General features: G+C 70.7%; 54 protein-coding genes, 2 tRNA genes and 2 pseudogenes (1 of these 58 running past the window's edge). 44 read left to right on the top strand and 14 right to left on the bottom strand.

Annotated features, from left to right (window positions below):
• Both ABZ919_RS21995 and ABZ919_RS21990 read left to right on the top strand, forming a co-directional pair.
• Positions 1–3, top strand: the final stretch of a protein-coding gene (locus ABZ919_RS21995) for a hypothetical protein (protein ID WP_361250306.1). 438 nt of this gene lie to the left of the window's left edge; only the last 3 of its 441 coding nucleotides appear in the window; its start codon lies off the left edge, out of view; the stop codon is at positions 1–3.
• Positions 4–215: 212 nt separating this feature from the next.
• The gene (locus ABZ919_RS21990; protein ID WP_165289388.1) at positions 216–368 is read left to right on the top strand and encodes a hypothetical protein; all 153 of its coding nucleotides are present in this window, start codon (positions 216–218) and stop codon (positions 366–368) included.
• 141 nt (positions 369–509) lie between these two features.
• Here ABZ919_RS21990 and ABZ919_RS21985 read toward each other — a convergent pair whose 3' ends face one another.
• Positions 510–1,070, bottom strand: a complete 561-nt coding sequence (locus ABZ919_RS21985; RefSeq protein WP_361250303.1) for a CGNR zinc finger domain-containing protein — start codon at positions 1,068–1,070, stop codon at positions 510–512.
• Between the two features lie 306 nt (positions 1,071–1,376).
• A complete protein-coding gene (locus tag ABZ919_RS21980; protein WP_004002642.1) occupies positions 1,377–1,790 on the bottom strand; it encodes an SsgA family sporulation/cell division regulator in 414 nt (137 codons plus the stop codon).
• 191 nt (positions 1,791–1,981) lie between these two features.
• Here ABZ919_RS21980 and ABZ919_RS21975 point away from each other — a divergent pair, with 191 nt between their 5' ends.
• The 5 genes from ABZ919_RS21975 (at position 1,982) to ABZ919_RS21955 (ending at position 4,941) form a co-directional block, all read left to right on the top strand.
• The gene (locus ABZ919_RS21975; protein WP_361250301.1) at positions 1,982–2,470 is read left to right on the top strand and encodes a TIGR02611 family protein; all 489 of its coding nucleotides are present in this window, start codon (positions 1,982–1,984) and stop codon (positions 2,468–2,470) included.
• 85 nt (positions 2,471–2,555) lie between these two features.
• A tRNA-Val gene (locus ABZ919_RS21970) sits at positions 2,556–2,627 on the top strand.
• Positions 2,628–3,449: 822 nt separating this feature from the next.
• A complete protein-coding gene (locus ABZ919_RS21965) occupies positions 3,450–3,896 on the top strand; it encodes an SRPBCC family protein (RefSeq protein WP_361250298.1) in 447 nt (148 codons plus the stop codon).
• Positions 3,897–3,935: 39 nt separating this feature from the next.
• Positions 3,936–4,007, top strand: a tRNA-Val gene (locus ABZ919_RS21960).
• 208 nt (positions 4,008–4,215) lie between these two features.
• Positions 4,216–4,941 (top strand): hypothetical protein, encoded by a 726-nt coding sequence (locus ABZ919_RS21955; protein WP_361250295.1) that lies wholly within the window; start codon positions 4,216–4,218, stop codon positions 4,939–4,941.
• Here ABZ919_RS21955 and ABZ919_RS21950 read toward each other — a convergent pair.
• Positions 4,895–5,620 carry a 3'-5' exonuclease gene (locus ABZ919_RS21950; RefSeq protein WP_361250293.1) on the bottom strand — a complete coding sequence of 242 codons (726 nt, stop codon included), beginning with the start codon at positions 5,618–5,620 and terminating at the stop codon, positions 4,895–4,897. The two genes, ABZ919_RS21955 and ABZ919_RS21950, sit on opposite strands and share 47 nt — an antisense overlap.
• A gap of 168 nt (positions 5,621–5,788) precedes the next feature.
• Between ABZ919_RS21950 and ABZ919_RS21945 the strand changes: the two genes are divergently transcribed.
• The 3 genes from ABZ919_RS21945 (at position 5,789) to thrS (ending at position 9,682) form a co-directional block, all read left to right on the top strand.
• Positions 5,789–6,355, top strand: coding sequence for a DUF4365 domain-containing protein (locus tag ABZ919_RS21945; protein WP_361250290.1), 567 nt, complete (start codon positions 5,789–5,791; stop codon positions 6,353–6,355).
• Positions 6,352–7,584, top strand: coding sequence for a hypothetical protein (locus tag ABZ919_RS21940; protein ID WP_361250288.1), 1,233 nt, complete (start codon positions 6,352–6,354; stop codon positions 7,582–7,584). Before ABZ919_RS21945 ends, ABZ919_RS21940 begins: the two co-directional genes overlap by 4 nt.
• Positions 7,585–7,705: 121 nt before the next feature.
• Positions 7,706–9,682, top strand: a complete 1,977-nt coding sequence (gene thrS, locus ABZ919_RS21935; RefSeq protein WP_361250285.1) for a threonine--tRNA ligase — start codon at positions 7,706–7,708, stop codon at positions 9,680–9,682.
• 40 nt (positions 9,683–9,722) lie between these two features.
• Here the strand turns inward: thrS and ABZ919_RS21930 are convergent, their stop codons facing one another.
• Positions 9,723–10,379, bottom strand: coding sequence for an ion channel (locus ABZ919_RS21930; protein WP_361250282.1), 657 nt, complete (start codon positions 10,377–10,379; stop codon positions 9,723–9,725).
• Between the two features lie 67 nt (positions 10,380–10,446).
• Here ABZ919_RS21930 and ABZ919_RS21925 point away from each other — a divergent pair, with 67 nt between their 5' ends.
• Positions 10,447–11,004 (top strand): HIT domain-containing protein, encoded by a 558-nt coding sequence (locus ABZ919_RS21925; RefSeq protein WP_361250279.1) that lies wholly within the window; start codon positions 10,447–10,449, stop codon positions 11,002–11,004.
• A 102-nt stretch (positions 11,005–11,106) separates the two neighbouring features.
• Here ABZ919_RS21925 and ABZ919_RS21920 read toward each other — a convergent pair whose 3' ends face one another.
• Both ABZ919_RS21920 and ABZ919_RS21915 read right to left on the bottom strand, forming a co-directional pair.
• The gene (locus tag ABZ919_RS21920; protein WP_361250276.1) at positions 11,107–12,753 is read right to left on the bottom strand and encodes a hypothetical protein; all 1,647 of its coding nucleotides are present in this window, start codon (positions 12,751–12,753) and stop codon (positions 11,107–11,109) included.
• Between the two features lie 210 nt (positions 12,754–12,963).
• Positions 12,964–15,165 (bottom strand): elongation factor G-like protein EF-G2, encoded by a 2,202-nt coding sequence (locus ABZ919_RS21915; RefSeq protein ID WP_361250273.1) that lies wholly within the window; start codon positions 15,163–15,165, stop codon positions 12,964–12,966.
• Between the two features lie 240 nt (positions 15,166–15,405).
• Here ABZ919_RS21915 and pgsA point away from each other — a divergent pair, with 240 nt between their 5' ends.
• From pgsA to ABZ919_RS21840, 15 genes are all read left to right on the top strand, one after another.
• Positions 15,406–16,125 carry a phosphatidylinositol phosphate synthase gene (gene pgsA / locus ABZ919_RS21910; protein ID WP_361250608.1) on the top strand — a complete coding sequence of 240 codons (720 nt, stop codon included), beginning with the start codon at positions 15,406–15,408 and terminating at the stop codon, positions 16,123–16,125.
• Complete coding sequence (locus ABZ919_RS21905; RefSeq protein WP_361250270.1) at positions 16,122–17,030, top strand: phosphatidylinositol mannoside acyltransferase; 909 nt, start codon at positions 16,122–16,124, stop codon at positions 17,028–17,030. The genes pgsA and ABZ919_RS21905 overlap by 4 nt, the downstream gene beginning before the upstream one ends.
• Positions 17,027–18,190, top strand: coding sequence for a glycosyltransferase family 4 protein (locus tag ABZ919_RS21900; protein WP_361250267.1), 1,164 nt, complete (start codon positions 17,027–17,029; stop codon positions 18,188–18,190). The genes ABZ919_RS21905 and ABZ919_RS21900 overlap by 4 nt, the downstream gene beginning before the upstream one ends.
• A gap of 465 nt (positions 18,191–18,655) precedes the next feature.
• Positions 18,656–19,198, top strand: a complete 543-nt coding sequence (locus ABZ919_RS21895) for a hypothetical protein (RefSeq protein WP_361250265.1) — start codon at positions 18,656–18,658, stop codon at positions 19,196–19,198.
• Positions 19,199–19,325: 127 nt separating this feature from the next.
• Positions 19,326–20,231: a pyridoxal 5'-phosphate synthase lyase subunit PdxS gene (gene pdxS, locus ABZ919_RS21890; RefSeq protein WP_361250262.1), complete on the top strand. Its 906-nt coding sequence runs from the start codon at positions 19,326–19,328 to the stop codon at positions 20,229–20,231.
• Positions 20,232–20,256: 25 nt separating this feature from the next.
• Positions 20,257–20,862, top strand: a complete 606-nt coding sequence (pdxT, locus tag ABZ919_RS21885; RefSeq protein WP_361250259.1) for a pyridoxal 5'-phosphate synthase glutaminase subunit PdxT — start codon at positions 20,257–20,259, stop codon at positions 20,860–20,862.
• 49 nt (positions 20,863–20,911) lie between these two features.
• Positions 20,912–21,664, top strand: a complete 753-nt coding sequence (locus ABZ919_RS21880; RefSeq protein WP_361250256.1) for a YebC/PmpR family DNA-binding transcriptional regulator — start codon at positions 20,912–20,914, stop codon at positions 21,662–21,664.
• Between the two features lie 137 nt (positions 21,665–21,801).
• Positions 21,802–22,341, top strand: coding sequence for a crossover junction endodeoxyribonuclease RuvC (gene ruvC, locus ABZ919_RS21875; protein ID WP_361250253.1), 540 nt, complete (start codon positions 21,802–21,804; stop codon positions 22,339–22,341).
• Positions 22,338–22,943, top strand: a complete 606-nt coding sequence (gene ruvA / locus ABZ919_RS21870) for a Holliday junction branch migration protein RuvA (protein ID WP_361250250.1) — start codon at positions 22,338–22,340, stop codon at positions 22,941–22,943. Before ruvC ends, ruvA begins: the two co-directional genes overlap by 4 nt.
• A 77-nt stretch (positions 22,944–23,020) precedes the next feature.
• On the top strand, positions 23,021–24,091 hold the full coding sequence (gene ruvB / locus ABZ919_RS21865; protein ID WP_361250247.1) for a Holliday junction branch migration DNA helicase RuvB: 1,071 nt from the start codon (positions 23,021–23,023) through the stop codon (positions 24,089–24,091).
• Positions 24,092–24,280: 189 nt separating this feature from the next.
• Positions 24,281–24,784 carry a preprotein translocase subunit YajC gene (yajC, locus tag ABZ919_RS21860; protein ID WP_361250244.1) on the top strand — a complete coding sequence of 168 codons (504 nt, stop codon included), beginning with the start codon at positions 24,281–24,283 and terminating at the stop codon, positions 24,782–24,784.
• Positions 24,785–24,923: 139 nt separating this feature from the next.
• Positions 24,924–26,720 (top strand): protein translocase subunit SecD, encoded by a 1,797-nt coding sequence (secD, locus tag ABZ919_RS21855; RefSeq protein ID WP_361250240.1) that lies wholly within the window; start codon positions 24,924–24,926, stop codon positions 26,718–26,720.
• Positions 26,721–26,723: 3 nt separating this feature from the next.
• Positions 26,724–27,833, top strand: coding sequence for a protein translocase subunit SecF (secF, locus tag ABZ919_RS21850; protein WP_361250237.1), 1,110 nt, complete (start codon positions 26,724–26,726; stop codon positions 27,831–27,833).
• A complete protein-coding gene (locus tag ABZ919_RS21845; RefSeq protein WP_361250235.1) occupies positions 27,830–28,369 on the top strand; it encodes an adenine phosphoribosyltransferase in 540 nt (179 codons plus the stop codon). Before secF ends, ABZ919_RS21845 begins: the two co-directional genes overlap by 4 nt.
• A gap of 330 nt (positions 28,370–28,699) precedes the next feature.
• Positions 28,700–31,267: a bifunctional (p)ppGpp synthetase/guanosine-3',5'-bis(diphosphate) 3'-pyrophosphohydrolase gene (locus tag ABZ919_RS21840; RefSeq protein ID WP_361250232.1), complete on the top strand. Its 2,568-nt coding sequence runs from the start codon at positions 28,700–28,702 to the stop codon at positions 31,265–31,267.
• 125 nt (positions 31,268–31,392) lie between these two features.
• Here ABZ919_RS21840 and ABZ919_RS21835 read toward each other — a convergent pair whose 3' ends face one another.
• The 4 genes from ABZ919_RS21835 to ABZ919_RS21820 form a co-directional block, all read right to left on the bottom strand.
• Positions 31,393–31,578 (bottom strand): hypothetical protein, encoded by a 186-nt coding sequence (locus tag ABZ919_RS21835; protein WP_361250229.1) that lies wholly within the window; start codon positions 31,576–31,578, stop codon positions 31,393–31,395.
• A gap of 27 nt (positions 31,579–31,605) precedes the next feature.
• Positions 31,606–32,091, bottom strand: coding sequence for a hypothetical protein (locus ABZ919_RS21830; protein ID WP_361250227.1), 486 nt, complete (start codon positions 32,089–32,091; stop codon positions 31,606–31,608).
• Positions 32,092–32,403: 312 nt separating this feature from the next.
• Positions 32,404–33,633, bottom strand: a complete 1,230-nt coding sequence (locus ABZ919_RS21825; RefSeq protein ID WP_361250225.1) for a DUF349 domain-containing protein — start codon at positions 33,631–33,633, stop codon at positions 32,404–32,406.
• Positions 33,634–33,788: 155 nt separating this feature from the next.
• Complete coding sequence (locus tag ABZ919_RS21820; protein WP_361250222.1) at positions 33,789–34,610, bottom strand: peptidylprolyl isomerase; 822 nt, start codon at positions 34,608–34,610, stop codon at positions 33,789–33,791.
• A gap of 170 nt (positions 34,611–34,780) precedes the next feature.
• Between ABZ919_RS21820 and ABZ919_RS21815 the strand changes: the two genes are divergently transcribed.
• Positions 34,781–35,488, top strand: coding sequence for an MBL fold metallo-hydrolase (locus ABZ919_RS21815; RefSeq protein WP_361250219.1), 708 nt, complete (start codon positions 34,781–34,783; stop codon positions 35,486–35,488).
• Positions 35,489–35,501: 13 nt separating this feature from the next.
• Positions 35,502–36,764: a histidine--tRNA ligase gene (hisS, locus tag ABZ919_RS21810; RefSeq protein ID WP_361250217.1), complete on the top strand. Its 1,263-nt coding sequence runs from the start codon at positions 35,502–35,504 to the stop codon at positions 36,762–36,764.
• Between the two features lie 103 nt (positions 36,765–36,867).
• Here hisS and ABZ919_RS21805 read toward each other — a convergent pair.
• From ABZ919_RS21805 to ABZ919_RS21795, 3 genes and pseudogenes are all read right to left on the bottom strand, one after another.
• Positions 36,868–37,436, bottom strand: a pseudogene (locus ABZ919_RS21805) (response regulator transcription factor).
• A gap of 145 nt (positions 37,437–37,581) precedes the next feature.
• Positions 37,582–37,719, bottom strand: a pseudogene (locus tag ABZ919_RS21800) (ATP-binding cassette domain-containing protein); the annotation flags it as partial.
• Entirely contained in the window at positions 37,704–37,826 is a 123-nt protein-coding gene (locus ABZ919_RS21795) for a hypothetical protein (protein WP_361250214.1), read from the bottom strand. The gene ABZ919_RS21795 and the pseudogene ABZ919_RS21800, both read right to left, overlap by 16 nt.
• Before the next feature lie 145 nt (positions 37,827–37,971).
• Between ABZ919_RS21795 and ABZ919_RS21790 the strand changes: the two genes are divergently transcribed.
• From ABZ919_RS21790 to rpsD, 3 genes are all read left to right on the top strand, one after another.
• Complete coding sequence (locus tag ABZ919_RS21790) at positions 37,972–38,628, top strand: vitamin K epoxide reductase family protein (RefSeq protein WP_361250212.1); 657 nt, start codon at positions 37,972–37,974, stop codon at positions 38,626–38,628.
• A gap of 47 nt (positions 38,629–38,675) precedes the next feature.
• A complete protein-coding gene (locus ABZ919_RS21785) occupies positions 38,676–40,031 on the top strand; it encodes a replication-associated recombination protein A (protein WP_361250209.1) in 1,356 nt (451 codons plus the stop codon).
• A gap of 308 nt (positions 40,032–40,339) precedes the next feature.
• Positions 40,340–40,954: a 30S ribosomal protein S4 gene (rpsD, locus tag ABZ919_RS21780; RefSeq protein WP_031161776.1), complete on the top strand. Its 615-nt coding sequence runs from the start codon at positions 40,340–40,342 to the stop codon at positions 40,952–40,954.
• A 141-nt stretch (positions 40,955–41,095) separates the two neighbouring features.
• Here rpsD and ABZ919_RS21775 read toward each other — a convergent pair whose 3' ends face one another.
• Entirely contained in the window at positions 41,096–43,330 is a 2,235-nt protein-coding gene (locus ABZ919_RS21775; RefSeq protein WP_361250206.1) for an AAA family ATPase, read from the bottom strand.
• Positions 43,331–43,492: 162 nt separating this feature from the next.
• On the opposite strand from ABZ919_RS21775, the gene ABZ919_RS21770 reads away from it, so the two are divergent.
• The 13 genes from ABZ919_RS21770 (at position 43,493) to nusB (ending at position 56,385) form a co-directional block, all read left to right on the top strand.
• Positions 43,493–43,918, top strand: coding sequence for a DUF948 domain-containing protein (locus ABZ919_RS21770; RefSeq protein WP_361250605.1), 426 nt, complete (start codon positions 43,493–43,495; stop codon positions 43,916–43,918).
• Positions 43,919–43,934: 16 nt separating this feature from the next.
• A complete protein-coding gene (locus tag ABZ919_RS21765; RefSeq protein WP_361250204.1) occupies positions 43,935–44,282 on the top strand; it encodes a hypothetical protein in 348 nt (115 codons plus the stop codon).
• Positions 44,282–46,954 (top strand): alanine--tRNA ligase, encoded by a 2,673-nt coding sequence (gene alaS / locus ABZ919_RS21760; protein WP_361250201.1) that lies wholly within the window; start codon positions 44,282–44,284, stop codon positions 46,952–46,954. The genes ABZ919_RS21765 and alaS overlap by 1 nt, the downstream gene beginning before the upstream one ends.
• Positions 46,955–46,979: 25 nt before the next feature.
• On the top strand, positions 46,980–47,444 hold the full coding sequence (ruvX, locus tag ABZ919_RS21755) for a Holliday junction resolvase RuvX (protein WP_361250199.1): 465 nt from the start codon (positions 46,980–46,982) through the stop codon (positions 47,442–47,444).
• Positions 47,445–47,567: 123 nt separating this feature from the next.
• Positions 47,568–49,235: an endolytic transglycosylase MltG gene (mltG, locus tag ABZ919_RS21750; protein WP_361250196.1), complete on the top strand. Its 1,668-nt coding sequence runs from the start codon at positions 47,568–47,570 to the stop codon at positions 49,233–49,235.
• A complete protein-coding gene (locus ABZ919_RS21745) occupies positions 49,216–50,055 on the top strand; it encodes a shikimate dehydrogenase (protein WP_361250194.1) in 840 nt (279 codons plus the stop codon). The genes mltG and ABZ919_RS21745 overlap by 20 nt, the downstream gene beginning before the upstream one ends.
• Positions 50,056–50,221: 166 nt before the next feature.
• A complete protein-coding gene (gene aroC, locus ABZ919_RS21740; RefSeq protein WP_361250191.1) occupies positions 50,222–51,406 on the top strand; it encodes a chorismate synthase in 1,185 nt (394 codons plus the stop codon).
• 32 nt (positions 51,407–51,438) lie between these two features.
• On the top strand, positions 51,439–51,921 hold the full coding sequence (locus tag ABZ919_RS21735; protein WP_361250602.1) for a shikimate kinase: 483 nt from the start codon (positions 51,439–51,441) through the stop codon (positions 51,919–51,921).
• Positions 51,918–53,009 carry a 3-dehydroquinate synthase gene (aroB, locus tag ABZ919_RS21730; RefSeq protein ID WP_361250188.1) on the top strand — a complete coding sequence of 364 codons (1,092 nt, stop codon included), beginning with the start codon at positions 51,918–51,920 and terminating at the stop codon, positions 53,007–53,009. Before ABZ919_RS21735 ends, aroB begins: the two co-directional genes overlap by 4 nt.
• A gap of 183 nt (positions 53,010–53,192) precedes the next feature.
• On the top strand, positions 53,193–54,077 hold the full coding sequence (locus ABZ919_RS21725; RefSeq protein ID WP_361250185.1) for a Pro-rich N-terminal domain-containing protein: 885 nt from the start codon (positions 53,193–53,195) through the stop codon (positions 54,075–54,077).
• Between the two features lie 148 nt (positions 54,078–54,225).
• Positions 54,226–55,332, top strand: a complete 1,107-nt coding sequence (locus ABZ919_RS21720) for an aminopeptidase P family protein (protein WP_361250182.1) — start codon at positions 54,226–54,228, stop codon at positions 55,330–55,332.
• A 49-nt stretch (positions 55,333–55,381) separates the two neighbouring features.
• Positions 55,382–55,948 (top strand): elongation factor P, encoded by a 567-nt coding sequence (gene efp, locus ABZ919_RS21715; RefSeq protein WP_361250179.1) that lies wholly within the window; start codon positions 55,382–55,384, stop codon positions 55,946–55,948.
• 2 nt (positions 55,949–55,950) lie between these two features.
• On the top strand, positions 55,951–56,385 hold the full coding sequence (nusB, locus tag ABZ919_RS21710) for a transcription antitermination factor NusB (protein ID WP_361250177.1): 435 nt from the start codon (positions 55,951–55,953) through the stop codon (positions 56,383–56,385).
• Positions 56,386–56,546: the final 161 nt, after the last annotated feature.

The raw sequence follows: 56,546 nt of genomic DNA, 5'->3' as shown, positions 1-56,546 counted from the left end.
TGACCTCCCGCACTCCTTCGCGGCGGCGCCTCGAGCCCGTCGGCCCCTACGCCGGCCCCTTCGGAGCGAAACGACACAGAGCGTCGCGCGGCCGGCCGGAACCGTTCACAAGCCGAAGCAAGTCGGACGAGACGGCGCGGAATGCGGCAACTCCCGCATAACGCGGGTGTGTTGATCGCGTACGGGGTCTCTTCTGCGTCATGATCTGCGGCGAGATGCTGGACACGAGACAGAGCGAGGCCGCGCCGCCGAAGGACGAGCCGCGCGGGTGCCTCTTCGCCCTATCCCAGCCACCGCTGATGATCTTCCTTGCGGTGATCGGGTGTCTGCTCCTCATGGCTGCGCTGCACGACCTGCTGTTGCTGTGAGCCGTACACGTCCGTCCCGGCGCCACCCGCCGGGACCGACGTCGCCCCGGCCGCACGGCCACGTGCCCGCCGCGTCCCTCCGGGCGCTGGGCTCGCCCGGTTCGCACCCGAGCTGCCGGCCGCGGCTGGAACCGCCGTTCGTCAGCCGGTCGCTTCCTTGCGCCGGGCCCGGTAGGCGGCCACATGCAGCCGGTTACCGCAGGTGCGGCTGTCGCAGTAGCGGCGCGAGCGGTTGCGCGAGAGGTCGACGAAGGCGCGGCGGCAGTCGGGCGCCTCGCAGCGCCGCAGTCGCTCCTGTTCCCCGGCCACGACGAAGAAGGCGAGCGCCATGCCGCAGTCGGCGGCGAGATGGTCGGCCACGGAGGCGCCGGGCGCGAAGTAGTGCACATGCCAGTCGTAGCCGTCGTGGTCCGTCAGGCGCGGGGTGGTGCCCGCCGCGGCGACCAGCTCGTTGATCAGCCCGGCGGCGGAGCGGGCGTCCGGGGCGGCGAAGATCGCCGCGAAACGCCCCCGGACCCTGCGCACCGCCGAGAGGTCGAACTCCGACAGCACGCCGACATCGCTGATGTCATGGTTTCGTACGAAATCCGCGAGCGCCGGGACGTCGGGCAGTCCGTCGGCCGCCACGTCGTCCTCCGGCGCGGTGTTCACCAGATCCACCACGGTGTCGAGGGCGCACCGGGTGTCGTGGGTGATCAGCACGTTTCGCTCCCTGGCCTGAGGGTCGGGCGGACGCCCGCCGATGCTGGCCGATGGTAGCGACAACCCTGCCCGCCGCACCGTCCCCTGCCCGACCTCGATTGCCCGTAGAACGCCTCCGCGCCCCAGGTGGTTCCCGCATCGTGGCCGCATGCGCCGTTCGGGCCGCGCGGACCGGATGGGCACAGGTCGACGCCGTCGCACGTGAATCACTCACGGTGACGGCGCCGGGCTGTCCCGTATGCGGTTGTCTTGGCCCGAGCCGTCTCCCCGAGTGGACGGCGCCGGGCTGCTTTCGAGGGCGGCGACCTAGCTCTCCGCCAGGATGTGCGAGAGCTCCTGATCCAGATCGAAGTGCCGGTGTTCCGTGCCGGGCGGCACGGCGGCATCGGTTCGCTTCAGGAACGACTCCAAGGCCCGCGCCGGGGCCTCGAGCAGCGCCTCCCCCTCCGGGGAGCTGAGGGCGATGCAGACGACGCCCTGACCATGACTGCGGGATGGCCAGACGCGGACATCGCCGGTGCCGGTGGGCCGGTGAAGCCCCTCGGCGAGGAGGTCGCGGGCGAACACCCACTCGACGGTCTCCTCGGCTCCGGTGTGGAAGGTGGCGTGCACGGCGTAGGGGTCGGCCGTGTCGTACCGCAGGCCTGCGGGGACAGGCAGGGAGGACTCGCTCGACACAACGAGGCGCAGGTGCAGCTCGCAGCTGACCGTGGTGTTCATAAGCGCCAGGGCCTTTCGCTCAGTGTGCGCTCGGGGATTCGCACGTCGGCGAAATCGACATGCCACCTACGATGCCGTTGTAAACCCCTCTGAGGGTTTTGCGTGGCTTTACGTAACTCTTCCGGCCGAGAACTCGTACGGGATCTACGACCATTCCGGTGACTGGATTCACTCCGGTAGGGTTTGTCTGTATGAATACGGGGAGTGACGAGCCTGGCGAGGTCGCCGTGGCGGCGGACAAGGCGAGGGCGCACCGGCGGGAGGCCGGCAGCGAAGCCGGGCCGGGTGCGGGGAGCGTGACCCGCGCCGGGCTCGGCTCCCGGGCGCCGCGCTTCGTCAGGGCCCACCGGCTGCTGCATCTGAGCTGGCAGGTCGGGGTCTTCGTGGTCGGCCTCGCGGTCGTCGTCGCGGGCATCGTCATGCTGCCGCTGCCCGGACCCGGCTGGGTGGTGATCTTCGGCGGCCTGGCGATCTGGGCGACCGAGTTCGTCTGGGCGCAGCTGGTGCTCCGCTGGACCAAGCGCAAGGTCACCGAGGCCGCTCAGCAGGCCCTCGATCCCCGGGTGCGCCGCCGCAACATCGCACTCACCGTGATCGGACTGGTGATCGTGGCCGTGCTGGTCGGGATCTACGTGTGGAAATTCGGCCTCGTCATGCCGTGGAAGATCAAGGATCAGTGAGCCGGCTCCGCCGCCCGGCCGTCCGCCGCCCCGGCCCCCGGGTCGGAAGCACCCCCTGACATCGGGTAATGTTCTTCCTGCGCCCGGGCGATTAGCTCAGTGGGAGAGCGCTTCGTTCACACCGAAGAGGTCACTGGTTCGAGCCCAGTATCGCCCACCCGGACCGACGGCCCACCTGCTCAACATCAGGTGGGCCGTCGGCGTATGCGCACGGGGCGAGGAGGGGACCCGGCCCGTCGGCCCGCCCGTCGCCCGCTCGCGAGCCCCTGCCGGGCAGACGCGTCCCACAGGTGGACTTGCGCCGAACCGGCAACAGGTCTCGTCCACGACGGGCCGCCCGCAGGAACCTCTTCCCGGGCCGGGCGGACGCAAGATCGAACCCGACGAAGCGGACCTGGACTTCCCGGCGGCGCGTTCGAGCGGACGGCGATGACCGGGGCGCTGAACCTCCCTGTACATCGGCGGTGGCCCGGACGCCTCGCTCGCCTGGCCGGCCGCCGCGGCCAAGGCGTGTTCCGAGAACGCTGCCCGGCCTTTTCGGCTCGCATGTCCTCGACAGCCGCGGCCACTTCGTCCGGCAGGAACGGCCGGAGGGGACGAACCGGTTCCTGATCGACGACTCGGCTCCCTGCCCGCCGAATAGCTGCCCGCGGCCGGATGGAGGCGGAACCGGTGCCGGAGAGGGGGACGGTGACGATCCGTTACTCGCGGTGCGACGCCCCCGTGGAGAAGGAGAACCGGAAGCCCGGGTCAGGACAAACTTCCGGGCGTACCTATCTTTCTGTCCCGGACCATTTCCAAAATGCCGTCACCTTTATTCAGAAGTACGACAAGCCAGGAATTCACCTCGGCCCGGCCGGAGCGTGGGGGAGCGCCGTCGCACGGGCGGCGGCGCTCGCTCCGTGAGTGTGCCTCGTGCCACGGCACGGCACATGAGTACAGGTACTCAGACGCATGCGCGGACGGGCAGACTCCGCCCATGGACTGGAACCACTACCGCTTCCGCAGCCTGTGGTCGCTGCCCGCGCCGCCCGCCGCCGTCTACGCGGTGCTGGAGCAGCCCGAGGACTACCCCCGCTGGTGGCCGCAGATACGGTCGGTGACCCGGCTGGACGACTCCACCGGCGTCCTCACCATCCGGTCCTTCCTGCCGTACGACATGACCTTCACCGCACACCGGACCCGTCACGACCCGGACTCCGGTGTGCTGGAGGTGACCATGACCGGTGACATCGAGGGCTGGGCGCGCTGGACGGTCACCGCCGAGGGCCGCGGGACCCTGGCCCGCTACGACCAGGAAGTGCGCGTGCACAAGCCACTGCTCCGCCGGCTCGCCCTGCCCTGCCGCCCGCTCTTCCGTGCCAACCACCGCCTGATGATGCGGTCGGGGCGGCGCGGACTGCTGCGCCGGCTGGAAGCGGTTTGAAGGAACCACACCGGGACCTGTATGGTTCAGTGCGTTCCCGGGCGATTAGCTCAGTGGGAGAGCGCTTCGTTCACACCGAAGAGGTCACTGGTTCGAACCCAGTATCGCCCACCGGGAAAGGGCCGGTCCGCAAGCAGCGGACCGGCCCTTCTTTGTTTCCCCGGGACCGGCATACGCTTCCGATCTTCGCGGGGCTGGGGAGGCCCCCGCGACAAGGGAGGGGGACGTTTCCTTGGGGACACGACCGGGCGCGAGACCCAGGCCGACCCGGACCGTGACGCGGGGACGCAGACGCTTCACCTGGCCCAAGGTCATCCTTGTGGCGGTGCTGCTCAGCGGTGTCGTCGCGCTGTTCCGGGTGGGCGGGAACGCGGAACGCGTCAACACCCCGTGGGTGGGCGCCGAAGTGGCCGCCGACGGCAGCATCCGCGTCACCGAGGTGATCGACTACGACGTCGGCGGCGGCCGGAACTCCGCCGGCCAGCCGGTTCTCGTGGCGGGCGTCATCGCCGTGGATGTCGGTCTCGCTCTGTGGCTGCGCGCCTGGGAGCTGCACGCCCGCACTCCGCGCCGCACCGCGCTCTGGCTCCAGGCCGAGGCGTTCCGGCGGTACCTCATGGACCCGTCCGCGGCGCCGGGCGACGAGCCACTCGACGAGGAACAGCTGGACCTGTACACCGCGGGGGCGGTGGCCCTGGACGTGGCCCACCCGTGGGACAGGGCCATCGCCGGCTCGACGGTCCCAGCCCAGCGCCGTTCCACGAGCGGGCCGGGATTCTTCACCGGCTACGCCCTCGGCCTCATGACCGCCTCCTCGTCCTCCAGCGCGCCCCGCCGTCCAGCGGCGGCGGAGGAGGCGGTGGCTTCGGCGGAGGCGGAGACGTCGGTGGAGGCAGTGGAGGCGGGGGCGGCGGCTCCTGGTGATCCCGGCCCGGTGACGCAGGCGCCTGCCCCTCGCAGGTGCCTGTCCCTCATGGGCGTCTGTCCCCCGCGGGCGCCTACGCCGCAGCCGGCAGCTCCGGCCGCAGTGGCCACTCGGTGTTGACGATCTCCTCCGAGCCGCTGCGCGCGAACCAGGCCTGCAGCCCGCGGGCCTGCGCCGCGTGCCAGTTGGCCTGGAGCGTGTGCAACTCGGCGGGGGACAGACGCTCCAGCCGGGTCGCATACCGCCGGCCCACGGCCCGTACGACCTCCAGCGCGGCCAGCGCGTCCGCGCCCGCGTCGTGCGCGTCCTGGAGTGTCACCTCGTAGTGCGCGCACAGGTCGGTCAGTGTGCGGCGGCCCTTGCGGTAGCGGTCCAGGTGCTTGTCCAGCACCCGCGGGTCCAGCACCCGCAGCGGTGCGGACTGGAACCAGTGGTCCAGCGAGGACGCCCGGTGCCGGCGCAACTCCCGGTCCAGCAGCGTGAGATCGAACGGTGCGTTCATCACCACCAGCGGGCGGCCCATCGCCGCGTGCTCCGCCAGCTGCTCGGCTATCTCGTACATCACCGGTGCCGGCCAGCGGCCGTTGCGCTGCAGGTGCTCCTCCGTCAGCCCGTGCACCGCGGTGGCCGCCTCGGGCACCGGCACGCCCGGGTTCACCAGCCAGCGGGAAACCCGGGCCCGGGTCCCCGGCGCGTCCTGGACGACGACGGCGGCCGACACGATCCGGTCGGTCTCGACGTCCACGCCCGTCGTCTCCGTGTCGAAGGCGGCCAGCGGCCCCTCGTACCAGTTCGTCATCCCAACCCAACTCCTTGTTCAACCAGGGCAGGTGACGTTCCGTCTTCTGCCCGTTTGGTGATACCCGGGCCGTTTGCGCCGTACGCCGCAAGGAGACAACAGGAGTACGGGTCTTTGCAGTTCAGCGGCCCGCAGCGGGGAAACTCTTGGCTTGGAAGGCTGTTGGTCATGGCCACTCTGCAGCCCGAGCGGGGCGGGCTGCTGCCCGATCGCACGGGCCCCCTTCGCGGCACGCTCGCCACCACCGCCTGCATGGAGACACTGCAGGTCGGCTATCTGCACGCGGTCGCCGCCGCGGCCGGCTGCTCGCTGTCCCAGCCCTTCCCGGACAACGGCATCGACTGGCACGTCAGCCACAGCGCGCCCGGACACACCGTCGACGACGAGGTGACCATCAAGGTCCAGCTGAAGGCCACGTACCAGGTCGCGCCGAACCCTCCGGGGCGCTCGTTCTCGTTCACCCTCGACAACGACCATCTGCGCAAGCTCGCCCGCACACCCGTCTCGGTGCACAAGATCCTGGTCGTCATGCTCGTCCCGCGCTCGCAGGACGACTGGCTGCGCGCCAGCCACGACCGGCTCGACCTCAGGCACTGCTGCTACTGGGTCAATCTCGCCGGCCACGCCATCACTGGCCGGAACCGGACCACCGTGCGGATCCCGACCTCGCGCATCTTCGACGACCGGGCGCTCTGCGAGATCATGACGCGGGTCGGGACGGGAGGCAGGCCATGAGGAGCCGACCGCACGAGGAGCTGCCGCGCCAGGTCCGGCCGCATCCCGAGGACCCCGCCCGGCACCGGCCCCCCGACCCCGCCCAGGTCGACCCCGCCGTGCTCGGAGCCCTGCTGCTTCGGCACGGCTGGCAGCGGCGCGGCGGAGCACCGGGACGCTACGGCCGCTGGACCCCGCCGGGGCCGGGCGGCGGCGGAACCAGCCTGCTGGTGCCGGAGAGCCGGGCCTTCCCGGACAGCGACGACCTGCTCGGCGAGGCCCTCGACGCCCTCGCCCGCAGCGAGGCGCCCGCCGCCCGCGAGGTGCTGATCTCCCTCGCCGCGCCCAGTGACGAGATCCGCTGGTGGCGCGACACCCCGACCGGACCCGTCGGCGCCGCTCCCTGGGGTGCCGACGAGCAACTGCGCGGTGCCGTACGGCAGATGCTGCTCGCCGCCGCGCTCGCCACTCGCGCGCGTGCCGGCTACTACGGCGCCCGCCACCGCCGCGCAGCCGCCGCGCTCCTCCAGGACGTCCTCGTCGGACCCGCCGCCGAGGGCCGCACCCTCACCGCCTTCGTGCCCGTGCCCACCGGCCGCCCCCTCACGGTCCGCCTCCACCAGGCCCTGTACGCCGCCCGGGAGGCCGTCGACTACCAGCGGGCCACCGGCGGCATGGACGCATTCGACGGAGCCGTCGAGGCCGGCGTCAGCCGTGAACTGACCGAGGCGCTGGCCGCGCTCGTCCGGGGCACCGAGGGCGCCCGGATCGCCGTCGCCTGGGCACCCGGCGCCGGCGTTCCCGAAGGCTGCGCGCCCTCCGCCGAACCCGTCGAGTTCTCGCCCGGCGACCTGCCCGTGCTGCGCGAGGCCGCCGCCCGCTACGTGCGCGAGGAACCCTCCGTGCCGGTCCGCCTCACCGGCGCGGTCGTCCGCATGCGCCGCTCCGGACCCGGAGGCGAGGGCACCGTACGGCTGCGCGTCCTCGCGGGCGCCGACATACCGCACGTCCGCGTCACCCTGGACGAGGAGGACTACCGCATCGCCGGCCACGCCCACCTCGTCGGACTTCCGGTGCGGGTGCAGGGCCGGCTGGAGCGGCGGGGCGGCTTCCGCCGGCTCACCGGCGCGTCCGGCGTCGTACCCGTGCAGGTCGACGAGGGGGAGCGGGACCGGCTGATGAAGTCCCTGCAGGAGAACCTCGACTTCTTCGAGGAGGCGTGCGGGGAAGGCTACGGCGACGCGGACTGAGACTGTGGACGGACGGGGACCGAGGGTGACCGTTTCGCGGTCGGCGCCGTGAGGTCGGTACGATCGCCAGTGCGCGCGCTCCTGGTATGGCGCCGCACCCACCTTCAGTCAGGAGAGACCGGTGTCAGACGTCCGTGTGATCATCCAGCGCGATTCCGAGCGGGAAGAACGCGTGGTGACGACGGGCACTACGGCCGCCGACCTCTTCGCGGGCGAGCGTTCGATCATCGCCGCGCGCGTGGGCGGCGAGCTGAAGGACCTCGCGCACGAGCTTTCCGAGGGCGATGAGGTCGAGGGCGTCGAGATCGCGTCTGAGGACGGCCTGAACATCCTTCGCCACTCCACCGCGCACGTCATGGCGCAGGCCGTGCAGGAGCTGTTCCCCGAGGCCAAGCTGGGCATCGGCCCGCCCGTCAAGGACGGCTTCTACTACGACTTCGACGTCGAGAAGCCGTTCACCCCCGAGGATCTCAAGGCCATCGAGAAGAAGATGCAGGAGATCCAGAAGCGGGGGCAGCGCTTCTCCCGCCGTGTGGTCACCGACGAGGCCGCCCGCGAGGAGCTGGCCGCCGAGCCGTACAAGCTGGAGCTGATCGGTCTCAAGGGCTCGGCCTCCTCCGACGACGGCGCGGACGTCGAGGTCGGCGCCGGTGAGCTGACGATCTACGACAACCTGGACGCCAAGACGGGCGAGCTGTGCTGGAAGGACCTCTGCCGCGGTCCCCACCTGCCCTCGACCCGCCTCATCCCGGCGTTCAAGCTGATGCGCAACGCGGCCGCCTATTGGCGCGGCAGCGAGAAGAACCCCATGCTGCAGCGCATCTACGGCACCGCCTGGCCGTCCAAGGACGAGCTGAAGGCGTACCTGGACTTCCTCGCCGAGGCCGAGAAGCGCGACCACCGCAAGCTGGGCAACGAGCTCGACCTGTTCTCCATCCCGGAGCAGATCGGCTCCGGCCTCGCCGTCTTCCACCCCAAGGGCGGCATCGTCCGCCGGGTCATGGAGGACTACTCGCGGCGCCGCCACGAGGAAGAGGGCTACGAGTTCGTCTACACCCCGCACGCGACGAAGGGGAAGCTCTTCGAGACGTCCGGGCACCTGGACTGGTACGCCGAGGGCATGTACCCGCCCATGCAGCTCGACGAGGGCGTGGACTACTACCTCAAGCCCATGAACTGCCCGATGCACAACCTGATCTTCGACGCGCGCGGCCGCTCCTACCGCGAACTTCCGCTGCGCCTTTTCGAGTTCGGGACCGTCTACCGGTACGAGAAGTCGGGCGTCGTGCACGGCCTCACCCGTGCCCGCGGCTTCACCCAGGACGACGCGCACATCTACTGCACCCGTGAGCAGATGTCCGAGGAGCTGGACAAGACGCTCACCTTCGTCCTCGGCCTGCTGCGCGACTACGGCCTGACCGACTTCTACCTCGAGCTGTCCACCAAGGACCCGGAGAAGTTCGTCGGCTCCGACGAGGTCTGGGAGGAGGCGACCGAGACGCTGCGCCAGGTTGCCGAGAAGCAGGGCCTCCCGCTGGTCCCGGACCCGGGCGGCGCCGCCTTCTACGGCCCGAAGATCTCCGTCCAGGCCAAGGACGCCATCGGCCGCACCTGGCAGATGTCGACGATCCAGCTCGACTTCAACCTGCCCGAGCGCTTCAACCTGGAGTACACCGGCCCGGACGGCTCCAAGCAGCGCCCGGTGATGATCCACCGCGCGCTGTTCGGCTCCATCGAGCGGTTCTTCGCCGTGCTGCTGGAGCACTACGCGGGCGCCTTCCCGGCCTGGCTGGCCCCCGTCCAGGCGCTCGGCATCCCGATCGGCGACGCGCACGTGGAGTACCTGGAGAAGTTCGCGGCGGCGGCCCGCAAGCAGGGCCTGCGCGTCGAGGTGGACTCCTCCTCGGACCGCATGCAGAAGAAGATCCGCAACGCCCAGAAGCAGAAGGTGCCCTTCATGGTCATCGCGGGCGACGAGGACATGTCGGGCGGTTCGGTGTCCTTCCGCTACCGCGACGGCTCCCAGGAGAACGGCATCCCGTTCGACGAGGCCATCGCCAAGATCGCGAAGGTCGTCGCGGAGCGGGCCCAGGTCTGATCCGGCCGGCCCCTGCCCCGTGCGAAGGCCCCCGGGAGGCTCAGCCTCTCGGGGGCCTCTCGTCTCCTTCGCGGGTGAAGGTCCGCATCAGCCAGGACGAGAACGAGCCGGTCACCGCGCCCAGCAGGGCGAGGCCGCCGGCCATCATCCCGATCGCGATCGCCCGGCCGAGCGGGGTCACCGGCACCACGTCGCCGTAGCCGACCGTGCTGAGCGTCGAGGCGGCCCACCACACGGCGTCCCCGAACGTGTGCATGGTGGTGCCGGGCGCCCCGCGTTCCACCTGGTAGACCGCGAGCGCGCCGGAGAAGCCGAGCAGCACGGTGGACAGACCCGCGTAGGAGATCACCCGCGCGTACAGCGAGAGCCGGGACTCCCCACGCCGGCGCTGCACGACGTCGTACAGCGGAACGATCCGCAGCGGGCGCAGCAGCGGGAGGATGACCACGGCCGTGTGCAGCACGTGCGTGGGGACGAAGCGCAGGCCCTGACCGCTGAGCCGCCAGCGCACCGCGTAGTCCGCGGCGAACACCAGCCATAGGGCGAGCAGGACGATCAGGCACAGGTCCCGCCAGAAGCCGGGCAGGCCGGGGGCCAGGACACGAGTGGCATACGCGGCCAGGAAGACCAGCGACGCCAGGAAGAGGGGGATCTCGGTGCGCTGCTCCCAGCGCTCCGCACGGCTGTCGTCGTCCACCGGCCAAGCTTGGCCGGTGACCTTCCCGCTGCCGCCCCGGCGACACGCCGAGCAGGGGCGAAGCCATATGCTGCCTAACATGACGATTGAGCCGGAGCAGCAGATCGGAGTGGGGACGCAGGACGCGTTCCAGCGCCTGTGGACGCCCCACCGGATGGCCTACATCCAGGGTGAGAACAAGCCGAGCGGTCCGGGGGCCGAGGACGGCTGTCCCTTCTGCTCGATCCCGGCCAAGTCCGACGAGGACGGACTGGTCGTCCGGCGCGGCGAGCACGTGTACGCCGTCCTCAACCTCTACCCGTACAACGGCGGCCATCTCATGACCGTGCCGTACCGGCACGTCGCCGACTACACCGAGCTGAACGGGCCGGAGACCGCCGAGCTGGCCGAGCTGACCAAGCAGGCGATGGCGGCCCTGCGCACCGCGTCCGGCGCGCACGGCTTCAACATCGGCATGAACCAGGGCACGGTCGCGGGCGCCGGCATCGCCGCCCACCTGCACCAGCACATCGTCCCCCGCTGGGGCGGGGACACGAACTTCATGCCGGTCGTGGGCCACACGAGGGTCCTTCCGCAGCTGCTGGCGGACACCAGGAAGATGCTGGCGGAGGCCTGGCCGGCGTAGGAAGCAGCCCGTCCGGTGGCCGGTGCCCGGTGGCGGGGGCTGGGGACGGCAGCCCGGGAACCGCAACCGCCACGCGTCCGCACCGGCCGACCCGCCGGAGGCCTACGCGTCGTACAGGTCCGCCTTCTTCGGGGTCGGATCCTGCACCTGCCCGCTGAGGAAGGACGAGCGCGTACCGAACTTCTCCGTGTCCACGCCGTTCTCCTCCAGCACCCTGATCGCCGCCGAGTGCACCACACGCAGCACCGGCGTGGCGGCCCGCAGCGCGTCGTCGGCCATGAAGCGGTGTCGCCAGGGCTGGTCGGCCCAGGCGTGCCGCAGGCCGAACGGCTCCGGCAGGACGAGCGAGCCGCCGAGCCAGCCGAGCAGCGGCGGGTACCAGGTCAGCGGGGCGCGGGCGGCGAGCCGGACCACCTCGTCGGTGGTGACCAGCGGCAGCATGACCTTGCGGGTCTCCCACGGCTTGAGGGACTTGGAGACCTCCTTGCTCGGCGCCTCCGGCTTGGAGGTGAACAGCGGGTTCACCGGTCCCAGCGCATGCCCGGTCACCTCGATGCGCAGCGTCTCGTGCAACACCGTCACCGTGATCAGCATGGTGAGGACCAGCTGCCCGTCCCACAGCGTCCACTGCACGCCCAGGTAGTGCCGGTCGCCGCTGCCGAACTGCTGCTTGTTGCAGATCTCCTGTATGGCGTGCGGCTTGACCTGGAAGGCCTCGACGTCGGTGCCCTCGGGCCGGGACACCGCGGTGGCCCCCTCGCCGATCGGCGTCACGATCCAGTGCTTCAGGGACGCTTTGGGGAACCCGCCGGTGTTCAGCGGGCCGCGCTCCAGCAGGGCCAGCTGGTCGTGGATCGCGCGTATGACGTCCCAGCTGCGGAAGGGGTGGATCTCCCGGGTCGGGTCGGCGGGCACCAGGTCCTCGGCGAGCTGCCACGCGCCCCAGCGGGTGCCCATGCCGAGTATGCCCTTGGGGCCGGCGTAGAAGACCGAGTTGGACTGCTGCTCGGCGCTGAGCCGGGCCAGCGACTGGCGCAGTTCCTCGGCGGCGGTCTGGTTCGGTCCCCGCGGCACCGCTTCGGGGACCTTCGCGCCGACGCTCGTGCCCGAGAGCAGGCCGTCCCAGCGGGCCCGCAGATCCTTGGCCGTGCGCTCGCAGATCTGCTTTGCCCAGAACCAGCCGAGCACCGGGAGGACGACGCACGCCCGTGCGTACCACCCCCAGAAGCCGCTGAACGGCATCTTGATCAGGAACAGCGCGGCGAGCACACCGACGCCGAGGAGCAGGGCGGTGGCGAGCGTCCCGGCCCGCTTGTCGTCCCGCTTGGCGACGAACGTGCGCAGCTGGAAGACGAGCAGCCAGGCGAGCAGCCCGGGCAGGAAGAGAACGCCGCACAGGAGCGTCACCGCCGTCAGGCGGTTGTCGCGCTCCCTGCGGATGTTGTTGGCCGCGAGGCAGTGCTCGACCACGAACTGGGGCTCGGAGCCGAAGGACTGGATGAGCGGCTTGCGGTCGGGCGCCAGCATCCGGGCGACCACGGCACGCGAGAACGCCTCACCGAGATTGGGCCGCAGCAGCGCGATCCTGCCCACGTTGACGGTCGACGCGTGCCATTCGTTGTCGGCCTTCTTGATCTCCTCGATCGGGCTGTCCCGGTACGCCGCGGAGGCCAGCGCGGAAGTCGCCGCCTGACCCTCGTCGCCCGAGACGGGCACCTGAGGCCCGTCCCACTCCGTTCCCAACGACATTCCGCCCCCTCGGCCGCCGGTGTCGCTCCTGCGGCCTTCCCGACTTCCCCGCCCCGCACACCTGTTGACCAGGCGGTCGCGCCGATCGACCGCCACAACCGGACGACTGTGGCACGACGCGATCAGGTGATCAGCGTATCCGCCGCCACCGACAACCCGCGGGCGGACGGCCGAAGCCGCCCGCCCGCACACCCTGCCGGGTGCGGTGAACTAGGGATTGTCGCCCGCCTGTTCGCGGATCCGTTCGGCGATCTGCGGCGGCATCGGCTCGTGCCGGGCATAAGCGCGGTCGAACCGGGCCGTGCCGTGCGACAGCGAGCGCAGATCGACGGCGTACCGGCCGATCTCGAACTCGGGCACCTCGGCCCGGATCAGGGTCCGTCCCGAGCCCACCTGCTCGGTGCCGAGCACCCGGCCGCGGCGGCCGGACAGGTCGCTCATGACCGCGCCCACGTACTCGTCGCCGACCAGCACCGACACCTCGGCCACCGGCTCCAGCAGATGGATCTTCGTGTCCGCGGCGGCCTCGCGGAGCGCGAGCGCGCCCGCCGTCTGGAACGCGGCGTCGGAGGAGTCCACCGAGTGCGCCTTGCCGTCCAGCAGCGTGACCCGCACGTCCACCAGCGGATATCCGGCGGCGACGCCCTTGGCGGCCTGGGCGCGGACGCCTTTCTCCACGGACGGGATGAACTGGCGCGGTACGGCGCCGCCGACCACCTTGTCCACGAACTCGATGCCCGAGCCGCCCGGCAGCGGCTCCACCTCGATCTCGCAGATGGCGTACTGCCCGTGCCCGCCGGACTGCTTGACGTGCCGCCCGCGTCCGGCGGCCTTGTGCGCGAACGTCTCCCGCAGCGAGACCCGGTGCGGTACGACGTCGACCTGGACGCCGTAGCGGTTGCGCAGCCGTTCCAGGGCGACGTCCGCATGGGCCTCGCCCAGGCACCACAGGACCACCTGGTGGGTGTCCTGGTTCTGCTCCAGACGCATCGTCGGGTCCTCGGCCACCAGACGGGACAGGCCCTGCGAGAGCTTGTCCTCGTCGGCCTTGCTGTGCGCCTGGATGGCGAGCGGCAGCAGCGGATCGGGCATCCGCCAGGACTCCATCAGGAGGGGGTCCTCCTTCGACGAGAGGGTGTCGCCGGTCTCGGCCCGGCTGAGCTTGGCCACGCTCACCAGGTCGCCGGCGACGGCGTGCGTCACCGGGCGCTGCTGCTTGCCGAAGGGCATCGACAGGGCGCCGACCTTCTCGTCGACGTCGTGGTCCTCGTGGCCGCGGTCGGTCAGCCCGTGCCCGGATACGTGCACCGTCTGGTCGGGGCGCAGGGTGCCGGAGAAGACGCGCACCAGGGAGACGCGGCCGACGTAGGGGTCGGAGGAGGTCTTGACGACCTCGGCGACCAGCGGACCGCCGGTGTCGCACGGCTTCAGCTCGCGCGGCGTGCCGTCTAGGGCGGTGACCTCGGGCAGCGGGTGCTCGAACGGGGTCGGGAAGCCGCCGGTGACCAACTCCAGCAGCTCGATGGTGCCGAGCCCCTGTTTGGCGCCGTCGGCGGCGGGCGCGGCGGCCAGGACGGGGAAGAACGCGCCGCGGGCGACGGCCCGCTCCAGGTCCTGGATCAGCGTCTTGACGTCGACCTCCTCACCGCCGAGATAGCGGTCCATGAGGGTCTCGTCCTCGCTCTCGGCGATGATCCCCTCGATGAGCCGGTTGCGGGCCTCCTCGATGTCCGGCAGCTGGTCCTCGCCGGGTTCCGACTCCTTGCGCTCCCCGGTCGAGTAGTCGAACAGCTTCTGCGACAGCAGCCCGACCAGGCCGGTCACGGGCGCGTGCCCGTCGGGCCCCTCGGGGCCGCGCAGCGGCAGATACAGCGGCAGCACCGCGTCGGGATCGTCCCCGCCGAAGGCCTCCGCGCAGATCCGGGTCATCTCCTCGAGGTCCGCGCGCGCGGCCTCGAGGTGCGTGATCACGATGGCCCGGGGCATACCGACGGCCGCGCACTCCTCCCAGACCATCCGGGTCGAGCCGTCCACGCCGTCCGAGGCGGAGACGACGAAGAGGGCCGCGTCCGCGGCGCGCAGACCGGCCCTGAGTTCCCCGACGAAGTCGGCGTATCCCGGGGTGTCCAGCAGGTTGATCTTGATGCCGTCCCATTCGACCGGCACGAGCGAGAGCTGCACGGAGCGCTGCTGCCGGTGCTCGATCTCGTCGTAGTCGGAGACGGTGCCGCCGTCCTCCACGCGGCCGGCCCGGTTGACCGCCCCCGCGGTCAGCGCGAGGGCCTCCACCAGAGTCGTCTTGCCCGAACCGGAGTGGCCGACCAGCACCACGTTCCGTACGGATGCGGGCTGGTCGGCCTCCAGAGCCCTGCCGGCGGCCCCGGGGTGGTGCGTCTGAGTCTTGTCGCCCATGATCCTGCCTCCCGTGCACGGTGAGGTCACTGTGGGCGCGGACACGCGGGACCCGCGTGCTTGGCGGCTCCGGCGACGCCCGCGGTTATTCGAGCTTTCCACTCCGGTCACGCTGCGTCCATACGAACGACAACCGCGCACGCCGATCGCGCCACGCGCGCCCCGCGCACGGCGGTGCACCCCGGTTCGCGCCACGGCCTGCCGGTGCCCGCCCGTCACACACACGCGCGCGTGGCTACGATGGGCCAGCCGGAGGCCACCAGGGCCGCGGCGACACCGACCGTCGGGAAGGCCATGCTGAACAAGTACGCGCGTGCATTCTTCACGCGTGTCCTCACACCGTTCGCCGCGTTTCTCATCCGCCGGGGCGTGAGCCCCGACACGGTCACGCTCATCGGCACGGCCGGAGTGGTGGCGGGCGCGCTGGTCTTCTACCCCAGGGGCGAGTTCTTCTGGGGCACGGTCGTGATCACCCTGTTCGTCTTCTCCGACCTGGTCGACGGCAACATGGCCCGTCAGCTGGGCCGTTCCAGCCGCTGGGGCGCCTTCCTGGACTCCACCCTCGACCGGGTCGCCGACGGCGCGATCTTCGGCGGCTTCGCGCTCTGGTACGCGGGCAACGGGAACGACAACGTGCTGTGCGCCGTCTCGATCTTCTGCCTGGCCAGCGGCCAGGTCGTGTCGTACACCAAGGCGCGCGGCGAGTCCATCGGGCTGCCGGTCGCCGTCAACGGGCTCGTCGAGCGTGCCGAGCGGCTGGTGATCTCCCTGGTCGCGGCAGGTTTGGCGGGCCTGCACAAGTTCGGTGTGCCGGGCATCCAGTGGCTGCTGCCGATCGCCCTGTGGATCGTCGCCGTCGGCAGCCTCGTCACGCTGGTCCAGCGGGTCGTCACCGTCCGCCGCGAGTCCGCCGAGGCAGAGGCGGCGGCCCGGCAGAGCCCCAGCGAGGCAGCGAAGTGAGCGCCGCCGAACGTCTCACCGACGGGCTGTACGGGCTGGGCTGGAGCACCGTCAAGAAGCTCCCCGAGCCCGTCGCGGCCCGCCTCGGGCAGACCGTCGCCGACCTCGCCTGGAAGCAGCGCGGCAAGGGCGTCCAGCGGCTGGAGTCGAACTACGCGCGCGTGGTGCCCGGCGCCGGCCCGGAGCGGCTGCGCGAGCTGTCCCGTGCGGGCATGCGCTCGTACCTGCGCTACTGGATGGAGTCCTTCCGGCTGCCGGCCTGGAGCGCCGAGCGGGTGAGGACCGGCTTCGACCCCAAGGACATCCACCATCTGACCGACGGGCTCGCCTCCGGACGGGGCGTCGTCCTCGCCCTGCCGCACCTGGCCAACTGGGACCTGGCGGGCGCCTGGGTCACCACCGAGCTGGAGACGCCGTTCACGACGGTCGCCGAGCGGCTGAAGCCCGAGACGCTGTACGACCGTTTCGTGGCCTACCGCGAGGGCCTCGGCATGGAGGTCCTGCCGCACAGCGGCGGCTCCGCCTTCGGCACCCTGGCCCGGCGGCTGCGCGACGGCGGCCTGGTCTGCCTGGTAGCCGACCGGGACCTGTCCGCCTCCGGCGTCGAGGTCGACTTCTTCGGCGAGAAGGCCCGGATGCCCGCGGGCCCGGCGCTGCTCGCCCAGCAGACCGGCGCGCTGCTGCTGCCGGTCACCCTCTGGTACGACGACTCACCCGTCATGCGCGGACAGGTCCACCCCCCGATCGACATACCGGAGACAGGTACGCGGGGCGAGAAGACGTCTGTCATGACACAGGCGCTGGCCGACGCCTTCGCCACCGGTATCGCCGAGCACCCGGAGGACTGGCACATGCTCCAGCGGCTGTGGCTCGCCGACCTCGACCCCGCGAAGGGACCCTCGTGAGAATCGGGATCGTCTGCCCGTACTCCTGGGACGTGCCCGGTGGCGTCCAGTTCCACATCCGTGACCTCGCCGAGTACTTCATCCGCCTCGGCCACGACGTCTCCGTCCTCGCCCCGGCCGACGACGACACCCCGCTGCCGCCGTACGTCGTCTCGGCCGGCCGTGCGGTCCCGGTGCCGTACAACGGCTCGGTGGCCCGGCTGAACTTCGGCTTCCTGTCCGCCGCGCGGGTACGGCGCTGGCTGCACGAGGGCGCCTTCGACGTGGTCCACATCCACGAACCGACCTCGCCGTCGCTGGGCCTGCTGACCTGCTGGGCGGCGCAGGGCCCCATCGTGGCGACCTTCCACACCTCCAACCCGCGCTCGCGCGCGATGATCGCCGCGTACGCCATCCTGCAGGCCGCCCTGGAGAAGATCAGCGCACGGATCGCGGTCAGCGAGTACGCCCGCCGCACCCTGGTCGAACACCTCGGCGGGGACGCGGTCGTCATCCCCAACGGCGTCGACGTGGACTTCTTCGCCAAAGCCGAGCCGAAACCGGAGTGGCAGGGCGACACGATCGGCTTCATCGGCCGGATCGACGAGCCCCGCAAGGGCCTGCCGGTGCTCATGCGGGCCCTGCCGAAGATTCTGGCCGCCCGCCCGCAGGCCCGGCTGCTCGTCGCGGGCCGCGGTGACGAGGAGGCGGCCGTCGAGGACCTGCCGAAGGAACTGCGCTCGCGGGTGGAGTTCCTGGGCATGATCAGCGACGAGGACAAGGCGCGCTTCCTGCGCAGCGTCGGCCTGTACGTCGCGCCCAACACCGGCGGCGAGAGCTTCGGCATCATCCTGGTCGAGGCGATGTCGGCGGGCGCGCCCGTACTCGCCTCCGACCTGGACGCCTTCGTACAGGTCCTCGACCAGGGCGAGGCGGGCGAGGTGTTCGCCAACGAGGACGCCGACGCGCTCGCCGAGGCCGCCGTACGCCTGCTGGGGGACCCGGAGCGACTGGCCGAACTGCGCGAACGCGGCAGCGCCCACGTACGGCGCTTCGACTGGTCGACGGTCGGCGCCGACATCCTGTCCGTCTACGAGACGGTGACGACCGGCACGGCAGCGGTCGCGGCGGACGACCGCACGACAGGCCTACGGGCCCGTTTCGGCCTGGCACGGGACTGAGACCTGCGGGCGGGGGTTCGGCGGTCGGGCCCGGGCCAGGGCTCGGGGTCACGGGCGAGGATTCGGCCGGGCGGCCCCAGGACGCGGGCGGGCGGGGCGTTCGGCCCTGGCACCGGTCCTGGGGCCGCGGGCGGGGCGTTCGGCGGTTCGGGACAGCCGGGACAGGACAGCCGTCGGGACAGCCGGGACAGGACAGCGGGTACGGCCGTCCCACGCCTCAGGGCTCCTCCGCCCCGGATCCTCAGGGCTCGTTCGCCCCGGAGCGGCTGGGCGGCAGCTGCCGGGCGGTCCGGCATTCCGGCGTGCCGCGCCCGACCGGTCCCCTCGCATCCCGCCGGTCCCCTCGCATCCGGCCGGTCCCCTCACACCCCGCGCTCCCGGCTGCCAACGGCGCGCGTAAGCGCTGCCGGGGCGTTAACGGAGCGCCTCGAACGCCCGTGACGCCGCCCGGTAGCCTTGCCGCCCGTGACCGCAACCCTCATCTGGATCCTCGTCGCGCTCGTCGCCGTCGGCGTGTACCTGAGCTGGACCGCCGGGCGGCTGGACCGGCTGCACGTGCGGATGGACGCCGCGCGCGCCGCGCTCGACGCGCAGCTCCTGCGCCGGGCGTCCGTCGCGCAGGAACTGGCCACCTCGGGCGTGCTGGACCCGGCCGCCTCGATCGTGCTGTACGAGGCCGCGCACGCCGCGCGGCAGGCCGAGGAGGAGCAGCGGGAGGTGGCCGAGAGCGAACTGAGCCAGGCGCTGCGCGCGGTTTTCGGGGAGCCGGCGCAGGTGGAGGCCGTCAGAGAGGCCCCAGGAGGGGAGGAGGCGGCCCGTGAGCTGGCCGAGGCGGTCCGCCGGGTCCCCATGGCCCGCCGCTTCCACAACGACGCCGTGGGGGCCGCCCGCAGGCTCCGTGAGCACCGCAAGGTCCGCTGGTTCCGGCTGGCCGGCCACGCCCCGTTCCCGCTGGCCTTCGAGATGGACGACGAGCCCCCCGCGGCCCTGGTGGAGCGGGCCTCCTGAACCCCGGGGGAACCCTCCCTGGACGAAAAGGATCCACCGGCTTGCCATTGGCCCTTGCTGTGGCCTGGTCCACTCACGTTTTCTCGATGCTGCAGAGAAACCCTCTTTCCCTTCAGTGAGGTCACCCGTGTCCACCATCGACAACCAGGCTCCCGAGACCGGCACCGCGCGCGTGAAGCGTGGCATGGCCGAGCAGCTCAAGGGCGGCGTGATCATGGACGTCGTCACGCCGGAGCAGGCGAAGATCGCCGAGGACGCGGGCGCAGTCGCCGTCATGGCCCTGGAGCGGGTCCCGGCCGACATCCGCAAGGACGGCGGCGTGGCCCGCATGTCCGACCCGGACATGATCGAGGGCATCATCAACGCCGTCTCCATCCCGGTGATGGCCAAGTCCCGCATCGGCCACTTCGTCGAGGCCCAGGTCCTGCAGGCCCTCGGCGTCGACTACATCGACGAGTCCGAGGTCCTCACCCCGGCCGACGAGGTCAACCACTCCGACAAGTGGGCCTTCACCACCCCGTTCGTGTGTGGCGCCACCAACCTGGGCGAGGCCCTGCGCCGTATCGCCGAGGGCGCCGCGATGATCCGCTCCAAGGGCGAGGCCGGCACCGGTAACGTCGTGGAGGCCGTCCGCCACCTGCGCCAGATCAAGAACGAGATCGCCAAGCTGCGCGGCTTCGACAACCACGAGCTGTACGCCGCCGCCAAGGAGCTGCGCGCGCCGTACGAGCTGGTCAAGGAGGTCGCCGAGCTCGGCAAGCTCCCCGTGGTGCTGTTCTCCGCCGGCGGCGTCGCCACCCCGGCCGACGCGGCCCTGATGCGCCAGCTCGGCGCCGAGGGCGTGTTCGTCGGCTCCGGTATCTTCAAGTCGGGCGACCCGGCCAAGCGTGCCGCCGCCATCGTGAAGGCCACCACCTTCTACGACGACCCGAAGATCATCGCGGACGCGTCCCGCAACCTCGGCGAGGCCATGGTCGGCATCAACTGCGACGTCCTGCCCGAGTCCGAGCGCTACGCGAACCGCGGCTGGTAACCCCGGACCATCAGGTACTGACCCCATGAACACTCCTGTCATAGGCGTCCTGGCCCTCCAGGGCGACGTACGGGAGCACCTCATCGCCCTGGCCGCGGCCGACGCCGTGGCCAGGCCGGTGCGGCGCCCCGAGGAACTCGCCGAGGTCGACGGTCTCGTCCTGCCCGGCGGGGAGTCCACCACCATCTCCAAGCTGGCCATCCTGTTCGGCGTGATGGAGCCCCTTCGCGCGCGCGTACGCGGCGGCATGCCCGTCTACGGCACCTGCGCCGGCATGATCATGCTCGCCGACAAGATCCTCGACCCGCGCTCGGGCCAGGAGACGATCGGCGGCATCGACATGATCGTGCGCCGCAACGCCTTCGGCCGGCAGAACGAGTCCTTCGAGGCCGCGGTCGACGTGCGGGGCGTCGCGGGCGATCCTGTGGAGGGCGTCTTCATCCGCGCCCCCTGGGTGGAGTCCGTCGGCGCCGAGGCCGAGGTGCTCGCCGAGCACGACGGCCACATCGTCGCCGTCCGCCAGGGCAATTCGCTCGCCACGTCGTTCCACCCGGAACTGACCGGCGACCACCGTGTGCACTCCCTGTTCGTCGACATGGTGCGCGCCAACCGGACACCGGAGTCCTTGTAGGATCTCTGGAGTTCGTTGCAGAGATGGGTTACGCGAAGGAGACAGGCAGATGTCCGGCCACTCTAAATGGGCCACGACGAAGCACAAGAAGGCCGTGATCGACGCCAAGCGCGGCAAGCTCTTCGCGAAGCTGATCAAGAACATCGAGGTCGCGGCGCGGATGGGCGGCGTGGACCTCGACGGCAACCCGACGCTCTACGACGCCGTCCAGAAGGCCAAGAAGCAGTCGGTCCCGAACAAGAACATCGACTCCGCGATCAAGCGCGGTGGCGGTCTCGAGGCCGGTGGCGCCGACTACGAGACGATCATGTACGAGGGCTACGGCCCGAACGGTGTCGCGGTGCTCATCGAGTGCCTCACCGACAACCGCAACCGCGCCGCCTCCGACGTCCGCGTCGCCATGACCCGCAACGGCGGCAACATGGCCGACCCGGGCTCGGTGTCGTACATGTTCAGCCGCAAGGGCGTCGTCATCGTCCCCAAGGGCGAGCTCACCGAGGACGACGTCCTCGGTGCCGTCCTGGACGCGGGCGCCGAGGAGGTCAACGACCTCGGCGAGACCTTCGAGGTCATCAGCGAGGCCACCGACCTGGTCGCGGTGCGCACCGCGCTCCAGGAGGCCGGCATCGACTACGACTCCGCCGAGTCCAGCTTCGTGCCGTCCGTCCAGGTCGAGCTGGACGAGGAGGGCGCCAAGAAGATCTTCAAGCTGATCGACGCGCTCGAGGACAGCGACGACGTGCAGAACGTCTTCGCCAACTTCGACGTCAGCGACGAGATCATGGAGAAGGTCGACGCGTAACGCGTACGGCTGCCTGACCGGGCCGACGGGACACACCCGTCGGCCCGTCGCGTTGTCCGGCGCTGGTGCACGGCGTTGTCAGTGGCAACCGATAGCCTGCACAAACAGCTGATCGAGCCGGCGAGGGGAGGGGCGCGGTGCGCGTACTGGGGGTGGATCCCGGGCTGACCCGGTGCGGTATCGGCGTCGTCGAGGGCGTCGCGGGCCGCCCGCTCACCATGCTCGGCGTCGGAGTCGTGCGCACGCCCGTGGACGCCGATCTCAGCCACCGCCTCCTCGCCGTCGAGCAGGGCGTAGAGCAGTGGCTGGACGAGCACCGGCCGGAGTTCGTCGCCGTCGAGCGCGTCTTCAGCCAGCACAACGTGCGTACGGTGATGGGCACCGCCCAGGCCAGCGCCGTGGCCATGCTGTGCGCCGCCCGGCGCGGCATCCCCGTCGCCCTGCACACCCCGAGCGAGGTCAAGGCGGCCGTCACCGGCTCAGGACGTGCCGACAAGGCGCAGGTCGGCGCCATGGTCACCCGGCTGCTGCGGCTCAGCGCGCCGCCCAGACCGGCCGACGCCGCCGACGCCCTCGCCCTCGCCATCTGCCACATCTGGCGCGCCCCCGCCCAGAACCGGCTCCAGCAGGCGGTCGCCCGCCACACAGTCAACGCAACGAAAGGCCGTACGGCATGATCGCCTTCGTCAGCGGCACGGTCGCCGCGCTCGCCCCCGACGCAGCGGTCGTCGAGGTCGGCGGTGTCGGCATGGCCGTCCAGTGCACGCCGAACACGCTGTCGACGCTGCGCATCGGGCAGCCCGCCAAGCTGCACACGTCGCTGGTGGTCCGCGAGGACTCCCTCACCCTGTACGGCTTCGCCGACGACGACGAGCGCCAGGTCTTCGAGTTGCTCCAGACGGCGAGTGGCGTCGGTCCCCGCCTGGCCCAGGCCATGCTCGCCGTGCACAGCCCGGACGCGCTGCGCCGGGCCGTCGCCATCAGTGACGAGAAGGCCCTCACCGCGGTCCCCGGCATCGGCAAGAAGGGTGCGCAGAAACTGCTGCTGGAGCTGAAGGACCGGCTCGGTGAGCCCGTCGGCCTCCCCGCGGTCGGCGCCCCGGTGACCCAGGGCTGGCGCGATCAGCTGCACGCGGCCCTCATCGGCCTCGGCTACGCCACCCGCGAGGCCGACGAGGCCGTCACCGCGGTGGCGCCCCAGGCCGAAGCCGCGGGCGGCAGTCCGCAGGTCGGACAGCTGCTGAAGGCAGCCCTGCAGACCCTGAACCGCGCCCGCTGACCGCACGGCCGACCGAGCCCGCCGACTTCCAGGGCCGATCGCGCCCGCCGACCCCACGACGATCGAGGCACACGCATATGAACTGGGACGACACGACCGACACCCCCGCTGTCGAGCGGCTCGTCGGTGCGTCCGCCGACCGGGAGGACCAGGCCGTCGAGGCCGCCCTGCGTCCCAAGGTCCTCGGCGAGTTCATCGGCCAGGAGCGGGTCCGCGAACAGCTCGACCTCGTCCTGCGGGCAGCACGCGCGCGTGGCGCCACCGCCGACCACGTGCTGCTCTCCGGCGCGCCCGGCCTCGGCAAGACCACCCTGTCGATGATCATCGCGGCTGAGATGGACGCCCCCATCCGCATCACCTCCGGTCCCGCCATCCAGCACGCCGGAGATCTCGCCGCGATCCTCTCCTCCCTGCAGGAGGGCGAGGTCCTCTTCCTCGACGAGATCCACCGCATGTCCCGGCCCGCCGAGGAGATGCTGTACATGGCGATGGAGGACTTCCGCGTCGACGTCATCGTCGGCAAGGGCCCCGGTGCCACCGCCATTCCGCTCGAACTGCCCCCCTTCACCCTGGTCGGCGCCACCACGCGCGCCGGCCTGCTGCCGCCCCCGCTGCGCGACCGCTTCGGCTTCACCGCGCACATGGAGTTCTACGAGCCGCACGAACTGGAACGGGTCGTGCACCGCTCGGCGAACCTCCTGGCCGTCGAGGTCGAGCCGGACGGCGCCGCCGAGATCGCCGGCCGGTCCCGCGGCACGCCCCGCATCGCCAACCGCCTGCTGCGGCGGGTCCGCGACTATGCGCAGGTCAAGGCGGACGGCGTGATCACCCGCGAGATCGCCGCCGCCGCGCTCGCCGTGTACGAGGTCGACGCCCGCGGCCTCGACCGCCTCGACCGCGCCGTCCTGGAGGCCCTGCTGAAACTGTTCGGCGGCGGTCCGGTCGGCCTGTCCACGCTCGCCGTAGCAGTGGGCGAGGAGCGCGAGACCGTCGAGGAGGTCGCCGAACCCTTCCTCGTCCGGGAGGGACTGCTCGCCCGCACCCCGCGCGGCCGGGTCGCCACCCCGGCCGCCTGGGCTCACCTCGGCCTGACCCCGCCCCGCTCGGCTACCGGGGGAAACGGACAGCAGGACCTGTTCGGGGCCTGATGGCGGCATGATGGTTGAGTGACGGCGAAGGCATTGGCCGGGGCAGGAACCCTGGTGCCATGCTGAGCGTTGTTCCATGCACGCGGACTCGCTTAGACTCCGCCGATGCCGCCCTTGTGGGCGGCGCCGACCCACACCCCCATCAAAAGGCCGCTCTCCGTCGCGGTCGCGCGAAGGAAACCCCGTCCCGTGAATGCCTTTACCCTTCTCCCCTTCATCGTGCTCATCGCGGCCATGTTCCTGATGACGCGCTCGGCCAAGAAGAAGCAGCAGCAGGCCGCCCACATGCGGAACGAGATGCAGCCCGGATCCGGTGTCCGCACGATCGGGGGGATGTACGCGACGGTCAAGGAGGTCAACGAGGACACGGTCCTCCTCGACGCCGGGCCGGGTGTCGAGCTCCTCTTCGCCAAGAACGCGATCGGCGCCGTTCTCACCGACGACGAGTACAACCGCATCGTCCACGGCATCGAGCACGACCTGAAGTCCGACGCCGGCATCGTCCCGGACGATGTGTCCTCCCTCACCGAAACCGACGAGTCCGACTCGCCCGCTGCCGCCGCCTCCGACGACAAGGCCGTCGACCTCGGTAAGAAGGACATCGCCGAGGACGGCACCGACGCCGCCGAGGCCACCGAGGCCAAGGCGGAGGACGAGCCGAAGAAGACCGAGGGCGACTCCGACGCGAAGTAGTCACGCCCCGGTGGTGCGCTGCGCGGCATAATCGCGCCTCGCGTACCACCGGGCGTCTGTTTCCCGCACGGACAGCCCGACACATGTCATGGCCTCCCACGCCGACCGGCGCGGGCGGCCCGAGAGGGAGTACGAGAAGGTGGCAGCACCTAAGAGGGGCCGGAGCGCGAGTGCCCAGAGCAAGCCAGGGCGCTCGCTGGCCCTCATCCTGATCGCCATCGTGGCGCTCACCGGAGGCATGTTCCTCTCCGGGAACAAGACTCCGCGTCTCGGCATCGACCTCGCCGGTGGCACGAGCATCACGCTCAAGGCGAAGGCCGACCAGGGGTCCGCGATCAACAAGGCCAACATGGACACCGCGGTCGACATCATGAACCGCCGTGTCAACGGTCTCGGCGTCTCCGAGGCGGAGGTGCAGACCCAGGGGAACGACAACATCATCGTCAACATCCCCAAGGGCACCAACTCCAAGGAAGCCCAGCAGCAGGTCGGCACCACCGCCAAGCTGTACTTCCGCCCGGTCCTGGCCAGCGAGCCCAGCGGCAGCGCCACGCAGAGCCCGTCGCCGAGCACGTCCCCCAGCGGCAGCTCCTCGCCGAAGCCGAGCGGGAGCCCCTCGGCGAGCTCCTCGTCGAAGCAGAAGGCGTTCTCGTCCTCCACCGCGTCCCCCAAGGCAACGGCGACCTCCCAGGGCCGCGCCGTCACCGACGCGCTGAAGGCCGGCTCCACCCCGACCCCGAGCCCGTCCGCCTCCGGCAGCTCCAAGCCGTCGGCCACGCCGCCGGCCACCCCGCCGGCCTCGTCCGGCGCCGCCTCCGCCGCCAAGCTCCAGGCGCAGTACGCCGCCCTGGACTGCACCAAGCCCGCCGAGCGGGCCAAGGTGGGAGGCGCCGCGAAGCCCGGTGACCCCACGGTGGCCTGTGGCCAGATCAGGAAGGTCTGGTACAAGTACGTGCTCGGCCCGGCCGCGGTCGACGGCACCGAGGTGAAGAAGGCGCAGGCCGTCTTCGACACCCAGGGCGCCTCCGGCTGGCAGGTCCAGATGAACTTCAGCTCCAGCGGCTCCAAGAAGTTCGCGGACGTCACCGGCGAGCTGGCGAAGAACCAGTCCCCGCAGAACGAGTTCGCCATCGTCCTGGACGGCGAGGTCGTCTCCAGCCCGTTCGTGCAGCAGGCCATCACCGGCGGCCAGGCGGAGATCTCCGGCAGCTTCACGCAGCAGGACGCCCAGAGCCTCGCCAACATGCTGTCGTACGGCGCCCTGCCGCTCTCCTTCCAGGAGCAGTCCGTCACCACCGTCACCGCCGCGCTCGGCGGTGAGCAGCTGCACGCCGGTCTGCTGGCCGGCGCGATCGGCCTCGCCCTGGTCGTGATCTACCTGGTGGCCTACTACCGCGGCCTGTCGGTCGTCGCCATGGCGTCGCTGCTGGTCTCCGCGATCCTCACCTACGTGATCATGTCGCTGCTCGGCCCGGCCATCGGCTTCGCGCTGAACCTGCCGGCCGTCTGCGGTGCCATCGTCGCCATCGGTATCACCGCGGACTCGTTCATCGTGTACTTCGAACGCATCCGGGACGAGATCCGCGAGGGCCGCTCGCTGCGCCCCGCCGTCGAGCGGGCCTGGCCGCGCGCCCGGCGCACCATCCTCGTCTCCGACTTCGTGTCCTTCCTCGCCGCCGCCGTCCTGTTCATCGTGACCGTCGGCAAGGTCCAGGGCTTCGCGTTCACGCTGGGCCTGACCACCGTGCTCGACGTGGTCGTCGTCTTCCTCTTCACCAAGCCGCTGATGACGCTCCTCGCCCGGCGCCCGTTCTTCGCAGGTGGCCACAAGTGGTCCGGGCTCGATCCCAAGAGCCTGGGTGCCAAGCCGCCCCTGCGCCGCACCCGCCGTCCGGCCGGTCCCGCCGCCGGCACCGTCGACCCGAAGGAGGCCTGAGCCATGTCGAAACTCGGCAACCTCGGCGCTCGACTGCACCGCGGCGAGATCTCGTACGACTTCGTCGGCAAGCGCAAAATCTGGTACGGCATCTCCATCCTGATCACCATCACGGCCATCGTCGGCCTGGCGGTGCGCGGGCTGAACATGGGCATCGAGTTCAAGGGCGGCGCGGTCTTCACCACGCCGACCCACATGAGCACCTCGGTGACCCAGGCGGAGAACTACGCCAAGGACGCCTCCGGCCATGAGGCGATCGTGCAGAAGCTCGGCAACGGCAGCCTGCGCATCCAGATCGCCGGCATCGACACCGGCCAGTCGGACACGATCAAGCAGGAACTGGCCAAGGACCTGAACCTCAACCCCGAGAAGCTCGCCGCCGACCTGGTCGGCCCGAGCTGGGGCCAGCAGATCGCCAACAAGGCCTGGGAGGGCCTGGGCATCTTCATGGTTCTCGTGGTGATCTACCTGGCCATCGCCTTCGAGTGGCGCATGGCCGTCGCGGCTCTGGTCGCGCTGATCCACGACATCACCATCACGACCGGTATCTACGCCCTGGTCGGCTTCGAGGTCACGCCCGGTACGGTCATCGGTCTGCTGACCATCCTCGGTTACTCGCTCTACGACACGGTCGTCGTCTTCGACAGCCTCAAGGAGCAGACGAAGGACATCACCAAGCAGACCCGCTTCACCTACAGCGACATCGCCAACCTGTCGATCAACGGCACCCTGGTCCGTTCCATCAACACCACGGTCGTCGCCCTGCTGCCCGTCGCGGGCCTGCTGTTCATCGGCGGTGGCTTCCTCGGCGCCGGCACGCTCAACGACATCTCGCTGTCGCTGTTCGTCGGCCTCGCGGCCGGTGCCTACTCGTCGATCTTCATCGCCACGCCGCTCGTCGCCGACCTCAAGGAGCGCGAGCCGGCGATGAAGGCCCTCACCAAGCGGGTCCTGGCCAAGCGCGCCCAGGCCGCCGCCGAGGAGGACCTCGCCGCGGACCGTGCCGCGGGCACCGGCGACTCCGAGGACGCAGCTCCGGCCGTCGTCGGCCCCCGCAACCAGGCCGCGCCCCGCAACCGGGGCCGCGGCCGTCCCTCGGGGAAGCGCCGATGACCGGCATCCAGGAGCTGCTGCTCAGCCGCATCCGTGACGTCGCCGACTATCCCGAGCCGGGCGTGATGTTCAAGGACATCACCCCGCTCCTCGCGGACCCGGCCGCGTTCACCGCACTGACCGACACGCTCGCCGAGATCGCCGCGAACACCGGCGCGACCAAGGTCGTCGGCCTGGAGGCCCGGGGCTTCATTCTCGGCGCCCCGGTCGCCGTCCGAGCGGGCCTGGGCTTCATCCCGGTCCGCAAGGCCGGCAAGCTGCCCGGCGCCACCCTGCGTCAGGCCTACGACCTCGAGTACGGCTCGGCCGAGATCGAGGTGCACGCGGAGGACCTGGCCACCGGGGACCGCGTCCTGATCGTGGACGACGTCCTGGCCACGGGGGGTACGGCCGAGGCCGCGATCCAGCTGATCCAGCGCGCCGGCGCCGACGTCGCGGGCCTCGCGGTGCTGATGGAGCTGGGCTTCCTGGGCGGCCGGGTCCGCCTGGAGCCGGCCCTCGGCGGGGCTCCGCTGGAAGCGCTGCTCCAGGTCTGACGCGCAGGCACACGACGAACGGCCGTCCCGGCACACCGGGGCGGCCGTTGCGGTTCCGCCCGCCCGGCGGCGACCTCGGCCGCCGGCGGCCAGGAGACCCACGCGGTGGTCCCAGGACGTCCCGTGGAGATCCTCGGGACACCCTCCGCACGCCCCCCGAACACCCGAAATCCACCTGCTGGAATCCGGAGCGGGCCACCCGCGTTCCACAGGGAGACGGTCCTCGGTTCCGGCCTCGGTTCCGCCTGAGGGCGATGACCAGCCGCAGGATCGCTACCATGGGGTCTCCGGAGCCTGACCGGGGGACCCGGATCGCGCAGAGGAGCCCTCTTGCCAGACGAGGCCCAGCACCTGACCGCCGCCAAGCCCGAGTCCGCCTCGGCCGCAGCGGCTAAGCCCGCGCCGCACGCGTCCAACGCGAAGAACGACAGCCGCGGGCCGATCGAGCACGCCCAGGCCGCGCCGGTCGAGAAGGCTGCCGAGGCCGCGCGTCCCAAGCCCGCCCCCACGCGCGACTCCGCCCGCGCGGGGGGTTCCGAGCGCCCGGCACAGCCGCCCGTGGTGCGCCAGCCCGCGGCCCAGGCCCCCGCCCGCACCGGCTCCTCCAACCGCGTCCGAGCCCGGCTCGCCCGCCTCGGCGTGCAGCGTGCGAACCCCTACAACCCGGTCCTGGAGCCGCTGCTGCGCATAGTGCGCAGCAACGACCCCAAGATCGAGAACTCCACGCTCCGCCAGATCGAGCGCGCCTACCAGGTCGCCGAGCGCTGGCACCGCGGTCAGAAGCGCAAGAGCGGCGACCCGTACATCACGCACCCGCTCGCCGTGACCACGATCCTCGCCGAGCTGGGTATGGATCCGGCCACGCTGATGGCCGGGCTGCTGCACGACACCGTCGAGGACACCGAGTACGGCCTCGACCAGCTGCGCCGCGACTTCGGCGACACCGTCGCCCTGCTCGTGGACGGCGTCACCAAGCTGGACAAGGTCAAGTTCGGTGAGGCTGCGCAGGCCGAGACCGTGCGCAAGATGGTCGTGGCCATGGCCAAGGACCCGCGTGTCCTGGTCATCAAGCTCGCCGACCGCCTGCACAACATGCGCACCATGCGCTACCTCAAGCGGGAGAAGCAGGAGAAGAAGGCGCGCGAAACCCTGGAGATCTACGCGCCGCTCGCCCACCGCCTGGGCATGAACACCATCAAGTGGGAGCTGGAGGACCTCGCGTTCGCGATCCTCTACCCCAAGATGTACGACGAGATCGTCCGGCTGGTGGCCGAGAGGGCACCGAAGCGTGACGAGTACCTGGCCATAGTGACCGACGAGGTCCAGGCCGACCTGCGCGCCGCCCGCATCAAGGCGACCGTCACCGGCCGCCCGAAGCACTACTACAGCGTCTACCAGAAGATGATCGTCCGCGGCCGCGACTTCGCGGAGATCTACGACCTGGTGGGCATCCGTGTCCTCGTGGACACCGTCCGCGACTGTTATGCGGCCCTCGGCACGGTGCACGCGCGATGGAACCCGGTCCCCGGCCGGTTCAAGGACTACATCGCGATGCCCAAGTTCAACATGTACCAGTCGCTGCACACGACGGTCATCGGGCCCAACGGCAAGCCGGTCGAGCTGCAGATCCGCACCTTCGACATGCACCGCCGCGCCGAGTACGGCATCGCCGCGCACTGGAAGTACAAGCAGGAGGCCGTCGCCGGCGCCTCCAAGGTCCGCACGGACGCCCCCCGGACGTCCGCGAAGGACAAGGACGCCATCAACGACATGGCGTGGCTCAGGCAGCTGCTGGACTGGCAGAAGGAGACCGAGGACCCCGGTGAGTTCTTGGAGTCCCTGCGCTTCGACCTGTCCCGCAACGAGGTCTTCGTCTTCACGCCGAAGGGCGACGTCATCGCGCTGCCCGCGGGCGCCACGCCCGTCGACTTCGCGTACGCCGTCCACACCGAGGTCGGCCACCGCACCATAGGAGCGCGGGTCAACGGCAGGCTCGTACCACTCGAATCCACCCTGGACAACGGCGACTTGGTGGAGGTCTTCACCTCCAAGGCGCCCGGTGCCGGGCCCTCCCGCGACTGGCTCGGCTTCGTCAAGTCACCGCGGGCGCGCAACAAGATCCGGGCCTGGTTCTCCAAGGAGCGCCGGGACGAGGCGATCGAGCAGGGCAAGGACGCGATCGTACGGGCGATGCGCAAGCAGAACCTGCCGATCCAGCGCATCCTCACCGGCGACTCCCTGGTCACGCTCGCGCACGAGATGCGGTACTCGGACATCTCCGCGCTGTACGCGGCGATCGGCGAGGGGCATGTCTCCGCCCAGCACATCGTGCAGAAGCTCGTCCAGGCCCTCGGCGGAGAGGAGGCCGCCACCGAGGAGATCGACGAGGCGGTCCCGCCGTCCCGCAGCCGGGGCCGCAAGCGCCGCTCCAGCGCCGACCCGGGCGTCGTCGTCAAGGGCGTCGAGGACGTGTGGGTCAAACTGGCGCGCTGCTGCACACCGGTGCCCGGGGACCCGATCATCGGGTTCGTCACCCGCGGCAGCGGCGTATCGGTTCACCGCAGCGACTGCGTCAACGTCGAGTCCCTGTCCCGCGAGCCCGAGCGGATCCTCGACGTGGAGTGGGCGCCCACCCAGTCCTCGGTCTTCCTGGTCGCCATCCAGGTCGAGGCGCTGGACCGCTCCCGCCTGCTGTCGGACGTCACCCGCGTCCTGTCCGACCAGCACGTCAACATCCTCTCCGCGGCCGTCCAGACGTCCCGCGACCGGGTGGCCACCTCCCGCTTCACCTTCGAGATGGGCGACCCGAAGCACCTGGGCCATGTCCTGAAGGCCGTACGGGGCGTGGAGGGCGTGTACGACGTCTACCGCGTGACGTCGGGGCGCAGCCGGTCCTAGCGCCCCGGCAACCCCCGCAAGGGCCACAAGGCGCCGCACACGCGAAACGCTCGACCGGGAAACCCGGCCGAGCGTTTCGCGTTTTGCAGCTGCTTAATTGAACGACGGCTTTTTCATGGCGTGCTTCAGCGCGTTCGCCGAAGACGTACCGTGTATGTGGCAGCCAAGAAAAGACCGGACACGGTGAGCAGGATTCCCAGGGCGATGATCCATCCAGATTTCCCCGGCTCCGTCGACAGATATCCCACGCCGGTCAGAGCCAGCAGGATACCCAGAATGAGGCCTGAGAAGTTTGCCCAGAGAGGCTTCATATTGACTCTCCTCCGGTCAGTTCTCTGTTACGGAGTGCTGAAAACAGGCCACAGCTTCGGGTTGCTCGTCTTGGCCGTGGCGGGAGTCTGCGGCCCATACTTGACTACCGTGTCGGTGAAAGTGATGGTACCACTCGGGCCGCAGACGGGGAGTTTCTTGGCGATGCACGCCTGCAGCACAACCTTGCCCGTCAGGGTGTAGCCGGCCGCGCTTCCGCTCGCATAGGGCTGGGTGAAGGCCATGTTGATTCCGAGGGCCTGGCCCTGCACGTTGTTGTGTCCGGACAGGGTTCCCGAGGCGCTGACAAGGTTGCCCCTGCCGTCGCGCACGGAGGTGACGACAAAGTCGATTTCGCCGGTGCGGGTGGATTTGTAGCCACCCCCGGGATAGAACTTGTAAATCTTGCTGGACGTCGTGTTCGCGGCGTACGCGTTCGGAGCCGTGAGGGCGACTCCGGCGGTAGCGGTCACGGCGGCCAGTGCGGCGGCAGTTATACCCCTGCGGATATGCATGTTCCCCGTTTCCTTTATAAAGCCGAACGCGATGGTCGATTCTGTTCGGCGCGGCCTGGTCAAAGCCGCTGCACCGACACTAAGGGCGCATTGCTTGCCGGGCAACCTCCCTATACCTCAATTACTGCTCAAATCACCCCGCTTTGCGGCCGAAATTTATCGTAATGTACGGATTCCGTGAGGGGTGACGGGTGAAACCCGTGACGAGCCTCACGATCTTGAACGAGCGCGCGCAGGTGTGCCGCCGCAACCATGCGAACTGGCCCCGGTCCAGAAGGACCGGGGCCAGTACCCCTACATCTTCGTGAGCTGTCAGCCGCCGAACTCCTGGAGGCCCTTCAGGGCCTGGTCCAGCAGTGCCTGGCGCCCCTCGAGCTCGCGCTCCAGCTTGTCGGCCCTGGAGTTGTTGCCCTGGGCACGGGCCTGCTCGATCTGCGCCCTCAGCTTGTCCACGGCGGCCTGCAGCTGACCGGTCAGACCCTCGGCACGCGCGCGTGCCTCCGGGTTCGTCCGGCGCCACTCGGCCTCCTCGGCTTCCTGGAGCGCCCGCTCGACCGTGTGCATCCGGCCCTCGACCTTGGGCCGGGCGTCCCGCGGGACGTGGCCGATGGCCTCCCAGCGCTCGTTGATCGAGCGGAAGGCGGCCCGCGCGGACTTCAGGTCACCGATCGGCAGGAGCTTCTCGGCCTCCTCGGCCAGCTCCTCCTTGAGCTTCAGGTTCTCCGTCTGCTCCGCGTCCCGCTCGGCGAACACCGAGCTGCGGGCGGCGAAGAACACGTCCTGGGCGCCGCGGAAGCGGTTCCACAGATCGTCCTCGTGCTCGCGCTGGGCGCGGCCCGCGGCCTTCCACTGCGCCATCAGCTCACGGTAGCGGGCCGCCGTCGGACCCCAGTCCGTCGAATCCGACAGCGCCTCGGCCTCGGCGACCAGCCGCTCCTTGGTCTGACGCGCCTCCTCGCGCTGCGCGTCCAGCTGCGCGAAGTGCGCCTTGCGCCGCTTGGAGAACGCCGACCGGGCGTGCGAGAAGCGGTGCCAGAGCTCGTCGTCCGACTTGCGGTCCAGCCGCGGCAGCCCCTTCCAGGTGTCCACCAGCGCCCGCAGCCGCTCACCGGCGGCCCGCCACTGGTCGGACTGCGCCAGCTGCTCCGCCTCGACGACCAGGTCCTCCTTGGCCTTGCGGGCCTCGTCGGACTGCTTGGCCCGCTGCGCCTTGCGCTCCTCCCGCCGCGCCTCGACGGTCTCCACCAGCTTGTCCAGCCGCTTGCGCAGTGCGTCCAGGTCGCCGACCGCGTGATGCGCGTCCACCTGCTCACGCAGGTGGTCGATCGCGGTCTGGGCGTCCTTCGCCGACAGGTCGGTGGTCTGCACTCGCTTCTCGAGGAGGCCGATCTCGACAACCAGGCCCTCGTACTTGCGCTCGAAGTAGGCAAGCGCCTCGTCGGGGGAGCCGGCCGCCCAGGAACCGACGACCTGCTCGCCGTCGGCCGTACGCACGTACACGGTCCCCGTCTCGTCGACGCGGCCCCACGGGTCGCTGCTCACAGCGCCTCCTCCACATGATGCCTGCGAGGGCCTTGAGCACCCCCGGACATCGTCCACAGTTTCGTCACGGCCAACATAGGCGACCAGCGGGTTGCCTGTCCGCATCCAGCGCGACCGAAATTCCGCAGTTGGCCGTCCTGGACTTCAGCACGGTGTCAGGACTTCGTCACGGTCGCCTTGTTGATCACCACGGTCGCGTTGGGCGCGGTGTTGTTCGTGGCCGGGTCGGCGGGCTGGGCGCCGGCCGCCGCGATCTTCCTGAGGACCTTCAGGCCCGCCGCGTCGGTCGTCCCGAACGGCGTGTAGTTCGGCGGCAGCGGGCTGTCCTGGTAGACGAGGAAGAACTGGCTGCCGTTGGTGTTCGGGCCGTTGTTGGCCATGGCCACCGTGCCCGCCGGGTAGACGCTGCCCTTGAGGCTCTTGTCCTTGAGGTTCTCGTCCTTGAACTTGTACCCCGGGTCGCCCGTGCCGGTGGCCGTGGGGTCGCCGCACTGCAGCACGTAGATACCGCTCGTGACCAGGCGGTGGCACTTGGTGTGGTCGAAGTAGCCCTGGCCCGCCAGGAAGTTGAAGGAGTTCACGGTGTGCGGGGCCGCCGACGCCTTCATGGCGATGTCGATCCCACCGCACGTGGTGTCGAGCTTCATCGTGTACTTCGCCGACGTGTCGATCGACATCGCCGGTTCCTTGGCGAACTTCAGCTTCTTCACCGAGCCGGGCGCCGGCTTCGCGCACGGGTCCGGCGCCTTGCCGGTCGGGCTGGGTGTGACGTCGGCGGCGGTGTTGGTCTTCTTGTCGTCGCCCTTGAACGCATCGGTCGTGTACAGCACGACGCTGCCGATCACGATCACGCCGAGTACCGACGCGATCACGGAGTTGCGTGCGCGGGCCTTGCGGCGCGCCTGGGTGCGCCGCTGCTGCTGCCGCAAGAACTTCTCCCGGGCGAGCTGACGCCGCCGCTGCTCCTGGCTGACCACCGGGTTCTCTCCTCATGCGTGTCGTGTGTCGACCGGTACGCGTGCGTCCTCGTGAGCCGACCGCTGCGTGTAGCCCCGTACCGTATATGGGTTCGCTGAGGAAACGGCAGCGCCGGTAGGCTCTGGACCACAGCATGTAGCCACCCGTATCGACACAACGAAGGACGATCGTGCTCATTGCCGGGTTCCCCGCCGGGGCCTGGGGGACGAACTGTTATCTCGTCGCCCCCGCCGCCGGTGAGGAGTGCGTGATCATCGATCCCGGCCACCAGGCCGCCGAAGGCGTCGAGGAAGCGCTGAAGAAGCATCGGCTCAAGCCCGTCGCCGTCGTCCTCACCCACGGCCACATCGACCACGTGGCCTCTGTCGTCCCCGTCTGCGGCGCACACGACGTACCGGCCTGGATCCACCCCGAGGACCGGTACATGATGAGCGACCCCGAAAAGGCGCTCGGCCGGTCCATCGGCATGCCGCTGATGGGCGAGCTGACCGTGGGGGAGCCGGACGACGTCCGCGAGCTGACGAACGGCACCACGCTGCAACTCGCCGGCCTCGAGTTCTCCGTCGCGCACGCGCCGGGCCATACCAAGGGGTCGGTGACCTTCCGGATGCCCGAGACCGCCGACGTCCCGTCGGTGTTCTTCTCCGGGGATCTGCTGTTCGCCGGCTCCATCGGACGCACCGACCTGCCGGGCGGATCCATGGGGGACATGCTCGAGTCGCTGGCCCGCGTGTGCCTGCCGCTCGACGACTCCACCGTGGTGCTGTCCGGCCACGGCCCCCAGACGACCATCGGCCAGGAGCGCGCCGCCAACCCCTATCTGCGGCAGGTGGCGGCCGGCCAGGGAGCCGCCGAGGCCCCCCGACGAGGAATGTGACGAGAGAGCTTCCGTGAGTACCTTCCAGGCCCCCAAGGGCACCTACGACCTCATCCCGCCGGACTCCGCCAAGTACCTGGCGGTGCGCGAGGCCATCGCCGCCCCGCTGCGCAACTCCGGCTACGGCTACATCGAAACGCCCGGCTTCGAGAACGTCGAACTGTTCGCGCGCGGTGTCGGCGAGTCCACCGACATCGTGACCAAGGAGATGTACGCCTTCGAGACCAAGGGCGGCGACAGGCTCGCCCTGCGCCCCGAGGGCACCGCCTCCGTGCTGCGTGCGGCCCTGGAGGCCAATCTGCACAAGGCGGGCAACCTCCCGGTCAAGCTGTGGTACTCCGGCTCGTACTACCGCTACGAGAAGCCGCAGAAGGGCCGCTACAGGCACTTCTCCCAGGTCGGCGCCGAGGCGATCGGAGCGGAGGATCCGGCCCTGGACGCCGAGCTGATCATCCTCGCCGACCAGGCGTACCGCTCGCTGGGCCTCCGCAACTTCCGGATCCTGCTGAACAGCCTCGGCGACAAGGAGTGCCGTCCGGTGTACCGGGCGGCGCTGCAGGAGTTCCTGCACGGCCTGGACCTGGACGAGGACACGCGCCGCCGCGTCGACATCAACCCGCTCCGGGTCCTCGACGACAAGCGCGAGTCGGTCCAGAAGCAGCTGAGCGGCGCCCCGCTGCTCGGCGACTACCTGTGCGACGCCTGCAAGGCGTACCACGAGGAGGTCCGCGACCTGATCACCGCCGCGGGCGTGGCCTTCGAGGACGACGCGAAGCTGGTGCGCGGCCTCGACTACTACACCCGCACCACTTTCGAGTTCGTGCACGACGGCCTGGGCTCGCAGTCCGCGGTGGGCGGCGGCGGCCGCTACGACGGCCTCTCCGAGATGATCGGCGGCCCGGCCCTGCCGTCGGTCGGCTGGGCGCTCGGCGTCGACCGCACGGTCCTAGCCCTGGAAGCGGAGGGCGTCGAGCTGGACCTGCCGTCCCAGACGTCGGTCTACGCCGTCCCGCTCGGCGAGGAGGCCCGCCGGGTGCTGTTCGGGAAGGTCACCGAGCTGCGCAAGGTCGGCATCGCGGCGGACTTCAGTTACGGCGGCAAGGGCCTGAAGGGCGCCATGAAGAACGCCAACCGCAGCGGCGCCCGCTACGCGGTCGTGGCCGGCGAACGCGACCTCGCCGACGGCGTCGTCCAGCTCAAGGACATGGAGTCCGGCGAGCAGACGGCGATCGGCGTCAACGAGATCGTCGCCGAACTGGAGTCCCGGCTCGGCTAGGCGTGACCGACGAGAAGGGCGCCGGGGTCCGTCCCCGACGCCCTTTCGACTGTTCCGGCTGCTGCCGCGGTGCGCCGGCGTGCGGTCTCGGCGTCCGTTCGTGTCACTGTTCCAGCAGCCCCTGGCGCATCGCGCTCGTCACCGCCGCCGTGCGGTCGTCGACGCCCAGCTTCGCGAAGACGCGCAGCAGATGCGTCTTCACCGTCGACTCCCCGATGAACGACCGGCGTCCGATCTCCGCGTTGGTGCAGCCCTCGGCCACCAGGCGCAGGACCGCCGTCTCCCGCTGCGACAGCCGGGGGCGTTCCGGCCTGGGCCGGAGCTGGTCCACCAGACGGGCCGCCACGGACGGGGCGAGCACTGTTTCGCCGCGTGCGGCGGCCCGTACGGCGTCGGCCGGTTCGCGGCGGGGCAGGTCCCTCAGCAGGCAGCCCGCCGCCCCCGCCTCCACGGCCCGCAGGATGTCCCGGTCGGTCTCGTACGTCGCCAGGACGATCACCCGGCACCGCAACCCGGCCGCGGTCATCCGCTCGATGGAGTGCACACCCCCGCCCCCGGCATCCGCAGATCCATCAGCACGATGTCCGGGCGCACGTCGGCCGCCGGTGCCTGCGCCTGTGGTCCGCTGCCCACGTCGCCGACCACCTCCAGGTCCGGTTCGGCGCTCAGCATCGCGCGCAGGCCTTCGCGTACGACGGGACGGTCGTCGGCCTCCGGGTCGCGCGGGCGCGGGTAGTAGCGGGCGAAGTGCCGCACCGTCTCGAGCCACCGTCAACTCCGCGGGCGCCGATTCGTCCTGCCAGACGATTCCCACACGCGATCTCCACGCGCGCGTGCCCGCCGCGGGATCCGCGCCCAGGACGGTCACCTCGCCCCCGTCCCTTTCCCGGTTGCCCTGCAGGATCTCCACGGTGGTGCTCTTGCCGGCGCCGTTGGGCCCTACCAGGCCGAACACCTCACCGCGCCGGATGCCGAGGTCGAGCCCGTCCACGCGGTCACGCCCCCGTACCGCCTGCGCAGCCCCCGGACGTCCACCGCGAGTTCGTTCACGTGTGCTGTCATGCCCTCGAGCATCGGCCGGAACCGAACGATTCGTGACCACCGTGCGTACCTCCTTATGTCCTTCGAACGGTGGACACACATGTGAGTGCGGCACAATGAGCCGTGCCCGAAGATGGTCCAACTCTCAAGTGACGGAATCGGCGTGATGAGCAAGACGACAGTCAACGACGTCTCCACGGAGTCGGGTCCCGAGCGTGCCGGCGACGCCCCCGCGGTGGTGGGCGGCAGCCGTGCCTTCGCCCTGCTGCTGGTGATCACCGGTGCGGCCGGGCTGCTGGCCGCCTGGGTCATCACGCTCGACAAGAACAAGATCCTGGAGGCGAAGCTCGCCGGGAAGACGTTCACGCCGGGGTGCAGCGTCAACCCGATCGTGTCCTGCGGCAGCGTCATGGAGAGCAAGCAGGCGGCGGCCTTCGGTTTCCCGAACCCCTGGCTCGGCCTGGTCTGCTACGGCATCGTCGTCTGCGTCGGCATGAGCCTGCTGGCCCGCGCCCGCTTCCCGCGCTGGTACTGGCTGACCTTCAACTTCGGCACGCTCTTCGGCGTCTGCTTCGTGACCTGGCTGCAGTTCGAGTCCCTGTACCGGATCAACGCGCTGTGCCTGTGGTGCTCGCTGGCCTGGGTCGCCACGATCACCATGTTCTGGTACGTGACCTCGTTCAACGTCCGCAACGACTTCCTGCCGGCCCCGCGCTGGCTGAGGTCCTTCTTCGGCGAGTTCACCTGGGTGGTGCCGGTCACGCACTGCGGCATCATCGCCATGCTGATCCTGACCCGGTGGGGCAGTCAGCTCTGGGCCTGACCCCGGGACCGCACGGCGTTGTCAGTGGTGTGTCTTAGGGTTTCAGCGTGGAACCCGACCTCTTCACCGCCGCAGCAGAAGATCGCCAGGAGAAGGACCCGGCAGCCAGTCCCCTGGCGGTGCGGATGCGCCCGCGCACGCTGGACGAGGTGGTGGGCCAGCAGCACCTGCTGAAGCCCGGCTCCCCGCTGCGCCGCTTGGTCGGCGAGGGCTCCGGCGGCCCCGCCGGCCCCTCCTCGGTGATCCTCTGGGGACCGCCCGGCACCGGAAAGACCACCCTCGCCTACGTCGTCTCCAAGGCGACGAACAAGCGGTTCGTGGAGCTGTCCGCGATCACCGCGGGCGTCAAGGAGGTCCGTGCGGTCATCGACGGCGCCCGCCGCGCCACGGGCGGCTTCGGCAAGGAGACCGTCCTCTTCCTGGACGAGATCCACCGCTTCAGCAAGGCCCAGCAGGACTCCCTGCTCCCGGCGGTCGAGAACCGCTGGGTGACCCTGATCGCGGCCACCACGGAGAACCCGTACTTCTCGGTGATCTCCCCCCTGCTCTCCCGCTCCCTGCTGCTCACCCTCGAACCGCTCACCGACGACGACATCCGGGGCCTGCTCAAGCGCGCCCTGACCGCCGAGCGCGGTCTGAAGGACGCCGTCGGCCTCCCCGAGGACACGCAGGAGCACCTGCTGCGCATCGCCGGTGGCGACGCCCGCCGGGCCCTGACCGCCCTGGAGGCCGCCGCCGGAGCCGCCCTGGACAAGGGCGAGAGCGAGATCGGCCTGGAGACCCTGGAGCAGACCGTCGACCGGGCGGCGGTGAAGTACGACCGCGACGGCGACCAGCACTACGACGTCGCCAGTGCCCTGATCAAGTCCATCAGGGGCTCCGACGTCGACGCGGCCCTGCACTACCTGGCCCGCATGATCGAGGCAGGCGAGGACCCCCGCTTCATCGCCCGCCGCCTGATGATCTCCGCCAGCGAGGACATCGGCCTGGCCGATCCGAACGCCCTGCCCATCGCGGTCGCCGCGGCCCAGGCCGTCGCGATGATCGGCTTCCCCGAGGCCGCTCTCACCCTCAGCCACGCCACCATCGCCCTCGCGCTCGCCCCGAAGTCCAACTCGGCGACCACCGCGATCGGCGCCGCCATGGAGGACGTGCGCAAGGGCCTGGCCGGCCCCGTGCCGCCGCACCTGCGCGACGGGCACTACAAGGGCGCCGCCAAGCTCGGTCACGCCCAGGGGTACGTGTATCCGCACGACCTGCCGGAGGGCATCGCCGAGCAGCAGTACGCCCCGGACGCCCTGAAGGACCGCGAGTACTACACCCCGAGCCGGCACGGCACGGAGGCGCGGTACGCGGACGCGGTGGAATGGACCCGCAAGCACCTCGGTCGCAGGCGGTCCTGAGCGCCCTGTAGAATTCCCCGAAGTGCTGAGTTCCGCGCAGTCAGAGCGGAACACCCAGTCGGAGCCCCACGGCCGCAAGGACGCGAGGTTCCAGGAGCGTCGCGCACCGTCGAACGGTGTCGCGGGCAGCCCACCACCTCCCGGCGGTTCCGGGAACGGTCGGTGGGCCACTCGCGTGCTGCACGTTGTGCCCAGACCAGGGGAACGGCTGCCCGGCAGGTCCCATGCGGACCCGGCGGGATTCCCCGGCTGCGGATGCGACCTCCCCTAACTCTGACGAGCCGAAAACTACGAAAGAGATTGAGACAGTGGCGAACCAGTCCCGCCCCAAGGTCAAGAAGTCGCGTGCCCTCGGCATCGCGCTGACCCCGAAGGCCGTCAAGTACTTCGAGGCCCGTCCCTACCCGCCGGGCGAGCACGGCCGCGGCCGCAAGCAGAACTCGGACTACAAGGTCCGTCTGCTGGAGAAGCAGCGTCTGCGCGCGCAGTACGACATCTCCGAGCGCCAGCTGGTCCGCGCCTACGAGCGTGCGTCCAAGGTCCAGGGCAAGACCGGTGAGGCCCTGATCGTGGAGCTCGAGCGCCGTCTCGACGCCCTGGTCCTGCGTTCGGGCATCGCCCGCACCATCTACCAGGCCCGTCAGATGGTCGTCCACGGCCACATCCAGGTCAACGGCCAGAAGGTCGACAAGCCGTCCTTCCGTGTCCGTCCGGACGACGTCGTGCAGGTCCGCGACCGCTCCAAGGAGAAGACGCTCTTCACGATCGCCCGCGAGGGTGGCTTCGCCCCCGAGGGTGAGACCCCGCGCTACCTGCAGGTGAACCTCAAGGCCCTGGCGTTCCGCCTGGACCGTGAGCCGAACCGCAAGGAGATCCCGGTGATCTGCGACGAGCAGCTCGTCGTCGAGTACTACGCCCGCTGACCCCAGCCCCGGCGTAGGACCTCAGCCCGCCGTCTTCCCGCCCGGCCCCGCCGGGAGGGAAGACGGCGGTTTGCGTTTCCGGCCGTTTCCGCGCAGTGCGGACGGACCCTCGCCGGGGCACCGCGGGCCGGCGGCGTCCGGTCAGCGTCCGGTCCAATTTCCCTGCCGTGTGCCGGTGCCGCCGTGCGAGGCGCGGGAGGTGTGTTCGGCGTTTTCGCCGCGTGGGTCCGCCGCGGCGCCTCGGTCGTCGTCCGCGCCGTCCTGTGGCACGGGTCCGCGGGGTGCCGGCAGTGCGCCCAGCGGCCGTACACGGCCGTGGCCGAGCGCACGGGAGACGGCTGCCGCGCGCTCCAGCCGGGCCCCCTCGCGCAGGCACTCCTCGTACCGCGCGTCGCCCAGGGCTCGCCGTGCGAGCGTCTCGCAGCGCTCGTGCGGGGCGTTGTAGTACGCCGAGCCGAACAGCGGCAGCCCCACCGACGGCCACATCCGGTCCGCCGCGCCCTGGAGCAGCGCCGCCTCGGCAGGTTCGCCCCGGGCCGCCGCCACCAGCGCCAGCAGTTCCATCGCCAGCACCGAGCCGAGCAGGTCGTGGAAGCCGTGGGCGTTGCGCAGACAGTCCGCGAGCAGTTCCCGAGCCTTGTTGAGGGCACCCGCCTGCCAGGCCGCGTACGCCAGCACGTACAGCGCGTAGCTGCGGGCCCAGCGCTCCCCGTGGTCCTCGCACACCCGGCGCACGTCCTCGCACAGCCGCACCGCGTCCGGCAGGTCCCCCTGGAAGGCGCGCGTCATCGCCAGCTCCACCTGGACCATCAGCACGTTGCTGTTCAGTTCGCCGATCTCCTGGTAGCGCTCCAGCGCCGACCGCAGCAGCGTTTCTGCACGGGCCATGTCATCCGTGACCAGGGCCAGACAGCCGGTGCGGTGCTCCGCGTACGCCACCGCCGTCGCGTCCGCGGCCCGCTCGGCCTCCTCCCGGCACTCCCGCAGCGCCGTCAGCGCCGGCACGGTGTCACCCTGCAGGATCGCCACGTAGCCGAGCACCCACAGCGCCTTGAACCGCGACTGCTCGTACCCGGACTCCAGCTCCAGACTGCGCGCCAGCCAGCGACGGCCCTCCGCGAGCCGCCCGCAACCGACCCAGCAGAACCACAGCGACCCCGCCAGGTACTGGCCCAGATGGGCCTCGTCCGGCTCGGTCAGACAGAACTCCAGCGCCGCCCGCAGGTTGGGCAGCTCCGCCTCGACCCGCGCGGCCACCTCGCCCTGCCGGGGTGAGAACCAGTCCAGCTCGCACCAGGTCGCCAGGCCCAGAAACCAGTCCCGGTGCCGCCTGCGCAGCCGGCCGGCGTCCCCTATGCCCTCCAGCCACTCGGCGCCGTAGGCCCGGACCGTGTCCAGCATCCGGTAACGGGGGCCGGCCGGGCTCTCCTCACGGGTCACGACCGACTGGGCCAGCAGCTCCGACAGCACGTCCAGGACGTCCTCGGCGGGGAGCCCGTCCCCGCTGCACACGTACTCCGCCGCCTCCAGGTCGAAGGTCTGCGCGAACGCCGAGAGCCGCGCCCACAGCAGCCGTTCGGCCGGAGTGCACAGCTCATGGCTCCAGCCGATCGCGGTGCGCAGGGTCTGATGGCGGGACGGCGGGCCGCCGGGGACCGGGCGCGCGGCGCCGTCCCGGGCGCCGTTGGCCAGCAGCCGGAACCGGTCGTCCAGCCGCTGCAGCAACTGCGCCGGGGACAGCGCCCGCAGCCGCCCGGCCGCCAGCTCCAGCGCCAGCGGGATTCCTTCCAGCCGCCGGCACAGCTCGCGCACCTCCGGGTCGCCGCACACCCGCAGGCCCTGCTCCCGGGCCCGTTCGGTGAACAGCTCCACCGCCTCCTCGGCGCCGAGCGGTGCCAGCGGGAACAGCCGCTCGCCCGCCAGCCCCAGCGGCCGCCGGCCCACGGCCAGCACCCGCAGCTTCGGCAGCTTGCGCAGCAGCTCCGCCGTCAACTCGGCACAGGCGTCCACCAGATGCTCGAACCCGTCCAGCACCAGCAGGGCCGGCCGCCCGGCGAGATGATCCAGCAGGGCCTCCCGGGGTGGCCGGGCGGTGTGGTCGGTCAGCCCCAGCGCCTCCGCCACCGCGTGCTCCACGAACTGCGCGTCGCGCACCGGCGCCAGCTCCACCCGCCCGGACCCGGACACCCACCCGGCGGCGACCCGCGCGGCCAGCCGGGACTTGCCGACACCGCCGACCCCGGTCACGGTCACCAGCCGGGCCCGGCGGAGCGCGTCCGTGAGCTCGGCGAGCTCGGCGGAGCGCCCGACGAAGGCGGTCAGTTCCAGGGGCGGATCGCCGTCGGGGAAGGGATCTGCGCGCTGAGGATCTCGCATGGGACACGGAGCGTACTGAACCGTGTTCATTGCGTACAATCGCTTCCACCAACTCCGCTCCCGCCGCCCGCCGATCCGGTACGGAGTGCGCGCCCCGGCGCGATAGGCTCGGGAACACAATTTTTCGATGTCGAGGCACGTTTCAGGGAGCGGGTGCGCACAGTGTCCGGTGGAGAGGTGGCCGGGATCCTGGTGGCCGTTTTCTGGGCGATCCTGGTCTCCTTCCTCGCGGTGGCTCTCGCGAGGCTGGCCCAGACGCTCAAGGCGACCACCAAGCTGGTGGCGGACGTGACGGATCAGGCCGTCCCCCTGCTCGCCGACGCCTCCCAGGCGGTGCGTTCCGCGCAGACCCAGATCGATCGCGTCGACGCGATCGCCTCCGACGTCCAGGAGGTCACGTCGAACGCCTCCGCGCTGTCCACCACGGTCGCCTCCACGTTCGGCGGCCCGCTGGTCAAGGTCGCGGCGTTCGGGTACGGCGTCCGCCGGGCGCTGGGCGGCCGCAAGGAGGACGTGCCCGCGAAGGCGCCCCGGCGTAACGTGATCGTGGGCCGCACGGTCCCCGCCGCACGACGCAAGCGGAAGTAAGGACTGAGACCGAGCGATGTTCCGCCGTACGTTCTGGTTCACGACAGGTGTCGCCGCCGGCGTGTGGGCCACCACCAAGGTCAACCGCAAGCTCAAGCAGCTGACTCCGGAGAGCCTCGCCGCGACCGCCGCGAACAAGGCCCTGGAGACCGGTCAGCGGCTGAAGGACCGTGCGGTGGGCTTCGCACTCGACGTCCGCGACAACATGGCCCAGCGGGAGGCCGAGCTGGAGGAGGCCCTCGGGATCCAGGAGAACCCGGAACTCCCCGCACCGAGGCGGTACACCGCCATCGAGAACGACCGCAGCACACCGAAGTACACCGAATCCCCGATGTACTCGTACAACCGGAATGAGGACCACTGATGGAGTCGGCCGAGATTCGCCGCCGCTGGCTGAGCTTCTTCGAGGAGCGCGGGCACACCGTCGTCCCTTCGGCGTCGCTCATCGCGGACGACCCGACTCTGCTCCTCGTCCCCGCCGGCATGGTGCCCTTCAAGCCCTACTTCCTGGGTGAGGTCAAGCCGCCGTTCCCGCGCGCCACCAGCGTGCAGAAGTGCGTGCGCACGCCCGACATCGAAGAGGTCGGCAAGACCACGCGCCACGGCACGTTCTTCCAGATGTGCGGCAACTTCTCCTTCGGTGACTACTTCAAGGAAGGCGCCATCAAGCTCGCCTGGGAGCTGCTCACCGCGTCCCAGGACGAGGGCGGTTACGGCCTCGACCCCGAGCGCCTGTGGATCACCGTCTACCAGGACGACGACGAGGCCGAGCAGATCTGGCACGAGGTCGTCGGCGTGCCGAAGGAGCGCATCCAGCGCCTCGGCATGAAGGACAACTTCTGGTCCATGGGCGTCCCCGGCCCGTGCGGCCCCTGCTCCGAGATCAACTACGACCGCGGCCCCGAGTTCGGCGCCGAGGGCGGCCCCGCCGTCAACGACGAGCGGTACGTGGAGATCTGGAACCTCGTCTTCATGCAGTACGAGCGGGGCGAGGGCACCGGCAAGGACAACTTCGAGATCCTCGGGGACCTGCCGAGCAAGAACATCGACACGGGCCTCGGCCTGGAGCGGCTCGCCATGATTCTGCAGGACGTGCAGAACATGTACGAGATCGACACCTCCATGGCCGTCATCGACAAGGCCACCGAGCTGACCGGCGTCCGCTACGGCGAAGCCCACGCCTCGGACGTGTCCCTCCGCGTGGTCACGGACCACATGCGCACGGCCACGATGCTGATCGGTGACGGCGTGACCCCCGGCAACGAGGGCCGCGGCTACGTCCTGCGCCGCATCATGCGCCGCGCCATCCGCAACATGCGCCTGCTCGGCGCCACCGGTCCGGTCGTCAAGGACCTGATCGACACCGTGATCGGCATGATGGGCCGGCAGTACCCGGAGCTGATCACCGATCGCGAGCGCATCGAGAAGGTCGCCCTCGCCGAGGAGAACGCCTTCCTCAAGACGCTGAAGGCCGGCACCAACATCCTCGACACCGCCGTCACCGAGACCAAGCAGTCCGGCGGCACCGTCCTGCCCGGTGACAAGGCCTTCCTGCTCCACGACACCTGGGGCTTCCCGATCGACCTCACCCTCGAGATGGCCGCCGAGCAGGGCCTCGCCGTGGACGAGGAGGGCTTCCGCCGCCTGATGAAGGAGCAGCGGGAGCGCGCCAAGGCCGACGCCCAGGCCAAGAAGACCGGCCACGCCGACATGGGTGCCTACCGCGAGATCGCCGACTCCGCCGGTGCCACCGACTTCATCGGCTACAGCGACACCGAGGGCGAGACCACGATCGTCGGCATCCTGGTGGACGGCGTCTCCTCGCCGGCCGCCACCGAGGGCGACGAGGTCGAGGTGGTCCTGGACCGCACCCCGTTCTACGCCGAGGGCGGCGGTCAGATCGGGGACACCGGCCGGATCAAGGTGGACTCCGGTGCCGTCATCGAGGTCCGCGACTGCCAGAAGCCCGTCCCGGGCGTGTACGTCCACAAGGGTGTCGTGCAGGTCGGCGAGGTGACCGTCGGCGCCAAGGCCCATGCCTCGATCGACGCCCGCCGCCGCAAGGCCATCGCCCGCGCCCACTCGGCCACCCACCTGACCCACCAGGCCCTGCGCGACGCCCTCGGTCCGACGGCCGCCCAGGCCGGTTCCGAGAACCAGCCCGGCCGCTTCCGCTTCGACTTCGGCTCGCCGTCCGCCGTTCCCACGGCGGTGATGACCGACGTCGAGCAGAAGATCAACGAGGTGCTCGCCCGCGACCTCGACGTGCACGCCGAGGTCATGGGGATCGACGAGGCCAAGAAGCAGGGCGCCATCGCCGAGTTCGGCGAGAAGTACGGCGAGCGGGTCCGCGTCGTGACCATCGGCGACTTCTCCAAGGAGCTGTGCGGCGGCACGCACGTGCACAACACCGCCCAGCTCGGCCTGGTGAAGCTGCTCGGCGAGTCCTCCATCGGCTCGGGTGTCCGCCGTATCGAGGCCCTGGTCGGCATGGACGCCTACACCTTCCTCGCCCGCGAGCACACGGTCGTCAACCAGCTGACCGAGCTGATCAAGGGCCGCCCGGAGGAACTGCCGGAGAAGATCTCCTCGATGCTCGGCAAGCTGAAGGACGCCGAGAAGGAGATCGAGAAGTTCCGCGCCGAGAAGGTGCTGCAGGCCGCCGCCGGTCTCGCGGAGTCCGCCAAGGACGTGCGCGGCGTGGCCGTCGTCACCGGCCGGGTCCCGGACGGCACCACCCCGGACGACCTGCGCAAGCTGGTCCTCGACGTACGCGGTCGCATCCAGGGCGGGCGTGCCGCGGTCGTGGCCCTCTTCACGGTCAACAACGGCAAGCCGCTGACCGTCATCGCCACCAACGAGGCCGCCCGTGAGCGCGGTCTCAAGGCCGGTGACCTGGTCCGCACCGCTGCCAAGACCCTCGGGGGCGGCGGTGGCGGCAAGCCGGACGTCGCCCAGGGCGGCGGCCAGAACCCGGCTGCCGTCGGCGAGGCCGTCGAGGCCGTCGAGCGTCTCGTCGCCGACACCGCCAAGTGACGGCTGAGTAAGGAAACGGTCGGAGATGCGCAGAGGACGTCGGCTCGCGATCGACGTCGGGGACGCCCGGATCGGGGTCGCCTCGTGCGACCCCGATGGGATCCTCGCCACACCGGTGGAGACCGTCCCCGGCCGGGACATCCCCGCCGCCCACCGCCGCCTTCGTCAACTGGTGGAGGAGTACGAGCCGATCGAGGTGGTCGTCGGACTCCCTCGCTCCCTCAAGGGGGGCGAGGGCCCGGCCGCCGCCAAGGTCCGCGCCTTCGCCCAGGAGCTGGCCAAGGGCATCGAGCCGGTGCCGGTGCGCCTGGTCGACGAGCGGATGACGACCGTGACGGCCAGTCAGGGACTGCGTGCCTCCGGTGTGAAATCCAAGAAGGGCCGCGCGGTCATCGACCAGGCGGCGGCCGTCGTCATTCTGCAGCAGGCCCTGGAATCCGAACGGGTGTCAGGTAAAGCACCCGGCGAGGGCGTCGAAGTGGTCATCTGATCGCGATACGGTAACGTTCCGCGCGATGTGCCGGTGTTCGAACAGCCGGCGCACAACGAGAGGCGGAGCGGAAGCGGGCCCACCGGCCGCGTGACCGGTCGGCCTCGCGGCTCTAGGGGATCGATGACTGAGTATGGCCGGGGCCCAGGCCCCGAACCGTGGCATCCGCAGGACCCGTTGTACGGGGACGGCGGATGGGAAGGGCAGCAGGCGCACGTCGGCCACCAGTCTGCCTACGGCGGCCAGCCGCAGCAGTATCCGCAGCAGCCGCAGCACGGTGACTGGAACCAGCAGTACCAGCCCGGGTACGGCCACGAGCAGTACCCGTACTACGACGAACAGGGCCATCAGCACTACCCCGGCCACCCCCAGCAGCAGTACCAGCACCAGGGCGGCTGGGACGCGTCCGGCACCCACGGCCAGGTGCCGTACCCCCCGAGCGATCCCGGTGACCCGTACGGCCAGCAGACCGCCGCCTACGGCGGGGACCAGCCCGACTTCTACGGCACCGACGACGCCTATCCGCCGCCGAAACCGCCCGGCCGCAGGCACCCCGAGCCGGAAGCCGAGCCCGAAACCGCGCCCGACGACGAAGAGCACCCCTTCTTCACCGGAGGCGGCGGCGACGAGGAGGAGGAGCACGAGCTCCAGGGCCGCCGTGAGCGGCGCGGCGCGGGCAAGAAGCCGGCCGAGAAGGCCAAGAAGCGACGCAACGGCTGTGCCTGCATGGTTGTCGTCCTGGTCTTCGGCGGCGGCCTCGGCACGGTCAGCTACTTGGGCTACAAGTTCTACCAAAATCGTTTCGCCCCCGCCCCGGACTACGCGGGCAACGGCACCAGCGCCACGGTGATCGTCGAGATCCCCAAGGGCGCGGGCGGCTACGAGATCGGCCGACGGCTGAAGGACGCCGGCGTGATCAAGTCCGTCGACGCCTTTGTACACGCCCAGTCGCAGAATCCCGAGGGCAACACACTGGAGGCGGGTGCCTATCTCCTGCACAAGGAGATGTCCGCCGCCAGCGCCGTGAAGATGATGCTGGACCCGAAGAGCCAGAACAACGTCATCGTCAAACCGGGCGAGCGCAACGCGGGTGTCTACGAGGCGATCGACCAGAAACTCGAGCTCGCCGCCGGCACCACCAAGAAGGTCGCCGACAAGGAATTTAAGAGCCTCGGACTGCCGGCCTGGGCGCTGAACACCCAGTACAGCAGCGAGATCCAGGACCCGCTGGAGGGCTTCCTCTTCCCGGGCACCTATCCGGCCGCCAAGGGCATGAAGCCGGACAAGATCCTGAAACAGATGGTCGCGCAGGCCAAGTCCAAGTACGACGCCTACGGTCTCACGGCGAAGGCCCAGACCCTGGGCCTGAAGAACGCGTTCGAACTCGTCACGGTGGCCAGCCTGGTGCAGGCCGAGGGCAAGACGCACGACGACTTCCGCAAGATGGCGGAAGTGGTCTACAACCGCCTGAAGCCCACGAACACCGAGACGAACCAGCTGCTGCAGTTCGACTCGACGTACAACTACCTCAAGGGCACCAGCAACATCCATATCTCCGAAAAGGAGATCAACAGCAACCAGAGCCCGTACAACACGTACACCCACAAGGGCCTTCCCCCGGGACCGATCGGCAACCCGGGCGAGGACGCGATGATGGCGGCTCTGAATCCGACCCACGACGGTTGGATCTATTTCGTGGCGACCGACGGTGTGAGCAACACCGAATTCGCGAAGACCTATGCCGAATTCAAGCAGCTCAAGGAAAAGTTCGATGCCAGCTCGGGCCACTGACGCCCGCCGGGCCGCCGTGCTCGGTAAGCCCATCGCCCACTCGCTGTCGCCGGTGCTGCACCGGGCCGCGTACGACGAACTCGGGCTCACCGGGTGGTCGTACGACCGCTTCGAGGTGGACGAGGCCGGTCTGCCCGGTTTCTTCGAGAAGCTGGGGCCGGAGTGGGCGGGGCTGTCGCTGACCATGCCGTTGAAGCGGGCCGTGATCCCGCTGCTGGACGAGATCAGCGAGACGGCCTCCTCCGTGGACGCGGTCAACACCGTCGTCTTCACCGAGGACGGCCGCCGGATCGGTGACAACACCGACATCCCGGGCATGGTGGCCGCGCTGCGCGAGCACGGCATCGAGCAGGTCGACTCCGCCGCGGTCCTCGGGGCCGGCGCCACCGCCTCCTCCGCGCTCGCCGCCCTCGCCCGGATCTGCACCGGAGAGGTCGTCGCCTACGTCCGCAGCGAGGCGCGCGCCGCCGAGATGCGCCAGTGGGGCGAACGTCTCGACGTCGAGGTGCGCACGGCGGAGTGGGCCGACGCCGAGCAGGCGCTGCTGGCCCCGCTGGTGATCGCGACGACCCCCGCGGGCACCACCGACGCCCTCGCCGCGGCCGTACCCGAGCGGCCCACCACCCTCTTCGACGTGCTCTACGACCCCTGGCCCACCGAGCTGGCGGCCCGCTGGTCCATGTTCGGCGGCGCCGTGGTCGGCGGTCTCGACCTGCTCGTCCACCAGGCCGTCCTGCAGGTCGAGCAGATGACCGGCCGCGCCTGTGTGCCTCTGGAGGCCATGCGCCGCGCCGGCGAGAAGGCGCTCGCCGCACGCTGATCGCTCCGATCGCGTCCGCCTTGTGGACCTGTCGCCGGATTCCGGCCCGGGACGTGGGAGGATCGGATGTGGCGGGCCGGGGTCGCGCACCCGGTCGGGCCGTCGCCGTACGCGAGGACACGCGTACGCAGGGGCAGTACCGGGCGCGAACACGACAGGAGCACCGTTGAGCAGGCTGCGTTGGCTGACCGCGGGGGAGTCCCACGGTCCCGCACTTGTCGCGACGCTGGAGGGCCTCCCCGCCGGCGTGCCGATCACCACGGAGATGGTGGCGGATCACCTGGCGCGGCGACGGCTCGGCTATGGCCGCGGTGCGCGGATGAAGTTCGAGCAGGACCAGGTCACCTTCCTGGGCGGCGTCCGGCACGGGCTCACCCTCGGTTCCCCGGTGGCGATCATGGTGGGCAACACCGAGTGGCCCAAGTGGGAGCAGGTCATGGCGGCCGACCCGGTGGATCCGGAGATCCTGGCCGGTCTGGCGCGCAACGCCCCGCTGACCCGCCCGCGTCCGGGGCACGCGGATCTGGCGGGCATGCAGAAGTACGGCTTCGACGAGGCCCGCCCGATCCTGGAGCGCGCCTCCGCCCGCGAGACGGCCGCCCGGGTGGCCCTGGGCGCGGTCGCCCGGTCGTACCTGAAGGAGACCACGGGCATCGAGATCGTCTCGCACGTCGTCGAGCTGTGCTCCGTGAAGGCCCCGCAGGGCGTGTACCCGACGCCGGCCGACGTCGAGAAGCTGGACGCCGACCCGCTGCGCTGCCTGGACGCGGACGCCTCCAAGGCGATGGTCGCGGAGGTCGACCAGGCCCACAAGGACGGCGACACGCTCGGCGGTGTGGTCGAGGTGCTGGCCTACGGCGTTCCGGTCGGACTCGGCTCGCACGTGCACTGGGACCGCAAGCTGGACGCCCGTCTCGCCGGTGCCCTCATGGGCATCCAGGCGATCAAGGGCGTCGAGCTCGGCGACGGCTTCGAGCTGGCCCGGGTGCCCGGCTCCAAGGCGCACGACGAGATCGTCAGCACGCCCGAGGGCATCCGGCGCGTCTCCGGCCACGCCGGCGGCACCGAGGGCGGCCTGAGCACCGGCGAGCTGCTGCGGGTGCGGGCCGCGATGAAGCCGATCGCGACCGTGCCGCGGGCCCTGAAGACGGTGGACGTCACCACCGGCGAGGCCACCCAGGCCCACCACCAGCGCTCCGACGTCTCCGCCGTACCGGCCGCGGGCATCGTCGCCGAGGCGATGGTCGCGCTCGTCCTCGCGGACGCGGTCGCCGAGAAGTTCGGCGGCGACTCCGTGGCCGAGACCCGCCGCAACGCCCAGTCGTACCTCGACAACCTGCGGTTCCGGTGAGCGCCGTGCCTGCGGTCGTCCTGGTCGGCCCGATGGGGGTCGGCAAGTCCACCGTCGGCCGACTGCTCGCCGAGCGGCTCGGTACCGGGTACCGGGACACCGACGACGACATCGTCGCCGCCGAGGGCCGCACCATCGCCGAGATCTTCGTCGACGAGGGCGAGCCGGCCTTCCGGGCGATCGAGAAGCGGGCCGTGCACACCGCGCTCGCCGAGCACGAGGGCGTCCTCGCGCTCGGCGGCGGTGCCGTCCTGGACGCCGACACGCGGGCCCTGCTCGCCGGGCACCGGGTGGTCTACCTCTCGATGGACGTGGAGGAGGCCGTCAAGCGCACCGGCCTGAACGTCGCCCGGCCGCTGCTCGCCGTCAACCCGCGCAAGCAGTGGCGCGAGCTGATGGAGGCCCGGCGGCACCTCTACGAGGAGGTCGCCACCGCCGTCGTGGCGACGGACGGCCGCACCCCCGAAGAGGTCACCCGACAGGCGCTGGACGCACTGGAGTTGAAGGAAGCATGAGCGAGGCAGTCACCCGGATCCAGGTCGCCGGCACGGCGGGCACCGAGGCCTACGAGGTGCTGGTCGGCCGCCAACTGCTCGGCGAACTCGCCGGGTTGATCGGGCCGAAGGCCAAGCGGGTCGCGGTGATCCACCCCGAGGCGCTGGCCGAGACGGGTGACGCGCTGCGCGCCGACCTGGCCGAGCAGGGCTACGAGGCGATCGCCGTCCAGGTGCCGAACGCCGAGGAGGCCAAGACCGCGGAGGTCGCCGCCTACTGCTGGAAGGCGCTCGGCCAGTCGGGCTTCACCCGGTCCGACGTCGTCGTCGGCGTCGGCGGCGGTGCGACCACGGACCTCGCCGGTTTCGTCGCCGCGACCTGGCTGCGCGGGGTGCGCTGGATCGCCGTCCCGACCACCGTGCTCGCCATGGTGGACGCGGCGGTCGGTGGCAAGACCGGCATCAACACCGCCGAGGGCAAGAACCTCGTCGGCGCCTTCCACCCGCCGGCCGGCGTCCTGTGCGACCTGGCCGCCCTGGACTCCCTCCCGGTCAACGACTACGTCTCCGGGCTCGCCGAGGTCATCAAGGCCGGCTTCATCGCCGACCCGGTGATCCTCGAACTGATCGAGTCCGACCCCGAGGCCGCCCGGACCCCGGCGGGCCCGCACACGGCCGAGCTGATCGAGCGCTCGATCCGGGTGAAGGCGGAGGTCGTCTCCGCGGACCTGAAGGAGTCGGGCCTGCGCGAGATCCTCAACTACGGCCACACGCTCGGCCACGCCATCGAGAAGAACGAGCGCTACAAGTGGCGGCACGGCGCCGCGGTCGCGGTCGGCATGCACTTCGCCGCCGAACTCGGCCGTCTGGCGGGCCGGTTGGACGACGCGACGGCGGACCGGCACCGCGCGGTCCTGGAAGCGGTCGGCCTCCCGCTGCACTACCGCCACGACCAGTGGCCCAAGCTGCTGGAGGCGATGAAGATCGACAAGAAGTCCCGCGGCGACCTGCTGCGCTTCATCGTCCTCGACGGCCTGGCCAAGCCGACGGTCCTGGAGGGGCCGGACCCGGCCGTCCTGCTCGCCGCGTACGGAGAGGTGGGCCAGTAAGTCCGCCGCTGTTCCGTCCGCCCGATTCCTGACCTCGACTTCCTCTCGGGAACGGGCACTTCGGGCCGCCCCCGGCCGTTTCACCGAGAGACGGCGGGGGACGGTACCGTTCGGTTGGCGGCGGACTCAGCCCCGCTGCCAGCGCGAACGTCAGCCGAAGACGACGAGACGGAGTGGCAACGGATGCAGCACGCAGTGGGGTCTCCGCTGCCGCCGCCCCATCAGCCGGGGCAGATGCCGCACGCCGGCTGGGTGTCGGCCGCCCACCAGCCGGGCCCGCACCCGGGTGCCTCCCAGGGGCCCGCCCCCGTGCCCCCGCCGCCGGTGTTCCCCGCCCCGGCCGGCGCCGTACCGCCGACGCCCCCTCAACCCCCCGTGCCCCAGCCCCCGGCCCCGCAGCCGGCCGCTGTGCCGGCTCCCGACAGCACCGGTCATGTCCCGCTGCCGCCCGGTGGCCCGGTGGGCGTGCCGGCGGTGCCCCCCGCTCCCGCGGCAGCCCCCGAACCGGCGGCGACCACGCTGGCCGTCCTGCTCATCGGCCCCGCCGGCGCGGGGAAGACCAGCGTCGCCAAGTACTGGGCGGACCACCGCCGGATGCCCACCGCTCACATCAGCCTGGACGACGTGCGCGAATGGGTCCGCTCGGGCTTCGCCGACCCGCAGTCCGGCTGGAACGACAACTCCGAGGCCCAGTACCGACTGGCCCGCCGGACCTGCGGCTTCGCCGCGCGCAACTTCCTCGCCAACGGCATCTCCTGCATCCTGGACGACGCGGTCTTCCCCGACCGCCCGGTCGTCGGCCTCGGCGGCTGGAAGCGGCACGTCGGACCCGGCCTCCTCCCGGTCGTCCTCCTGCCGGGCCTGGACATCGTCCTGGAGCGCAACGCCGAGCGCACCGGCAACCGCCGCCTCACCGACGAGGAGGTGGCCCGCATCCACGGCCGCATGGCGGGGTGGTACGGATCCGGTCTGCCGATCATCGACAACTCCCAGCTGGACGTCCCCGCCACGGCCCGCGTCCTGGACGAGGTCCTGGCGAGGGCGATCGCGAGCCCGCCCAGCTGGTGAGCGGGGGAGTACCCGCACCGAAGGGCGCGGGGACCTGCGCGGCGAGCCCCGCACACCCGCACCCGGCGACCCGCGGGTACCACCCCCACAAGCCCCACTCGGCTCCTAAAAATCGGCATAACTCGGCCAAAACTCCTACGCTCATCTCATGTCAGAGGTGTACGCGACCCGCCGATCCCGGCTGAGAGACCACGTCACCGCGGCCGGCACCGCGGCGGCACTCGTCACCCGCCCAGCCAATGTGCGCTACCTCGCCGCGGCGGCCCCGCAGGGCTCCGCGCTGCTGCTCGGCAGACGCGAGGACCTCCTCGTCTGCAACGGCCCGCCGGACGACCGCCCCTACGAGGGCCGGCCGGACGAGAACCTGCGCCTGCACGTCCTCCCGCCCAACGGCGGCGACGCGGCCGTCGCGGCGGCCGGGCTGGCCGTGTCCCAGGACGCCGACTCCCTGGCCGCGGAGGAGCACCACCTCACGGTCACCCGGTACAGAGCCATCGCCTCGGTCGCCCCCGGACTCCGCCTCACCGACCTCGGGGGGGCCGTCGAGCAGCTCAGGGTGGTCAAGGACGAGGAGGAGATCTCCTGCCTCCGCATCGGCGCCGAGATCGCCGACCAGGCCCTCGGCGAGCTGCTGGAGTCGATCCTGGTGGGCCGCACCGAGCGGCACCTCGCGCTGGAGCTGGAGCGCCGCCTGGTCGACCACGGCGCCGACGGGCCGGCCTTCCCCACCTCCGTGGCCACCGGAGCCAACTCCGGCCGGCGCGGTCATCGCCCCACCGACCGGCGGGTGGAGGAGGGCGACTTCCTCACCGTGTGCCTGGGCGCCACCTACCGCGGCTACCGTTGCGAGATCGGCCGTACCTTCGTCATCGGCACCTCGCCCGCCGACTGGCAGGTCGAGCTGTACGACCTGGTCTTCGCCGCCCAGCGCGCCGGACGGGAGTCCCTGGCGCCCGGCGCCGTCTACGGCGATGTGGACCGTGCCGCACGTCAGGTGCTGGACTCCGCCGGCTATGCGGAGGCCCTGCCACCGCTGACCGGACACGGTGTCGGACTCGAAATCGACGAGGACCCGCAGTTGGCGCCCGCGGCCATGGGTAAACTGGACGCTTGCGTGCCGGTCACCGTCGAACCGGGGGTCCACCTCCCGGGCCGGGGCGGTGTCCGGATCGATGACACGCTCGTCGTGCGCCCCGAGGCGGACGGCGGTCCCGAGCTACTCACCATCACGACCAAGGAGCTGCTCGCCCTCTAGGCAGTGGCGTGCGCCGGGGTCGTACGTCAGTCCAGGAGATTCCGCAACCGTGGCTTCCACGAACGACCTCAAGAACGGCATGGTGCTCAAGCTCGAAGGCGGCCAGCTCTGGTCCGTCGTCGAGTTCCAGCACGTCAAGCCCGGCAAGGGCCCGGCCTTCGTGCGCACCAAGCTGAAGAACGTGCTGTCCGGCAAGGTGGTCGACAAGACCTTCAACGCCGGCGTCAAGGTCGAGACCGCCACTGTCGACAAGCGCGACATGCAGTTCTCGTACATGGACGGCGAGTACTTCGTCTTCATGGACATGGAGACCTACGACCAGCTGCACATCGACCGGAAGGCCGTCGGCGACGCCGCGAACTTCCTGATCGAGGGCTTCACCGCCACCGTCGCGCAGCACGAGGGCGAGGTGCTCTTCGTCGAGCTGCCGGCCGCCGTCGAGCTCGTCATCGCCGAGACCGAGCCGGGCGTCCAGGGCGACCGCTCCACCGGCGGCACCAAGCCGGCCACCCTGGAGACCGGTCACCAGATCCAGGTCCCGCTCTTCATCACCACCGGTGAGAAGATCAAGGTCGACACCCGTACGAGCGACTACCTCGGCCGGGTGAACAGCTAACCGTGGCTGCCCGCAACACGGCCCGCAAGCGCGCCTTCCAGATCCTCTTCGAGGGCGACCAGCGCGGCGCCGACGTCCTGACGGTCCTCGCGGACTGGGTCCGGCTGTCCCGGTCCGACACCCGGCAGCCTCCGGTCAGCGAGTACACGATGCAGCTGGTCGAGGGCTACGCGGTACGCGCGAAGCGCATCGACGAGCTGATCGCCCAGTACGCGGTCGGCTGGACGCTCGACCGGATGCCGGTCGTGGACCGCAACATCCTGCGGCTGGGCGCGTACGAGCTGATCTGGGTCGACGAGACCCCGGACGCCGTCGTCCTGGACGAGATGGTGCAGCTGGCGAAGGAGTTCTCGACGGACGAGTCGCCCTCGTTCGTCAACGGTCTGCTGGGCCGGCTGAAGGAGCTCAAGCCGTCCCTGCGCCGGGACCAGGCATAGCCGCCCGGTACGCCATCGCCGGAGGGCCCGCAGCATGCTCGTGCTGCGGGCCCTCCGGCGTTCTTGTGATGACCGTGAAGACGCCGCCGGGGTGGCCGGGACCTAGGGTCCCGAGCTTCACCCCCGTGATCACCACGGCGTCGTTGTCGACGGTGACCAGC

Origin of the sequence: Streptomyces sp. NPDC046759 (assembly GCF_040645475.1) — a bacterium.
Lineage (GTDB): Bacteria > Actinomycetota > Actinomycetes > Streptomycetales > Streptomycetaceae > Streptomyces.
Note: the sequence above shows the minus strand (reverse complement) of the source record. Positions and strands in the feature narration are given on the sequence as shown.

Bases quoted from the DNA above. Each gene is read 5' to 3' on its own strand.
- ABZ919_RS21990 (WP_165289388.1), top strand. From the start codon at position 216: ATGCTGGACACGAGACAGAGCGAGGCCGCGCCGCCGAAGGACGAGCCG.
- ABZ919_RS21980 (WP_004002642.1), bottom strand. From the start codon at position 1,790: ATGAACACCACGGTCAGCTGCGAGCTGCACCTGCGCCTCGTTGTGTCG.
- ABZ919_RS21975 (WP_361250301.1), top strand. From the start codon at position 1,982: ATGAATACGGGGAGTGACGAGCCTGGCGAGGTCGCCGTGGCGGCGGAC.
- ABZ919_RS21965 (WP_361250298.1), top strand. From the start codon at position 3,450: ATGGACTGGAACCACTACCGCTTCCGCAGCCTGTGGTCGCTGCCCGCG.
- ABZ919_RS21950 (WP_361250293.1), bottom strand. From the start codon at position 5,620: ATGACGAACTGGTACGAGGGGCCGCTGGCCGCCTTCGACACGGAGACG.
- ABZ919_RS21945 (WP_361250290.1), top strand. From the start codon at position 5,789: ATGGCCACTCTGCAGCCCGAGCGGGGCGGGCTGCTGCCCGATCGCACG.
- ABZ919_RS21940 (WP_361250288.1), top strand. From the start codon at position 6,352: ATGAGGAGCCGACCGCACGAGGAGCTGCCGCGCCAGGTCCGGCCGCAT.
- ABZ919_RS21925 (WP_361250279.1), top strand. From the start codon at position 10,447: ATGCTGCCTAACATGACGATTGAGCCGGAGCAGCAGATCGGAGTGGGG.
- ABZ919_RS21920 (WP_361250276.1), bottom strand. From the start codon at position 12,753: ATGTCGTTGGGAACGGAGTGGGACGGGCCTCAGGTGCCCGTCTCGGGC.
- ABZ919_RS21915 (WP_361250273.1), bottom strand. From the start codon at position 15,165: ATGGGCGACAAGACTCAGACGCACCACCCCGGGGCCGCCGGCAGGGCT.
- pgsA (WP_361250608.1), top strand. From the start codon at position 15,406: ATGGGCCAGCCGGAGGCCACCAGGGCCGCGGCGACACCGACCGTCGGG.
- pdxT (WP_361250259.1), top strand. From the start codon at position 20,257: ATGAACACTCCTGTCATAGGCGTCCTGGCCCTCCAGGGCGACGTACGG.
- ABZ919_RS21880 (WP_361250256.1), top strand. From the start codon at position 20,912: ATGTCCGGCCACTCTAAATGGGCCACGACGAAGCACAAGAAGGCCGTG.
- ruvA (WP_361250250.1), top strand. From the start codon at position 22,338: ATGATCGCCTTCGTCAGCGGCACGGTCGCCGCGCTCGCCCCCGACGCA.
- ruvB (WP_361250247.1), top strand. From the start codon at position 23,021: ATGAACTGGGACGACACGACCGACACCCCCGCTGTCGAGCGGCTCGTC.
- secF (WP_361250237.1), top strand. From the start codon at position 26,724: ATGTCGAAACTCGGCAACCTCGGCGCTCGACTGCACCGCGGCGAGATC.
- ABZ919_RS21845 (WP_361250235.1), top strand. From the start codon at position 27,830: ATGACCGGCATCCAGGAGCTGCTGCTCAGCCGCATCCGTGACGTCGCC.
- ABZ919_RS21835 (WP_361250229.1), bottom strand. From the start codon at position 31,578: ATGAAGCCTCTCTGGGCAAACTTCTCAGGCCTCATTCTGGGTATCCTG.
- ABZ919_RS21830 (WP_361250227.1), bottom strand. From the start codon at position 32,091: ATGCATATCCGCAGGGGTATAACTGCCGCCGCACTGGCCGCCGTGACC.
- ABZ919_RS21795 (WP_361250214.1), bottom strand. From the start codon at position 37,826: ATGACAGCACACGTGAACGAACTCGCGGTGGACGTCCGGGGGCTGCGC.
- ABZ919_RS21790 (WP_361250212.1), top strand. From the start codon at position 37,972: ATGAGCAAGACGACAGTCAACGACGTCTCCACGGAGTCGGGTCCCGAG.
- ABZ919_RS21775 (WP_361250206.1), bottom strand. From the start codon at position 43,330: ATGCGAGATCCTCAGCGCGCAGATCCCTTCCCCGACGGCGATCCGCCC.
- ABZ919_RS21765 (WP_361250204.1), top strand. From the start codon at position 43,935: ATGTTCCGCCGTACGTTCTGGTTCACGACAGGTGTCGCCGCCGGCGTG.
- alaS (WP_361250201.1), top strand. From the start codon at position 44,282: ATGGAGTCGGCCGAGATTCGCCGCCGCTGGCTGAGCTTCTTCGAGGAG.
- ruvX (WP_361250199.1), top strand. From the start codon at position 46,980: ATGCGCAGAGGACGTCGGCTCGCGATCGACGTCGGGGACGCCCGGATC.
- mltG (WP_361250196.1), top strand. From the start codon at position 47,568: ATGACTGAGTATGGCCGGGGCCCAGGCCCCGAACCGTGGCATCCGCAG.
- ABZ919_RS21745 (WP_361250194.1), top strand. From the start codon at position 49,216: ATGCCAGCTCGGGCCACTGACGCCCGCCGGGCCGCCGTGCTCGGTAAG.
- ABZ919_RS21735 (WP_361250602.1), top strand. From the start codon at position 51,439: ATGGGGGTCGGCAAGTCCACCGTCGGCCGACTGCTCGCCGAGCGGCTC.
- aroB (WP_361250188.1), top strand. From the start codon at position 51,918: ATGAGCGAGGCAGTCACCCGGATCCAGGTCGCCGGCACGGCGGGCACC.
- ABZ919_RS21725 (WP_361250185.1), top strand. From the start codon at position 53,193: ATGCAGCACGCAGTGGGGTCTCCGCTGCCGCCGCCCCATCAGCCGGGG.
- ABZ919_RS21720 (WP_361250182.1), top strand. From the start codon at position 54,226: ATGTCAGAGGTGTACGCGACCCGCCGATCCCGGCTGAGAGACCACGTC.